We start from the raw sequence: 52,993 nt of genomic DNA, 5'->3' as shown, positions 1-52,993 counted from the left end.
ACGGTTCCAGTTAAAGCATCGGTCATGATAAGCGGATGGTAACCGACGTTCAAGTAGTGATAATTAAAACCAATTTTTTCTTGATGACCAAAGGTCTCAAAGTAGGTTGAATCCAAATCTAGCACCAGTTCAGTATTGGCTGATCTTTCATCAATTAAAGAGACAATACGACGATTTAATTCTTGTAGCTCATCAATGTCTTCGTTCGTGAGATGTGATAGAAATCTGGAAATAGTTGGTTGAGATGCCATGTTTTGCGCATAAACAAGTCGATGTTCGATATCTTGGGTCAAGTAATCTGCAACGTCGTCGTTGCGATAACCTTCGATAACTTGAATGAGCATTTGCAATAACAATTCTACCTTAGCATAGCGTGGATTTTTGCGATTATCGTTGAATTCAACGTTATTAAAGAGCCTGGAAATTACAGGCGAATTCAGAAAAATACTAAGCAGCACGTTGCCACCATCCGAGGTAATTGGTGCCCCATTGTCTGAAACTGCAACTAAATGGTTGCTAGGTAATACTTTTTGAGTCATAATTTTAGACGCTCCAATTTTTGAGTATTTGGTTTGTTTTCCACTAACAAAATATCATAAAAAAGAGCTCCTATGGTTTTCACCCAACGGGTGAAAGCGCAAAACCCGCTGAAACGGTATTAACTTGCTGTTTCAGCGGTTTTTTGTTTGTCTTGATGAATAATCCGGGTCTAAACTTTTAGAAGCGCAAAAAAAGACGTGATACCGAAGTATCACGTCTTTTTTGAAGTATCACGTCTTTTTTAAAGAAGGGCGTTAATTACTTAACAGTAACAACGGCACCAGCTTCTTCCAACTTAGCCTTCAATTCGTTAGCTTCGTCTTCTGAAACGCCTTCCTTGATAGCTGAAGGAGCGTTGTCTACCAAGTCCTTAGCTTCCTTCAAGCCCAAACCAGTTGCTTCGCGAACTGCCTTGATAACTTGAACCTTAGCTGAACCAGCTGAAGTCAACTCAACGTCAAATTCAGTCTTGGCTGCTTCGGCACCACCAGCTGCACCAGCAACTGCAACAGGGGCAGCAGCTGAAACACCAAACTCTTCTTCAATAGCTGAAACCAAGTCAGCCAAGTCCAAAATCGTAGCTTCCTTCAATGAAGCGATGATTGAATCCTTATCAAATGCCATGATAATTAATCTCCTCGTTTATTTGCCTATGCGGCGATTTTATTTGTTTGGGCAATGCCCGGGTAAACCTGCATAATGCCAAGCGGATGCTTAGGCTTCAGCAGCTTCTTCCTTTGCGTCTGACACAGCCTTAACTGCGTATGCAAAGTTGCGAACAGGTGCTTGCAACGTTGACAACAACATTGACAACAAACCGTCGCGGTCTGGCAAAGCTGCGTACTTGTTGATATCTTCAACAGATGCAACTTGACCGTCAACAACACCACCCTTGATTTCCAAGGCTTCGATGTTATCAGCAAACTTCTTCAAAATGCGTGAAGGAGCGATTGCGTCCTCGTTAGAGAATGCAACGGCTGATGGTCCGACAAACAAGTCGTTCAAGTCAGTCAATTCAGCGGCTTCAGCAGCACGCGTCAAGATCTTGTTCTTGATAACCTTCAACTCAACGCCTTCTGAACGCAATTCTGAACGCAAGTTGTTGGCTTGTTCAACCGTCAACCCACGCACGTCAACAACAACTGCAGATGCGGCTGACTTAAACTTGTCAGCAACTTCTTCAACTTGTTGTGCCTTCAAAGCAATAGTTGCTTCACTCATGGTAATGTTCCTCCTGTTAAGATTTTGATTCGTACCAAAAGACCCCCAGTACATACTGCACCGGGGGTCAAAAGTCGCTTACGCGTTTTTCACTTCCTCGGCGGGTTATTAAGTCTTACGACACCTGCGTCTTAGGTAGAATCGATTTATTACTCGAACTACTTTATCAGGTAGTCGAGGAAGTGTCAACATGAAAAGCTAACTTTGATCTAGAAAAATTCTAAATTACAAAGAAGCAATATCGATGTTAACAGCAGGTCCGAACGTTGAAGCGATTGATACGTGCTTTACGTATGCACCCTTAACAGCGGCAGGACGAGCCTTCAAGATAACGTCTGACAATGACTTGATGTTTCCAGCAAGCTTGTCGGCGTCAAATGATACCTTACCAACTGGTACAGCAACGTTTCCGTCACGGTCAGTACGGTAAGTAACCTTACCTGACTTAGCGTCAGTAACGGCCTTAGCTACGTCAAACGTAACAGTTCCCGTCTTAGGGTTAGGCATCAATCCCTTAGGACCTAATGCACGTCCAACACGACCAACTTGGGCCATCATGTCAGGCGTAGCAATGGCAACGTCAAAGTCCAACCAACCGTCAGAAATGCGTTGAACCAAGTCAGCAGCACCAACTACGTCAGCACCAGCTTCTTCAGCTTCCTTAGCCTTATCACCTTGAGCAAAGACCACAACAGTTTGGTCCTTACCAGTACCGTTAGGCAAAACAACGGCACCACGCAATTGTTGGTCAGCTTGACGAGTATCAACGTTCAAGTTGAACGCGATTTCAACAGTTGCATCAAACTTGGCAAAGTCGATGTCCTTTACCAATTGGGCAGCTTCTTCAACAGTGTACAACTTAGCACTGTCGATCTTTTCAGCGGCTGCCAAATACTTCTTACCATACTTCTTAGCCATGGTAGCTATTCCTCCTTGCAAATGCGGTCAAACGGTCATTGACCTCCCGCTTGATCATGCTTAGTTTCCTACGCGATCCGTACGGAACCCGTTAATTAGCCTTCAACAGTGAAGCCCATTGAACGAGCAGTACCTTCGATCATGCGAACAGCTGCATCAACGTCAGCCGCGTTTAGATCTTGCATCTTAGTTTCTGCAATTTCACGTACTTGTGCTGCAGTAACCGTAGCGACCTTCTTAGTGTTAGGCTCACCAGAACCCTTTTCAACACCGGCTGCCTTCTTCAACAAAACTGCTGCTGGAGGCGTCTTAGTGATGAATTCGAATGAACGATCTTCATATACAGTAATAACTACTGGGATCAACAAACCACCTTGGTCGGCAGTGCGAGCGTTAAACTCCTTTGCGAATCCCATGATGTTAACACCAGCTTGACCCAAAGCAGGTCCAACTGGAGGTGCAGGGGTAGCCTTACCGGCCGGAATCTGCAACTTAACAATGCTTGAAACTTTCTTAGCCACGATTGTTTCCTCCTTCGTGTTTGTGGTGTAATGGCGCGTTTCGATTTACGCCTCCCACATATGCGTGTTGCCACACATACCAGATTATAATAACAAAACGCCTGACTTTTGACAAGTCAGGCGTTCACTAAATATTCTTAATTTTCGTTGTTTCCCATTAAATCAATGGTTGAACATCGTTAAATGAGATTTCAGTTGGTGTTTCGCGACCCAAGAAGTCAACCAAAACCGTTACTTCTTGCTTGTCGTTATCGATAGCCGTTACTTCACCTTGCATACCTGCAAATGAACCAGCAACAATCTTGACCGTCTCACCAACTTCAACGTTAAGCTCAGTTACCTTACGTTCAACGATGTTCATACGTTGCAACATGTCGTCAACTTCATCAGGCAACAATGAAACTGGCTTTGAACCACCACCGTGAGAACCCAAGAAACCAGTAACACCTGGTGTGTTACGGACAACGTACCAAGCTTCGTCAGTCATAATCATCTCAACCAAGGCATAACCTGGGAAATCATTTTCCTTGATGATCTTCGTCTCGCCGTCCTTCTCAACTTCAACTTCTTGTTCAGGCACGATAACGCGGAAGATGTAGTCAGTCATCCCCATCGTTTCGATACGTGATTCCAAGTTGGCCTTAACCTTGTTCTCGTAACCAGCGTATGTGTGCAAAACGTACCATTGCTTATCGTATGACTCAACTGCCATGATTGCCTCCTCAGGTTATACCTGTAATTTTTGTAAATTAAAAACCCTCATGACTGAGGGTTTTATTATCTGCGTTTCGATATTTTTATTATATCGCAACCGGCTTACTTAGACAACCAAGTAACCCCTTGCTCAAATACCCAGTCAGCGCCACCGAACAAAACGGCGAAAAACAAACCTGTCATCAAAACAATTGAAGTGTCACGGACGTTTTCACTCAAAGTAGGCCAAGTAACCTTCTTCATTTCCGCAACAACACTAGCCAAAAACTTCATGTCATGTACTCCTGTATCCAGAACGGTTTAGCCGACCTGGTGCTTACATCGTCTCGCGGTGCATTGTGTGTTGTCCGCAGAACTTGCAAAACTTCATAACTTCAAGACGCTCAAGACGATTTGGCTTCTTCGTTACCATATAGTTTCGTGATCCGCAGACACTGCACGCTAAAGCGACTTTCTTTGCTGCCATAATGTGTCTCCGCTCTATCTATTTTCTCGTTTAATCTATTGTTAACTATACCACAATCGCCAATCTCAGTCATCATACAACTCGACGGAAAGTTTAATCTGGATCTGGCGACGCATTAAATAGCCCCACGATTTTGAACGATGCAATATTTCAGCGCACTCCTCGACCTTGTACCCCGATATCCATAACTTCAAAAATTGCCTTTCTTTTGGCGTCAAGTTTGACAATACCGCTTGCAGTGACGTTTTAATGTGTTGCTTTTCTTCGTAATATATCACCGTGTTCTCTTCCAGTCGCCCGCCATTCGCGTGCTTCTCATCTTCCATTGCAACGGTCTCAAATGATGCGTCGACGCGATACTCAAGTCGCCAAATTTGCCGGGCATGGTGTCGCAGTGCCTTTTCGTAATAACCCACTAACGTCGGCCAGGTAAAGAGTCTTAGCGACGCCAAGGCACGATATAACACATACTGGGCTTCTGAATACCAGTCACGCGACTTTATGCGTGAATCTTGGCGTGCATATTCGCGCCAAATCAAACCATTTAACTGACTACTGAGTGTGGTCAATGCGATTGCATCCCCATCCCGTGCATCTTTCATGATGTCTTCTATATTGTCCGGCACACGCTTCACCATCATTCAGGCCCTCCTCGTAGGTTGTCTTATTCCATACAATGCCACAAAGCAGAGGCTATGCCACGATTATGCAAAAAAGGTACTCTCTCACTTCATTGAGACAGTACCTTTGTGCGTAACATTTATTCTATAGTGGGTTGCGGCTATTAAATGCTTGATAGATAAGCAAACTAGCTGCCACTGAAGCATTCAAACTTTGGACGTGACCAACCATTGGAATCGTCAACGTCTCATCAACCGTCTTCTTCAACAATGGTGAAATACCCTTACCTTCATTACCGATGATAAGCGCAGTTGGCCCAGCAGCGTCCCAGCGACGGTAATCCTTACCATCCATGTCCGTTCCAAAGACCCACAAACCGCGTTCCTTCAATTGTTCAACCGTTTGAACCAAGTTAGTAACACGTGCAACTGGCACGTGCTCAATTGCTCCTGTAGACGTCTTGGCAACAACTGATGTCAATTGTACCGCACGACGCTTTGGAATGATGATACCGTGTACACCAGCCGCATCCGCCGTTCGCAAGATTGATCCCAAGTTGTGAGGATCTTCAATTGAATCCAACACCAAGAAGAATGGTGCTTCATCCTTTTCAGCTGCCTTGGCAAACAAATCATCAATCGTTGCATATGCATATGCAGCAATTGATAACACGACACCTTGGTGATTTTGACCATCCGTCAATTCATCAAGCTTAGCCTTAGGCGCATCTTGGATGACCAAGCCACGCTTCTTAGCTAGCGTCATGACTTCATTTCGGATTTTGTCTGTCAAACCAGTTTGTAGCCAAACCTTGTTGATTTCCGTTTCACCCTTCAACGCTTCAACAGAAGCGTGGTGACCAAACACGAATTCAGTTTGCGCTGCAATATCCTCTTGGTCTGATTCTGGTCGTTCTGCACGCTTTGCACGTGGTTGACGGTCACGGTCGTTAAAGCGGCGGTCTGCTCCACGACGATTATTATTGCGCTCTGGCTTACCACCACGATCGCGCTTGTTTCGGTTATTACTTTGTTGTGCCATTTGCTCTCGTTCGTCCACTTTCTACTTGTTCATAAACCCAGGCAATAATTTCATCCAAACGGGCTTGTTGGTCACTCGCTGCTAAGTAGCCAATTAGCGCCTCAAATCCAGTTGAAATACGGTACGTTACCACGTCCGTGTTCTTTGCCTTCGTATGTGAATTTGCATTACGCCCACGCTTAAAGTAGGCCATCTCTTCTTCAGTCAATAGGTCATCCGTTTCCATCAACGCAAACAAAGCCGCGTGTGCCTTAGCTGACACATAATTCTTTGATTCCCGTTGCAAACGGGCTGGCTTGGTAATCCCTTTGGCTAGCAAATGTTGACGAATGTACACTTCGTACACCGCATCCCCATAATAAGCCAAATCCAAGCCATTCAATTGCTCATAATTAATCTTCTCATTCATGCTTACTATAATAACAGAAAAACCAGGTCAATGACCTGGTTTTACTTATTATGCTTCTACAACGTGACGAACAAATGGATCATCTGACAATCCTTGTTCCAAGATAATCGCCGCCCACGCCTTAGCTGAGTGAAGGCTGTGATCCTTGAAATTACCGCACTCACGAATCGTTGTTGCGGGCACATCATCCCAAGTAATCTCATCACGAATCTTGCGCAACACGCGGGTGAATGTTTCCGCAAGTTGTGTTGGCGTATACGTTTGCCAACTAATAACATGAAAGCCCGTACGACATCCGAATGGCGAAATATCAATAATGCCATCCAATTCATCGCGAACCAGGCTCGCAAATAGGTGCTCCAACGTGTGAATACCGGCCGTCTCAATCGACGTTTCATTCGGTTGCACCAAGCGCAAATCGTAATTTGCAATCGCACCACCAGCTGGGCCAGCTTGCTCTTCAATTAAACGCACATATGGTGCTTTAACTTTTGTGTGATCAAGTGTAAAACTTTCAACTTCTGCCATGTTATTTTCCCTCCAAATAAGATACAGGCTTCTTCACTTCAACCTTTGTGCCGTGGTATTGGTTCTTAATCCACTTTTGTACTGCTGGGTCACGATATAGCGCCACAAGCTTCTTGTATGTCTTGTTATTGGCTTGTGATTCACGCGTTGCCAAAATGTTGATGTTACCAATCGTGCCTGAGTTAATTGACTCATGATAAAATGAATCCTTCAAAACATTCAAACCACCGGCTTGTGAAACTGAATTTGAAATTAGCACCGCTGCCACTGAGTCATCTTGCTTAACCAGTGACACCCCAGTTGTGTCATCAATTTCCTTGAACTTAAAATGATGTGGATTGTCAGCAATATCAGCCACCCCTGACAAGGCTGAGAAGTTTGCCTTCAACTTAATCAAACCAGCGTTAGCAAGCAAGCGTAGCCCACGAGCTGCATTGGCGTTATCACGCGCAATCGCAATTGTGCTACCATCCGGAATATCGCTTACTTTGTGATAATCCTTTGAGTACACACCCATCGGCTCAATATAAGTTGTGCCGAGCGCAGCTAGCTTCTCCGTATCGGTCTGCTTATTGAACGCATGGAAATAGTCATAGGACTGAAAGGCATTCACATCGACTTCACCCGAAGCCGTCGCCTTATTTAAGGTTCCCCCATCTGTAAATTCTTTCACCTTAATTTGCACATGCGCCTTTTTCGCTGCCGATGAGTCGGCAATATGACGCCAAATTTCAGCATCTCCAGTGACCGATCCAACCGTCACCTTTTTAACCGTCGCCGCCTGAATTGACGTCGTTGTCGCTAACAACGTCCCAGTCAGGACAACCCCAGCAATCACAATTCCCAATCTCTTAACCATTTCGCCTACCCCCAAACTTCATCCGCAATGTGCTTGATGAATGATAACTTTGTCCATTCTTCTTGTTCCGTCAACGCATTTCCCTCTTCCGTGGAAGCAAAGCCACATTGCGTCGATAGCGCTAAGTTTTCAAGCGGAATTAGTTTAGCTGCGTCAGCAATGCGATTCTTAATCGCCTCGGTTGACTCAAGCTTAGGTGACTTGCTTGTCACCAAGCCCAACACAATCGTGACATCTTCACGACCTTGCCAAATTTCAGGCAAGGGCTCAAAGTCACCTGAGCGGGCATCATCATATTCCAAGAAGTAGGTGTCATAGTGCAACTGCCCAAGGTACTTCGCTACTGGTGCATAACCACCTTCGAAGAGATACGTTGACTTGAAGTTACCTCGGCAGATGTGTGTTGAGATTTTAAAATCTTCTGGCAAACCATCCAACGCCTTGTTAATGACATAAACGCTGTCCGTCGCAATCTTTTCATACTTAGCACGCTCAGCCGGATCATTCTTGAACTCGTTCAACTTGCTAATCAAGAAGGCCCAGGTCGTATCATCTAGTTGGACATAGCGACTGCCCAAATCATAATAGCGTTGCAACGTATCATGGTACGCTTGCGCTAAATCATCCAAGTAGGCTTCCCATGTGTCATAAAACTCTAAGGCCCGGTCCGAACGACCATCGCGGAAGAGCAACGTCGGTGCTGGAATCGTTGACTTAGGTTCAGTCCCCTCTGGCGCAATTGACTTCAGGTAGGCGAAGTCTGCAAAGAATGGATGGTCTGGATTAAAGGCAATCTTGCCAGTCAATTGCACGTTATCCGTTCGCGTTTTCTCACCGTGGAATTTGTATGAATCTTCTTGCGTGTATCGGTCAACCCCGGTGAGTCCCCACAAAAAGTCGAGGTGCCACCACGAACGGGCAAATTCACCATCCGTGACATCCTTCAATCCAACTTCATGTTGGTGAACCGCCAAATCATGAATTTCGTCATGTTGCACTTGAATGAGTGTCTCATGGTCGATTGTCCCGGCCGTGTAATCTGCACGAGCTTGCTTCAATGCTGCTGGACGTAGATATGATCCAACCTGGTCAAAGTGATAACGTACCTTAGTTCCTACTGTCATAATTTCTAACTCTCCTGTTGTTTAAAACTTAATCTGTCGTAGCTGTCATTTTGTCTGGCCCACTGCCAGTTCCAAAAAATCACATTCGACTTTGACCAAGCCCCTCACCAACAAAAAGACATCGGTGAGCGGTGACACATAGATATTGCATCGTTCCTTCCTCACTTTCTTCAACTATCCGTAAACAAAAAACGTCCCGTAGCCACTACAGCTACGGGACGTTTTCACGTGTTACCACCCGGGTTCAATGGTCCTCAAAAATAGGAACCATCCTCTTTCAGTACGGTCGTATGCCGACGATACCTAAGCGCGATAACGGGCGCACCCGAGTGACGCTAACACTTTGCTCACGTCATTAAGACTCCAAGACCATTTTCCAATTCGCGCGTCCGTTAATTCACACCAACCATTAACTCTCTGGCGACGCTTGAAAAGTACTTATCTCTTCCTAGTCGATGTTTGTATCTTAAAACTAAAATTAGAAAACGTCAATAGTTTTATTAAAAATAAATTAGAGAAACTCCATGCCGCCATCAACCATGATAGATTGCCCTGTAATATAAGCGGCTGCTGGTGACGCAAACCAGGCGACAACTTCAGCAACATCAGCCGGCGTCGCTTCACGCCCCAAGGCAATTTCAGTTAAAACGTTTGCTTGTTGTTCAGGCACCGTCACCTGCTTAATCGCCGCCGTTCGCTCATCAATCGCATCCCGCAATGGTGTGCGTACTACGCCGGGGTTGTAGGCGTTAACTGTAATTTGATCCGCCGCCAATTCCTTGGCAGACGATTGCGTTAAGCCACGAATACCAAACTTTGATGCCGAATAGGCACTTTGTAACGCTGATGCCTCCACACCAGCCAGCGAGGCAGCGTTCACAATACGCCCACCATGCCCTTGTTGCTTAAAGCGCGTCGCCGCGGCTTGAATCCCCCAGTAAGTGCCCTTTAGATTCACATCAAGAATCCGTTCAACATCAACCGGATCAGCATCAACAAACGAATCAATCACTGCAATCCCGGCATTATTCACATACACAGCCAACTCACCTAAGTCAGACACTGCCTGGTCAACCAGTTGGAACACCTCACCCCGGTGCGCCACATCAATCTGATAAAACTTAGCCTGATAGCCAGCTTCAATCAGCGCGTGGGCAACTTCTTCTCCAGTAACGGTATTGATGTCTGCAACACCAATCGCAAACCCATCTTTTGCCAATCGGAAGGCGATACTTTCACCAATTCCCTGACCAGCACCTGTTACAATCGCCAATTTCGTCATAATAAATTCCCCCTCTGCATGCGTACACAATAACCCCACCCACGCAAAAGTTCAATAGTTTTATTAAAAAACGATTAGAAAAACGGCCAACAAAAAACAGCCACCCAGCAATAAGCCAAGTGACTGTTTCAAAAACTATTAATTATGCACGACGCCAGCGTGTTCCTTGTGGCGTATCTTCTAGGATAATGCCACGAGCAGCCAACTCGTCACGAATTTCATCTGAACGAGCAAAGTTTGACGTCTCACGGGCAGCATCACGTTCCTTGATCAATGCATCAACATCTGCATCCAACAAAGGTGCTTGCTCCAAACCATCAACGCCAAACACGTTCATCAAGTCCTTGATTTGCTTCAAGACAAAGTTAACCGTGTCAGCCTTAACTTCTTCAGCTTGTGAGTACAAGTTTGCCAATTCAATCAACTCATAAACCGCCGTCATAGCGTTTTGTGCGTTGAAGTCATCGTCCATGGCCTCTACAAAGGCATCAACCTTTTCTTGTGCCTTTGCTTCGATATCTGCATCTGAACCTTCAACTGCTGATCCCAAACGGAATTGCAAGTTGCGGTACCCAGTGCGGATACGCTCCAAGTTACGGGCAGCCAAGTCCATGTTCTTTTGTGAGTAAGCAATTGGACGACGGTATTGCGTCGTTGCCATGAAGAAACGCAAAACCATTGGATCATCGATTTGTTGCAACAATTCGTGAACAGTCGTGAAGTTACCCAATGACTTTGACATCTTTTCGTTTTCGTCACCAACCGTAACGAAACCGTTGTGCAACCACTTCTCAACGAACTTCTCACCAGTGTGAGCTTCAGTTTGTGCAATTTCGTTCGTGTGGTGTGGGAAAGCCAAGTCAATTCCACCACCGTGGATGTCCAAGTGGTTTCCCAAGTACTTCGTTGACATCACTGAGCACTCGATGTGCCATCCAGGACGTCCCTTACCCCAAGGTGAGTTCCAAGCAATGGCACCATCGCCGTTCTCACCCTTCCAGACAGCAAAGTCCATTGGGTCTTCCTTACGTGCCAATTCACCGTCATCCAAACGACCAGCAGCGTTAGATTCCATCTCAGCCAAATCTTGGTGAGCCAAAATACCGTAACCCTTGAACTTCTTAGCACGGAAGTAAACGTCACCTTCAGACTCGTAAGCGTAACCCTTCTTGATCAAGTCCTCAACGAACTCGATAATCTCAGGAATGTGCTCAGTTGCACGAGGGCGAACAGTTGCAGGCTTGATGTTCAATGGTGCTGTGTCTTCGTTGAAGGCATCGATGTACTTGTCGGCCAATTCAGGAACCGTAATTCCTTGTTCAGCAGCAGCAGCAATCATCTTGTCATCAACGTCAGTGAAGTTAGAAACATAGTTAACTTCGTATCCGCGGTACTCGAAGTAGCGACGAATAGTGTCGAACGTAATCGCAGAACGTGCGTTACCGATGTGGATGTAGTTGTAGACAGTAGGTCCGCAAACGTACATGTTGATCGTCTTCTCGTTGATGGGCTTGAAATCTTCCTTTTGCAAGCTCATCGTGTTGAACGTCTTCATCATTGTGATTTACCCCTTTTAGTTTGTATAAGCCAATGGTAACATGACGGCAAAAAATCCCTAAACAATATGCTTACAGTTAGGTGAACAGGCAATAATTTAATTATCATATTCCCCTAATGCATCACACTTATTTTATCATAGTAAGTCAAGCTTTTTGCGGTATTTTTTGATACATCATCAGTATCCGAGAAAACGGATGAAATAGCGCTATCACGCACACAAACGTCGCCACACAATGAACGAAATCAAACGATAATCCGGCCAGCCAATAACTCCAAATTGCCGGCCAATTAAAGCCACCAAATAAGAACGGTGCTTGCAAAATTGTCGTCCAAAAACCGTAAGTTAAGCAAAAGACTAAGCCAACAATCAACGCCATGCTTTTTTCATCAGCAATATGCCGACTGCCGCTGGTAATCAAGACTAATCCGGCATACAAAATTATTTGCACCACCACGACTGGGTGCATCCCCAACAACAATCCCGTTAAAATCACGGCAAGACTTGTTGCTGGCAAGGCAATGCGCCAGCCAAAATACCAAGCAACAAGGATGACCAAAGCAGTGAACGGGGTCACGTTTGGCCACGGATGCACGAACAGGCGCGCGACAACCATCACGGCCGTCAACACGCCTGTCATCGCCACCCAATGTAGCGTTTTTGTCATTAGAACTGCTTCAACTCAAAGGTAATACGATCACCGGAATGCAACTTCAAATCAGCGGGCGCTTCACTGGTTTGCTTTCCATTTACCGTATAAACCCAGTATTGGTTCTTCACTTGATTTTGGGCACGACCATCAATTTCAGTGATAAACCCATCGGCCGTCACTGACATCTTTGGCTCACGCTTCTCGTTTTGGGTCAAATCCAAAAGCGTTTCACCCTTTTTCAACGTCACTTTGAACGTCTTCTCTTTATCATCATGCTTCACAACCATTGTCACATGACGTTCTGTCTTTGCTTGCGTTGTTTGGGCATCTGTTCGACTTTGCCAATGCTGCATACCGAACAATGTCGCACCAATAATCAAAACTAGCGCAATCAACAACATCAAAACTTTATTAATCACTCGCATCTCTCTGCTCCTGCGTTACTTAATTGGGCATGCACCCGTCTCACAATCACTTGAATCAACCAAGTCCATCAACTTATCTTCACTGTGTAGCGCTTCGTAAACCGCTTGCACATCACCGAATACTGATACTGAACGTTCAGCATAATCTTCAGCTGAAATTGGCTCCTTTGGCGCTTGCGCAAAGCCGTGCCCTGAGTAAGGCAACATTGACGTTGACTTAATTTGTGGGGCGTATTGGCGCAACATCTTAGCCAACAGCGGCTTCTCATCCTCTTGGAACGTAATCGTGCAGCTGACTGAGTTGTCAGCCCAGTACTTTTGCAAGAAGGCTTGGTTCGCTAATTGCTCGGCAACACTGACTTCACCTGCTGACTTAAAGCCAGGATAATCAGCTGAAGCAGCCTTAACTGGGAACTCCACAACCATCGTGTTTTCTGAGTATACATCTGGCTCGATATGGTAACGAGCAGCTTGCAACGCCTTCAACAATGGATCCGTATCTTGGAAACGAATGCGTTGAATCAAGTGGTCAGCGTAGTTAAAGTGCATACCTTCTGAAACACCCGTCAACTTTGAAACCGTACCTGATGGCTTAACCGTTGTGCACTTCACTGATGGGTTGCAGTGCAACGTTGCTGAGTATTGTGCATCAGCTTCCTTAACCGCTTGGTACAAACGGTCAACTTCATTAATCAACTCTTGGTTGTAGATTGGTGTGTCACCGTCCCAGCCCGTCACAACAGGGGCACCGAATGACGTCAAAACCCAATCTTGGATACCTGACAAAGACACCCCGATACGTCGGTTCTTATTAATGATTTGACGTGAAATCTCCCAATCATATGGGCTAAATGTCACACGCTTTGCAAAGCGGGCTCCCAATGCAACGATACGGGCAGGATCAAATCCTTGTTCCATCGCAACGTTCGGGAATACCTCAAACAAATTGCAGGCTTCACAATTAGCCAACGAAATTTCACCACATGGGTTCGTTCCTTCAACATCGGCATCAATTCCTGGTTGCTCACCATCCGCCAAACGGCCGTAGTTACGCAACAAGTCCAAGTTAACAACCCCAGGCTCACCATTTTCAGCAATGGCTGCGACGATGTCATCGTATTGAGCTGTGTCATCAGCCGTTACGAAAACAGAATTGTTAGATGCCCAACGGTGGTGGTAGAGCTTTTCCTTGTCTTGCTTCATCGCAACGAAGGCTGCATCATCGGCATCCCCAAGCGCGATTTCTGCAGAACGACGCACACCACCAGAAACAACTGTCTTACCAATCAAGTTGGCGATGTCCGTGCAATCAACTGATGACAAGTGCTCACCCAACGTGTCGTTCAACAAGTCGTTCACATCTTGAATCAATTCAATCAATGGTGCTGGACCAGAAGCCACACCACCGAAGCCCTTAATCTTAGCGCCCTTAGCACGAATGGCTGAAACATCATAAACAACCGCACGCTTCATGTCTTGACGGAAGTGGCGATCAATCAAATCAGCCGTCATCAAGACCCAACCTTCACGCGTGTCAGGCACTGTCACAACATCGGCATCCCCAACCATAATTTCAGTTGCGTTATCAGCACCAGCAATACGAGCCTCTTCATAAGCATCAGCTTCAGGGTTAATCACGATAGTTGCATCAACTGTTTGGGCAACTGCCGGCATTTGCGCGACGTTCTTTTGTGTCACAGAAACACCAACACCGCCACCCTTCATCAATTGGTCGAACAAGAAAGCAAATGGCATTGAGGCCATGATTTCTTGCTTATCTGCATATGGCGGCACGATGTGACTCTCACCGTATGCTTGTGGGCGCATTGCCACAAACCAGCAGTTGTTCAACGCATCCCCGTGCGCCTCTTGATAAGGCGTACCTGAGATCCACAAGTTACGACCAGATGGTGTTGCAGACAATGAATAAATCGCACGGAACAATTCTTCGGCTTCGATTTGTAGCGCATCAATATCCGCAACTGATGCTGTCCCTTCTTGCAAACGTGGATCCAAGTTGATGTTTCCTTCGATTACACGCTTCACTGTCTCATGCCATTCTTCCGTACGGCCAGCCGCATCATTCCAACGTGCATACGTACGCTTGTAGGTTACCCAACCCAACGTTCCCCAGTGTGGCTTAATGTTCGCAATTGTTTCGGCGACAAACGCGTCTGATAACTTAATAGACCCCATTCCAATACCCCTTTTTGGTAACATTTCGTTAGTATACGAACATTACCCATTATTTATTGTGTCTATTATCGGAAAAATAAATACAAACGTCAAATGAATATTTATTCCTAACTAATAGTGAATAATGATTAAAATATAACTATATGACGCCGTTTCGTTAATTTAAATACACATTTTTGGACGCAATTTTATTCCTATACATTCGTAACCAACAACCTAACGTTCTGTTACATTAGGGTTTTATCATTTTGGAGATTGTCAAAATATACACAATACATTTTCGTTACAAAAAAAGACCTGTTCCCAGCTGGAAACAGGTCTCGTTTCTTATAACGTTTTACTTCCACCACTCATCGAAAACAGTGACTGGTGATTGACGCTTGTGCTCAGTTGTCGTAAACAACTTCTCGATTTGGATGGCATCCTTTTCGGCAACATCCTTGCCTTCTAGATAGTCATCAATTGCATCGTAAGTGACACCCAATGCCACTTCGTCAGGCAACGCTGGACGGTCTTCTTCCAAATCAGCCGTTGGCGTCTTTTGGTACAAGTGCTCAGGTGCACCCAAGTAAGCCAAGATTTGACGGCCTTGGCGCTTGTTCAAACGGTACAATGGCGTGATATCAGCCGCACCGTCACCAAACTTCGTGTAGAAACCAGCCAAAGCTTCAGCAGCGTGATCAGTTCCAACGACAACACCGTGCATCGCACCAGCAACACCGTATTGCGCAATCATACGCTCACGGGCCTTGATGTTACCCTTGTTAAAGTCTGACACCGTCACACCGGCTGCTTCAAGTTGCTTGACCACACCTTGAACAGAGTCTTCGATGTTTACACGAATCGTTTGGTCAGCTTGTTGCCAAGCAATTGAATCCAAAGCATCTTGCTCATCAGCTTGGGCGTTGTATGGCAAACGCATAGCCACAAACTTGTAGTCCGCATCCCCAGTCTCAGCACGCAACTCTTCAGCTGCGGTTTGTGACATCTTACCGGCAAGCGTTGAATCTTGACCACCTGAGATTCCCAAAACCAACGTCTTCATCCCAGTCTTCTTAAGGTAAGCCTTCAACAAGTCCACTGAACGACGGAATTCCGTTTCAGGGTCAATGGTTGCTTGGACACCCAACGTATCAATAATCTTCTTTTGCAAATCACGCATGATGACGCTCCTAATTCTCTTCGTATTCTTTTGCGACTTCAGAGACGTATTCACGGAGCTCCTTAATCAAATTCATCTTGTGATCCCAAGCGGCTTGTGACAAGTCGACTGGGTATTCTTGTGGGTTCAAATCACGACGGTACTCAGACCATAGTGATTCAATGTGCTCAGCTGTGTAATCACGAATATCATTCAAAGCTGGCAAATCATAGACCAACTCACCATCCACAAACACATCTTGCAAGATTGGACGGGCCGTATAATCAACAACCGTCTTATTCAAGTATGGGTAGTTTGGATGGAACATGTACAAACCATCTGGCAACTCACGTGGATCTTCATCCCAAAGGGCAACATAATCACCTTGTGACTTACCGTCAGAGTTACGTGTAATGCGCCAAACTTGTTTCTTACCAGGGTTTGAAATCTTCTCAGCCGTTCCTGAAATCTTAATGGTATCCACCATCTCACCGTTTTCATTCTCCACTGAAACAACCTTATAAACACCACCCAATGCTGGTTGGTCATAAGCCGTAATCAACTTCGTACCGATACCCCAAGTATCAATCTTAGCCCCTTGCAACTTCAAACTCGTAATTGTTTCTTCATCCAAATCATTTGATGCCACAATCTTGGCATCTGGGAAACCGGCTTCATCAAGCATCTTGCGGACACCCTTTGAAACGTAAGCCAAGTCACCTGAGTCGATGCGGACACCGATAAAGTTAATCTTGTCGCCCATTTCCTTGGCAACACGGATTGCAGATGGCACACCAGAACGCAATGTATCGTACGTATCAACTAGGAATACGACATCCTTGTGCGTCTCGGCATATGCCTTAAAGGCTTCATAGTCATTACGGTAAACTTGCACCAAACTGTGGGCGTGCGTACCAGAAATTGGAATACCAAATAGCTTACCGGCGCGCACATTTGACGTTGCGTTAAACCCACCGATATAAGCCGCACGCGTTCCCCACAGGGCCGCATCCATTTCTTGGGCACGACGAGTTCCGAATTCCATCAGCGTTTGATCACCGACAACTGAACGGATACGTGAGGCCTTCGTGGCAATCAACGTTTGGTAGTTAACGATGTTCAATAGTGGCGTTTCCACCAATTGCGCATCAAAAACGCTTCCTTCAACTTGCAAGATTGGCTCGTTGTTAAAGACCACTTCACCTTCACGCGGTGCACGAACTGTCGCCTTAAAACGCCAATCCTTCAAGTAGTCCATGAAGTCTTCGTCGAACTCACCGGTCTCACGAAGGTACGCGATGTCACTTTCTGAAAAATGAAGTCCCTTCAAGTATTCAACCAAACGCTCTAGTCCAGCGAAAACCGCGTAACCATTTTTGAAAGGCATCTTGCGGAAGTACATTTCGTAAACGGCCTTGCGTTCATGAATGCCCTTCTTAAAATACGTTTGCATCATTGATAGTTGGTAAGCATCTGTGTGCAATGCCAAACTGTCATCCGGAAATGCCATTGTCATGACGTTCGTCTCCCTAACTTTCGTAAGTATATATGCCCTATATTTTACCACAATTCAGCTTCCTAAACGCCAGCACACTTTTTTAGCACTGCTCTAAAGTAAGTTGTATACTGTTATTTGGAATTATTTAATTTTAATATGTAGAAAGCTGGTGAATTTGTTCATGGCAGAACAAAAGTTTCCTTATAAGGAGTCTCTCCGTGTAGGTATGTTGCTAGCCGGTACAGCCGGTTACATCGACTCATATACCTTCGCCTTTCATGATAACCGCTTTGCAAGTTTCCAAAGTGGTAACCTATTGCAACTTGGTATTAACGTTGCGTCTGGTAAGTGGCATGCAGCTAGTTTGTTTTTCTGGCCAGTTATTGCCTTCTTCGTCGGCGCAATTTTGAACCAAATCATCAAGAAGGCTTCATTCAAGAATGAAGTGCAATGGGAAGAACGTTCAGTCTTCATCGAGTTGCTTGGCGTTCTATTCGTTGCCTTCCTGGAGCTAGCCCGCGTGAACTCATTGATTGTGCTAAGTGTCTTGGCAATCTTCATGGCCATGCAAGCGGATACCTTCAGCAAGTTGCGTGGTATTCCTTACGCCACGGTTTTGAGTACTGGTAACTTGAAGACGTTCGGTGCCACATTGGCAAATGGCTTCTTGAATCACGATAAGTCACAATTCGTGAAGACGCGTAACGTTGGTTTGGCTATCGCCTCATTCTTGGGGGCAGCGATCATTGCCCACTTCCTTGGTTTGATGATTGGTGACTACACACTATTCGGTGCGCCAATCCTATTGGCCTTCGTTTGGTTCTTCGTTCGCCAAGACCGTTTGGAAACAAAGTAACTTTTCCTGTTGACACGTTTCTCAGAATCAGTTAATATACAAATCAAGCATTTTATAAGTTTTAAACAAGTTGAGCAGGAAAGTAAGTTACCTGAAGCATCAAAGAGAGACAACGTTCGGTGTGAGTTGTTATGTGGATTGTATCTGAAAATGGCCTGTGATTGGCGTTGGTGAGCAGCAAGTCTGTAAGCTAACGACGGATTGGTCTACGTTACAAGACACACGAATCGGCAAAGCATCATCTCGCTCACTGCCCGCTCGTTGTTAAGGTCTGGAGTGGCAACGCTCCAGATGAAGTAGAATGGTAACACGAAGACTCGTTTCTATTTGATCATCGATTTATTTGAATGGTCATTTGGAAACGAGTTTTTTCTTTTTCTACTCACCTGTTTAGAACTAACACATTATTGATATGGGACATGAACTTTAATTATTTGGGAGATTTATTTATGAACAAGGTATTTAAGACTGGTGTTGCGGTAGCTGCCGCAGCGTTGACTGCATCTGTTGTTTTGCCTGCTACGGCTGTTTCAGCTGATTCAAAGACTGTGACGGTTGGTATCGTCGGAACGTCTGACAAGGGCGTTTGGGAAGAAGTTGCTAAGACGGCTAAGAAGAAGTACGGCATCACGATTAAGACAAAGGTCTTCACGGACTACAACCAACCTAACAAGGCTGTTGCTGATGGTTCATTGGACTTGAACTCATTCCAACACTACTACTTCTTGGAAAACTGGAACAAGTCAAACAAGAACTCAGTTAAGGCAATTGGTAAGACTTTCATCACGCCAATCCGTTTGTACTCAGAAAAGTACAAGTCAGTGAAGAAGTTCAAGAAGGGTGATTCAATCGCCGTTCCTAACGACGCAACTAACGAAGCGCGTGCCTTGACGTTGTTGCAATCAGCTGGTTTGATTACCTTGAAGAAGGGCGTTGATATGCCAACGGTCAAGGATATCAAGACGAACAAGTTGGACTTGGACATCAAGGAAGTGGCTGCTGACCAAACACCTTCATCATTGAAGTCAGTTGATGGTGCGGTTATCAACACGAACTACGCACAACAAGCTAAGTTGAAGTTGAGCTCAGCAATCTACGTTGAGCCTGTTAACAAGGACTCAAAGAAGTGGATCAACATCATCGCCGCTTCAAAGAAGAACGCTAACAAGAAGATTTACAAGCAAGTTGTTAAGGCCTACCAAACAAAGGCTACTAAGGACTACTTGAAGAAGACTTGGGGACAAGCTGAAATTCCAGCTTGGGACATCACATTGAAGTAATCAACTTCACCCCCACCGCTTTCACGAGCGGTGATACATATCGAGATTAATAAGGAGAGATTTTAATGGCTGTTATTCAACTAATTGATGTCAACGTGACATTTAAGCAAAAGAATCGAGAAATTGTGGCGGTTCAAAACGAATCTATCACAATTGAAAAAGGTGATATCTACGGAATCGTTGGTTATTCTGGGGCCGGTAAGTCAACGCTAGTGCGTACGATTAACTTGTTGCAACGTCCTACTTCAGGTTCTGTTTTGGTGAACGGTACTGAAATGACAACGTTGAGCCCTGCGCAATTGCGTGATGAGCGTAAGAAGATTGGGATGATCTTCCAACACTTCAACTTGATGAGCGAATTGACGGTGTTTGGTAACGTTGCACAACCATTGAAGCACTCTAACCTTTCAAAGGCTGAGAAGGCTGCTAAGGTTAACGAATTGCTTGAATTGGTTGGCTTGGCTGACCGTGCTGAGAACTACCCTTCTCAACTATCCGGTGGTCAAAAGCAACGTGTTGCCATCGCGCGTGCCTTGGCTAACGACCCTGAAATTTTGATTTCAGACGAAGCCACATCAGCCTTGGATCCTAAGACAACGAACCAAATTTTGGCATTGTTGAAGCAATTGAACCAAGAACTTGGTTTGACCATTGTGTTGATTACGCACGAAATGCAGGCCGTTAAGGAAGCCGCTAACAAGGTTGCTGTGATGGAAAATGGTGCCATCATCGAACGCGGTTCATTGCTTGAAATCTTCACGAACCCACAAAAGCAATTGACGAAGGACTTCATTAACACGGCCACGAACCGTGACGAAGCGCTTGAAAAGGTTAATGAGCTTTTGGCTGAGCAACCATTGTCAGCTGATGAAGAGCTTTTGCAAATCGATTATGTTGGTGCTGATACGGCACAACCATTGCTATCAACGATTTACGCCGACTACGGTGTCACAACAAACTTGTTGTACTCAAACATGGAGATCTTGACGAAGACGCCGGTTGGCTTGGCCATCGCTATCTTCAAGGGAACTGATTCACAACGTGCGACAGCTAAGGCAAGCTTTGCTGATCACGGTGTTAAGATTGTCGAACTTGCTAAGGGAGGACAAAACTAATGATTCACTGGATTGAAACGACATTTCCAAATGTTTATCAACTTGGCTGGAGTGGTGACTACGGCTGGGGAATTGCCATCTGGCAAACTATTTACATGACCATCGGTTCAGCCTTCTTCGGTGGCTTGCTTGGGCTTGCCTTCGGAACTGGTTTGGTCCTAACGACTGAGAACGGTATTACGCCGAACCGTACCGTATTCCAAATCTTGGATAAGGTCGTCTCTGTCGGCCGTGCCATTCCATTTATCATCATGGTGGTGGCCTTCTCACCTTTGACGCAATTAATCGTTGGTACCACAATCGGTACGACGGCCGCCCTTGTGCCATTGTCATTGGGTGTTTTCCCATTCTACGCTCGCCAAGTGCAAGTCGCTTTGTTGGGTGTTGATGCTGGTAAGGTTGAAGTCGCTCGTTCATTTGGTGCAACGAACTGGGACATCATTACTGACGTTTACCTACGCGAAGGTCGTTCAGAATTGATTCGTGTCTCAACGGTTACTTTGATTAGCTTGGTTGGTTTGACAGCCATGGCTGGTGCTATCGGTGCCGGTGGACTTGGAACAACTGCTATCGTGACTGGTTACCAACGTTTCCAAAACGACGTTATGTGGTTGGCAACCATCATCATCTTGCTCCTTATCGTGTTGATCCAATTCGTTGGTGACTTCTTCGCTAAGCGTGCACATCACGGATAATTAATTTAAGCCTGGTCTCATCTGTTGAGGCCAGGCTTTTTTCGTGTGTTATTCCCCCTTCTCCATGTACAATAAGTGAAGTTAAATACGTAAAGAAAGGCGGCTCATATTTTGAAATTCATCGCATTTTTAAAGTGGCTCATCTGGCTCGTCATTGGTTTCTTCATTAGTGGTGTGATTGGCATTGTCATCGACAAAAGCAATCTCATGACAAATCTATTTGGAGGCCTTGGCACAACGATTGGGACACAAATCAACGATATCTGGTGGTTCCTGCCACTAGCGCTACTCAATATTCTCCTCTTCCACTACGCCATCGGTTGGTGGGGTAAAAAATCCGGACTTGCTTGGTTACTCCTATTGCCATACTTGCTCTACGCGGTTGTCAGCACGATCGCCCAGGGAATTACCTGGAATACAACAGCCATAGTTTATCTGATTGGCGCTTTGGTGGTTGGGTTGACCGAAGAATATATCTTCCGTGGCGCTTTGTTTGCAGCCTTCAAGAAAGCCGGGGTTGGTGATACAGCACTTATCGTTGTATCAGCTCTTATCTTCGCTGCATTCCACTTGGTAAATGGCCTTGCAGGTGGCAACTTAATTGCCCTAGTATTCCAAGTACTATTTACATTTGGATTAGGCATTTTCCTCGGGGTCATCTATCTAAATACAAAGGCGCTACTACCCATCGCATTCGCACACGGTTTCTACGACTTTTCAGTCCTAGCACCAGGTCATGCCCTGTTTAACATGGGTGGTATTACCAACATTCTTATTTTAACAATTGCACTTATTATTCTCGGGGTTGTTTACCAGAAGAAAATTGCATAACAAAAGGCAGCTCAACCGAGCTGCCTTTTCGTTTACTTTTGATTTGTGTTTAGAAGCTGTCCAGCGACCTTTAGTTCACCAAGGGCATCAATAGCTGTATTCGGTACGATAACCGTGTTAGCAGGGCTCTTAGCAACGTCTCTGAAGGCGTCAATGTTTTGAGCGACCAAGTAGTTTGCATCAACCGTACTCAAAATATCATTTGCCTTTTGAATACGATATGCCTCAGCATCTGCCGCCAAACGTACGGCCTTGGCATTAGCTTCAGCTGTTGAAACCAAGGCATCGTTCTGTGCCTTCGTCGTCAGCTCGATTGAACGTGCCTCACCTTCGGCACGCGCAATCGCAGCTTCACGTTCACGCGTGGCATTGATTTGCTTATTCATTGATTCTTGAATCTCAGGCGTTGGTTGAATGGTATCAATATTAATACGATCAACATTTACACCATAAGCATCCGTAATTGACCCCAGTTCCTTGCTTAGCGCTGCGTTAATACGCTCTGTCCCATTCAAAACTTCGTTCAAATCCATCGTACCAATAATGTCTCGCAAATGTGCACGTGATTGTTGCACCATCGACTTTACTGAATCCGCGTTCTCAAACGTAAACTTGTATGGATCCGTTATGTGATAGTTTAATGACAATGAAATAATAACTTCAGCGTTATCACGTGAGATGACACTTTGCTCGCTTAGGCGCAAGGGTACTTGTGCCAAGTCAACACGGTCAACACGTGTGATAAATGGCATCACAACGTGCAACCCAGGCGCAATTTGGCGTTGATATTTACCAAGCACTGAAACCATACCCACCATATTCTGTGGAATGATGCGAATACCAGTAAACACAACAAACGCCAATATAATTAACAACAATACGATTAACACACTAAATAAGATCATCATTATCCCCCATTTCAACCAACATAACCTTATTAACTATTACATCGTCAATTATAACAGTATCACCAATGTTAAACTGAGACGGATTGTTAACTTGATAATAAATACCGTTAAGTTTTAGCATATCATCCGTATAATTATCGTCTGTTAAGGTAATGATTTCTTGCTTGAGACGATCATCGAAATTATAGGCCATATTAGTTGTTACGCTGCAACTTCTCTAGTGCCACCGTGCCCTCTGAAACCCCGGTAACTCGCACAGAATCCCCAATCTGCAACCCATCAAAACAACGATAAGGATAACGTTGTCCCTTGATCCATACCTTGTCTGACGTTAGGCTCCCCGGCATCAAATGAAACGTCATATTTAAAATGCTATCATCCATGTGTGCGTTCATAATATAATCCCCTTGTAATATCAGTAAGTTTACATACATTATAGACACATCAACCACCAAGGTAAACAAAAAGCCTTTAAATCGGACCAACCGACTTAAAGGCAAAAGTATACAAAAAAACCTCACACATTACTGGTGCGACACAAGTGCCATTCAACCTAGACTTGGCTTAAAGCCATCATCGTAGCGGTTTATACCATGTAACATGAGAGATTTCATTGTTTTATTAATTAACCAATGAAATTAGTCAACCAATTCCAAGATAACCATTGGTGCAGCGTCTCCACGACGTTGTACCGTCTTCAAGATACGAGTGTAACCACCCGCACGGCCCTCAAAGCGAGGTGCAACATCGTTGAACAAGTGTTGCAAAGCCGTTTCTACCTTAACCTTGTTATCTTCAGTCGTTTGTACGTCTGCAACAACGTTACGTACGAAAGCAGCGGCCTTACGGCGTGAAGCCAAGTCACCACGCTTACCCAACGTAATCATCTTCTCTGCAGTACGACGAACTTCCTTAGCGCGGGCTTCTGTCGTTTGAATGCGACCGTTGATCAACAAAGCAGTCGTCAAATCACGCAACATAGCCTTACGTTGTGAGCTAGTACGTCCCAACTTGCGGTATCCCATGAGTATGTCCTCCTTTACTTGGAATTCTATCGTTTAATCTAATCTTCCTTGCGGAACCCTAAACCGAGCACTGCCAGCTTTTCCTGGATTTCGTCAAGTGATTTCCGACCGAGGTTTCGTACAGACATCATTTGAGTCTCTGTACGCTCCGTCAACTCTTGCACAGAGTTGATCCCGGCCCTTTTGAGACAATTATAAGAACGAACTGACAAGTCCAACTCTTCAATAGGAGTGTCGGCATGATTGCTAGTTGGTACTTCTTCCTTGTCTAACATCACTTGTGTGTTAACCGCGCGTTCTGACAATTCAACAAATGAGTTCAAGTGGTCTGACATGATACGGGCTGCCAATGAAATAGCTTCAGTAGCAGTCAATGATCCATCAGTCCAGATGTCCAAAGTCAACTTGTCAAAGTCATCACGTTGTCCCACACGAGTGTTCTCAACTTGATAGTTTACGCGTTCGATTGGGGTAAAGATTGAATCAATTGCTAGAACGCCAATTGGCATTTCTTCATGCAATTCCTTATTCTGGTCCGCTGACACATAACCACGTCCGCGTTCTGCAGACAAAGTCATGTGCAACGTAGCCCCAGCCGCAACAGTGGCAATGTGAAGATCCTTGTTCAAGATCTCTACATCACTATCTCCAGCGATGTCGCCGGCCGTCACAGTAGCGGGACCGGTTACGTTAACTTCGAGCGTCTTCGCTTCATCACTATCGATGCGCATTGAAACCTTCTTGAGGTTCAAGATGATTTGCGTTACATCTTCAACGACACCTTCGACCGTTGAAAACTCATGCAAAACGCCATCAATTTGTACTGAATTGATTGCCGCACCAGGCAATGAAGACAACAATACACGGCGTAGGGAGTTACCCAAAGTAGTTCCGTAACCACGTTCAAGCGGCTCAACCACAAACTTACCGTAATTGCTATCCTCTTCAACCAGCGTAATCTTTGGGTTTTCGAATTCAAGCATACTGTTTGTTACCCCTTTCAAAGCATTGTGTGAACTAGTTGCAACTGGCAATTAGACACGACGACGCTTTGGTGGACGTGAACCGTTGTGTGGTACAGGAGTAACGTCCTTAATTGACGTAACTTCCAAACCAGCAGCGGCCAACGCACGGATAGCGGCTTCACGACCTGAACCAGGTCCCTTAACAGTGACCTCAACAGTCTTCATGCCGTTTTCCATAGCACCCTTGGCAGCAGCCTCAGCAGCCATTTGCGCAGCAAATGGCGTTGACTTACGGCTACCCTTAAATCCAAGAGAACCAGCTGATGACCAAGCAACGGCGTTACCTTGAACGTCCGTGATCATCACAATCGTGTTGTTGAACGTTGCGTGGATGTGTGCAACACCTGACTCAATATTCTTCTTTACACGACGCTTACGATTAGTACGACCTGCCATAATCAAGTAATCTCCTTTCTTTACAAATTAAGAATTACTTCTTCTTACCTGCAATTGCAACAGCTGGGCCCTTACGCGTACGGGCATTGTTCTTCGTGTTTTGACCACGAACAGGCAAGCCCTTACGGTGACGGATACCACGGTATGATGCAATTTCTTGCAATGCCTTAATGTTCAATGAGATTTCGCGACGCAAGTCACCTTCCACCTTGATACCGTCTACGACGGCACGGATGGCGTCCTCTTGGTCGGGCGTCAAATCACGAACACGTACGTCTTCAGAAACCTTAGCTTCTTCCAACACCTTCTTGGCAGTTGCGTTACCGATTCCATATACATATGTCAATGCGATCACGACACGCTTGTCGCGAGGCAAATCAACACCAGCAATACGAGCCATTACGATTACCTCCTATATAAGATTTAAAAAGTTTTTGTGTCAAAATGCAAATTATGCACCTTGGCGTTGCTTGTGCTTAGGGTTTGCTGAGCAAATCACCATCACACGACCGTTACGCTTGATAACCTTGCAGTTATCGCACATAGGCTTAACAGATGGACGAACCTTCATGGTATTTACCTCCCTTGGATTTTTTATGGTTGACTACTTAAAGCGGTACGTAATACGTCCCTTAGTCAAATCATATGGCGACATTTCAACCGTCACACGATCACCAGGCAAAATGCGGATAAAGTTCTTACGAATCTTCCCTGACACGTGAGCTAGAATGGCGGCGCCGTTTTCCAATTCAACGGTAAACATGGCATTTGGCAAAGTTTCCTTTACCACACCAGAAATTTCAATAACATCGTTGGCCACGTTGCTGCCTCCTTAGTTGTGACATTGGAGAACGTAACAAGTAATTATAACATGCTCTCTTACAATTTAACAAGAAAGCTTCCCGGAATAATTACGCGTTCTTCAAATTATCAAGTAACGTCTTTACATCAGCGAACACTACATCAAGCTCGCGAGCACCATCGATCTTGTGCAAAATGCCCTTTTCGGCATAGAACTCAGCGATAGGCTCAGTAAGCTTTCCGTTAACGTCCAAGCGATTCTTAATCACTTCAGGCGTATCGTCTGCACGGCCACGGGCCATCATACGATCAACCAAAACATCAGCATCAGCAGTGAAGTAAAGAACGCCGTCCAATGAACGACCATCCTTTGCCAACATCTCATCCAATGCCTTAGCTTGGTCCAAGTTACGAGGGAATCCATCAAGGATGAATCCAACCTTCGTATCCTCTTCAGCCAAGCGTTCAGCAACGATACCGTTAGTAACTTCGTCTGGGACCAAGTTACCAGCATCCATGAATGACTTTGCCTTCATACCGAGTTCAGTCTCGTTAGCCATGGCAGCACGGAACATGTCGCCCGTACTGATGTGCGGCAAGTTGTACTCTTCAACAATCTTCGCAGCTTGGGTACCCTTACCAACACCTGGCAAGCCCAATAGCATGATATTCAAACTCATTTTGCTTCGACTCCTTCTTGAATAAATCCAACATATTGCCGCTTCATCATCAATCCTTCAAGTTGGCGAATCAGATCAATTGCCACACCAATGACAATCAATACTGATGTTCCTGACATTCCAAGGTTACTATCCAACCCGAAGATGTGTGTTGCTAGAATTGGTGCCAAAGCGACAAATCCTAGGAACAAAGCGCCGACAACTGACAAACGCATCAGCAAACCAGACAACCACTTTTCAGTGGCACGTCCTGGCCAGACGCCCACAATGTAACTACCTTGCTTTTGCAAGTTCTCCGCAACCTTTTCAGGGTTAACCTGAACGAATGCATAAAAGAACGTAAACAAGATAATCAACAATGTGTAAACAATACCACCCTGCATTGTCTGCATTGATAGGTATTGCATCAAAGTGTTGTACCAACCTGCGTCCGCAAACTTACTTGCAAATGCTTGCAAGATCGTTTGTGGCGTTACCAACAATGATGAAGCGAAGATAACAGGAATAACACCCGCAACATTAATCTTCAACGGTAGGTAAGATGAGTTACCTGAACCAGTTGAACGACGTGTATATTGCATTGGAATCTTGCGAATCGCTTGGTTGAACCACGTAACAAACGCGATAACCAAAACGAAGATCAACAAGATACCAACCAAGAATGCCCACCCACGCGCTGGGTCGTCACCTTGTAGGACGTGTTCCTTGAACAGTTGGTATACACCTGCTGGCACACGCGCAATGATACCAGCAAAAATCAACATTGAGACACCTTGACCGAGTCCGCGCTCAGTGATCATCTCACCCAACCAAACAGCAAACATAGTTCCTGCAGTTAGGATGAAACCGATCAACAAGTACGTCTCCAAATTTGGTGTCTTAACCAAATTCACTTGACTCAGTTGATTGAATCCAGCGGTGATTCCAATTGATTGGACAAACGCTAGAACAATAGTCAAATAGCGGGTCACTTGGTTCAACTTACGTCGACCAACTTCACCTTGTTTCGACCATTCAACAAATCGTGGCACAATATCCATTTGTAGGAGCTGTACCACGATTTGAGCAGTAACGTATGGTGAAACACCCATTGCGAACAATGAGTAATTTGTAAGTCCACCACCGCTAAACATATTCAAAATGCTGCCGAGCCCAGAATTTGCTACCTCAGTAAGTGCTGCCGTGTTAATACCCGGCACAGTAATGTAGGCACCCAATCGGTAAACAATCAGAATCCCTAAGGTAAATAACAACTTTTTACGGATGTCCTTTTCCTTAAGTGAGTTGAGCACGGTTTTCAGCATTAGATCACCTCAGTCTTACCACCGGCAGCTTCAATAGCCGTAACAGCAGCGGCTGAGAACTTGTTTGCCTTAACAGTCAATGACTTTTCCAATTGACCGTTAGCCAAGATCTTAATGCCACTCAATTCGTTCTTAACGATACCAGCTTCGACCAACAATGCTGGTGAAACTTCAGTTCCGTTATCGAATTGGTTCAACACATCAAGGTTCACAACAGCGAATTCCTTGCGGTTGATGTTAGTAAATCCACGCTTTGGCTTACGACGGAACAAAGGCATTTGTCCACCTTCAAAGCCCAAACGTACCTTACCACGAGCCTTTTGACCCTTTTGACCACGTCCTGCAGTCTTACCGTTTCCTGATGACTCACCACGTCCAACACGGTTGCGGACCTTGCGTGAACCTTCAGCAACTTGGAGTTCATTAAGCTTCATTAGGTTGTACCTCCTTCAAAGCAATCTATTTATGTGCTTACTTAACTACTTCAACAGTAACCAAGTGAGCAATCTTAAACACTGCACCACGCGTTGCTGCGTTGTCAGGCAACACGACTGATGATGACACCTTGTTCAAACCAAGGGCCTTAACAATCGCACGTTGCTTTGGCAAACGGTGGGCAGCACTCTTTACAAGAGTAATCTTAACTTGTTCAGCCATTTTCTGCCTCCTTAATCTGCCAAGTGCTCAAGTGAGACCTGACGCAATTCAGCAACTTCTTCAGCGTTCTTCAATGAGTTGATTGCATCGAAAGTTGCGCGCACAACGTTAATTGGAGTTGATGATCCCAATGACTTTGCAGTCACGTCGGCAACACCAGCCAATTCCAAAACGGCACGAGCAGCACCACCGGCTGCCACTCCAGATCCTTCAACGGCTGGCTTAAGCAAGATGCGACCACCGCCAAAGACACCATTTGCAGAGTGAGGAAGGGTCGTACCAACAGTTGGAACTGCAACGATGTTACGCTTTGCAGCTTCAACGGCCTTGCGGATAGCTTCAGGCACTTCTTGTGCCTTACCAGTACCAAAACCAACGTGTCCGTTACGGTCACCAACAACTACCAAAGCGGCGAAACGCAAACGACGTCCACCCTTAACAACCTTGGTAACACGGTTGATGGCAACAACGTTTTCTTCAAGCTCGCCGAGCTTGTTTGCATCGATAAAAGCCATGTTTAATTTCCTCCTTCCCTTAGAACTTCAAACCAGCTTCACGAGCAGCTTCTGCCAAAGCTTGCACACGTCCGTGGTACAAGTAACCACCACGGTCGAATACAACAACTTCAACACCTGCAGCCTTGGCGCGTTCTGCGATCAAAGCTCCAACCTTAGCTGCTTGTTCAGTCTTTGGAGCAGTCTCAACTGACTTGTCCAAAGTTGAGGCACTAGCAAGCGTCACACCCGCTACGTCATCAATCAATTGCGCGTAGATGTTCTTGTTAGAACGGTAAACGTTCAAGCGTGGGCGCTCAGCAGTACCAGAAATCTTTCCACGAACTCGCGTGTGTCGGCGTTGACGCACCTTGTTCTTGTCTGACTTCGTAATCATGTTCGTAACCTCTTTTGTGTATATACTCGAAAGATATACCAATAAGTAAATCCCGAGACGTTGCTCACGGGCCTTAAGCTATAAGCTTAAGATTACTTACCAGTCTTACCTTCCTTACGTGCAACGTATTCGTTTTCGTAGCGAATTCCCTTACCCTTATATGGCTCAGGTGCGCGTACGGCACGGATCTCTGCGGCCAAGTCACCAACAAATTGCTTGTTGATTCCTTCAACAGTGATCGTAGTTGAATCAGGAACTTCAACTGTCAAGCCTTCACGGGCCTCAAACTCAACTGGGTGTGAGTAACCAACGTTCAAGACAAGCTTGTCGCCTTGCTTAGCAGCACGGTATCCAACACCGACCAACTTCAAAGTCTTCTTGAAGCCGGCTGATACACCTTCAACCATGTTTGCAACGTTAGCGCGAGTAGTTCCGTGAAGTGCCTTGATACGTCCTTCGTCTGAAGGACGAGTGAATGATACTTCAGTACCGTCCACAGTGAATTCGATTTCTGATGCGATTTCGCGAGAAATCTCACCCTTAGGTCCCTTAACAGTAACGACGTTACCTTCGCGTGACAATTCAACGCCAGCAGGCAAAGTCAAAACCTTGTTACCAATACGACTCATCGGTAGACACCTCCTTGTTTAGATTTTATTTATTACCAGACGTAAGCCAATACCTCGCCACCAATCTTCTTGGCGCGAGCTTCCTTATCGGTGATAACACCTTCGGAAGTTGAGATGATAGCGATACCCAAACCGTTCAAAACCTTAGGTACAGCATCTGCCTTGACGTATGAACGCAATCCTGGCTTTGAAATACGCTTCAAACCAGTGATAACGCGTTGCTTGTCGGCACCGTACTTAAGGAAGACACGGATGACACCTTGCTTGTCATCTTCAATGTATTCAACGTCGCGAACAAAGCCTTCGTTCTTCAAGATTTCGGCGATGTCCTTCTTGATCTTTGATGCAGGTACTTCAACTGAATCGTGGCGAACCATGTTCGCGTTACGAATGCGAGTCAAGAAATCTGCAATTGGGTCAGTCATTGACATTGATGTTTGCCTCCTATTATTAATTACTGTAAATCAGTGTTGATTACTTTGAGAAAGGCATACCCAATTGAGTAAGCAATTCACGAGCTTCTTCGTCAGTGTTGGCCGTCGTTACAACAACGATGTCCAATCCACGAACGCGGTTAACTTGATCGTAATCAATTTCTGGGAAAATAAGTTGCTCACGAATTCCCAACGTGTAGTTTCCACGACCATCAAAGGCCTTTGGTGAAACTCCACGGAAGTCACGAACACGTGGCAATGAAACGTTGATCAACTTATCCAAGAAGTCGTACATACGCTCACCACGCAAAGTAACCTTAGTACCGATTGCCATACCCTCACGCAAACGGAAGCCAGCGATTGACTTCTTAGCGCGAGTGATAACTGGCTTTTGACCAGCAATCAATTCCAATTCAGCAACAGCTTCATCCAAGTTCTTTGAGTTTGATACGGCGTCACCAACACCCATGTTAAGCACGATCTTTTCGATCTTAGGTGCTTGCATGATTGATGAGTACTCAAACTTCTCGATCAATGAAGGCGTTACTTCATTGACGTACTTTTCCTTCAAGCGATTTGCCATGATAATGATTTCCTCCTTTCACCTAGAAAATTATGCCAAAGTCGTTCCAGACTTCTTAGCAAAACGTACCTTCTTACCATCTTCAACCTTGTAACCAATCTTCGTTGGTTCGTTAGTAGAAGGGTCAAGCAATTGTACGTTTGAAACGTGGATTGGAGCTTCAAGCTCAACAATTCCACCTTGTGGGTATTGGTTGTTTGGCTTTTGGTGCTTCTTTACGATGTTCACACCTTCGACAACAACACGGTCCTTAGCAGCAATAGTCTTAACAACTACTCCTTCCTTGCCCTTGTCCTTGCCGGCGATAACCTTAACCTTGTCACCAGTCTTCACAAACATGCGAGGCTTCCTCCTTGATTTAATGATGGTAATTACAATACTTCAGGTGCCAATGACACAATACGCATGTAATCATTGTCACGCAATTCACGCGCAACAGGTCCGAAGATACGAGTACCTACAGGGCTCTTGTCATCCTTAACGATGACTGCAGCGTTTTCATCGAACTTGATGTATGAACCATCAGCACGGTGAACTCCTGAAACAGTACGAACGATAACAGCCTTAACGACGTCACCCTTCTTTACAGTACCACCAGGAATAGCTTGCTTAACAGTTGCGACGATCATGTCACCGATACCGGCGAACTTACGACCTGATCCACCCAAAACCTTGATAGTCAAGATTTCACGTGCACCAGAATTGTCAGCAACCTTCAAACGACTCTCTTGTTGAATCACGATTTTGTCCTCCTTCCGTTATTGGTAAGATTCGAGATTAAACGATTAGATAATAACGGCCTTCTCGACGATTTCTACCAAACGGAAGCGCTTTGTAGCTGACGTTGGACGCGTCTCCATGATGCGTACGATGTCACCTTGCTTAGCTTCGTTGTTTTCATCGTGAGCCTTAAACTTCTTCGTGTACTTAACACGCTTACCATAAACAGGGTGGTTCTTGTAAGTTTCGATGGCAACAGTGATTGTCTTATCCATCTTATCTGAAACCACGCGGCCTTGGTAAACCTTACGTGCGTTACGAGCTTCAGTCATATCGGTCTCCTCTCTTAGTCTACTTGTTCAATTCTTGTTGACGAATGACCGTCTTGATACGTGCGATTTGCTTACGTACTTCTGACAATCGAGCCGTGTTCTCAAGTTGACCAGTAGCTAATTGGAAACGCAAGTTGAACAATTCTTCCTTGTAGCTCTTTTCCTTGGCAACCAACTCAGCTTGGCTGAGACCCTTGATTTCGTTTTGTAGATCCTTGATCTTCATTATTCACCCTCCACTTGGCGAGTCAAGATCTTAGTCTTGACTGGCAACTTGTTAGATGCAAGACGCAAGGCTTCGCGGGCAACCTCTTCAGGAACACCGGCAACTTCAAACATTACCTTGCCGCGCTTAACAGGTGCAACCCATCCGTCTGGAGTACCCTTACCGTTACCCATACGAACACCAACACCCTTAGAAGTGTATGACAAGTGTGGGAAAATCTTGATCCAAACTTGACCACCACGCTTCATGTGACGCGTCATAGCAATACGAGCAGCCTCGATTTGACGGTTAGTGATCCAGTGTGATTCAGTGGCTTGCAAACCAAACTCACCAAATGTAACTGTCTTACCACCCTTGGCCTCACCGCGCATCTTTCCACGGTGTGGACGGCGGTACTTTACACGCTTTGGTACTAGCATGTTACTCGCCTCCTTGCTTCTTTACAGACTTCTTCTCTGGCAAAACATCACCACGGTAAATCCAAGTCTTAACACCCAATTGACCGTAAGTAGTTGTTGCCTCATCCCATGAGTAGTCGATGTCAGCACGCAAAGTGTGCAAAGGCACCGTACCCTCAGTGTATTGCTCTACACGAGCAATGTCAGCCCCGTTGATACGTCCAGAAACTTGCGTCTTGATACCCTTGGCACCAGCACGCATAGCACGTTGGATAGCACCACGCATTGCACGACGGAATGCCACACGGCGCTCCAAGTCAGATGCAATTTGTGAACCAACCAAGTGGGCGTCCAAATCAGGCTTCTTAATCTCAATGATGTTGATGTGGACGCGCTCGCCCTTAGCAACAAGCTTTGACAACTCGTTACGCAATGCATCAACTTCAGAACCACCCTTACCAATAACCATACCTGGCTTAGCAGTGTGGATTGAGATGTTCACGCGGTTAGCAGTACGCTCGATCTCGATGCGAGATACAGATGCGTCAGCCAACTTAGTCTCGATGTACTTACGCAACTTCAAATCTTCGTGCAAAGCCGTTGCGTAGTCCTTCTTGTTAGCGTACCACTTAGCATCCCAGTCGCGGATGATGCCGACACGCATACCAGTTGGGTTAATCTTTTGACCCATGACTCAATCCTCCTTACTTTTCTTTTACCACAATCGTGATGTGGCTTGTACGCTTGTTGATTGGTGAAGCTGAACCCTTGGCACGTGGACGGAAACGCTTTAGCGTTGGTCCTTCGTTAGCAAAGGCTTCTGCAACTACCAAATCTTCGCGATCTAGTGAGAAGTTGTTCTCAGCGTTAGCTACAGCTGAGTTCAACACCTTGTATACATCTTCTGAGCTGTGGTTTGGCAAGAATTGCAAAATTGCAAATGCCTCTGCCACAGACTTACCACGAACTTGGTCAAGCACTAGGCGGACCTTACGTGGAGCGACACGAACGATCTTCGCCGTGGCGCGTGCTGACGTGATTTGTTCAGCCATTGTATTGTCCTCCTATATTACTTGCGCTTAGTCTTCTTATCGTCTGCTGCGTGTCCGCGGAACGTACGCGTAGGGACGAACTCTCCAAGCTTGTGACCGACCATGTCTTCTTGTACCAAAACTGGCACGTGCTTACGACCATCGTAAACAGCAAAAGTCAATCCGATAAAGCTAGGGAAAATCGTTGAACGACGTGACCATGTCTTGATGACAGCTTGCTTTTCTGAAGCATTGGCTTCTTCAACCTTCTTCAACAAGTGAGCGTCAGCAAATGGTCCCTTCTTCAGGCTACGACCCATTTTAAGGTCCTCCTCTCGTTTGCTAAAAACTTATTAATTACGGAGTGTAAGTATTGATTACTTGCCCTTACGACCGCGAACAATGAACTTCGTTGAACGAGCCTTCTTGTTACGCGTCTTCTTACCGGCAGTCTTCTTACCCCATGGTGACATTGGACTTGGACGACCAACTGGGGCCTTTCCTTCTCCACCACCGTGTGGGTGATCGTTAGGGTTCATAACTGATCCACGAACGTGTGGGCGTTGACCCTTCCAACGACGACGACCAGCCTTACCCCAGTTGATCAATGAGTGTTGTTCGTTACCAACAACTCCAACCGTGGCACGGTTAACGGCCAAGATCATACGTACTTCACCTGATTGCAAGCGAACAAGTACGTACTTTCCTTCCTTACCCAACAATTGTGCTGATGCACCGGCAGAACGGGCCAATTGACCACCCTTACCAGGCTTCAACTCGATGTTGTGGATTTGAGTTCCGTCAGGAATGTTTGCCAATGGCAAAGCGTTTCCGACCTTGATGTCGGCATCAGGACCTGATTGAACAGTCATACCAACTTCCAAGCCCTTAGGCGCCAAGATATATGCCTTAGTACCGTCAGTGTATTGCAACAAAGCGATGTTAGCAGTACGGTTTGGATCGTATTCGATCGCAACAACCTTGGCTGGAACATCATCCTTTGTACGCTTGAAGTCGATAATACGGTATTGGCGCTTGTGTCCACCACCACGGTGGCGCACAGTCATGTGACCGTATGAGTTACGAGCACCAGTGTTTGACTTTGATTCCAACAAGCTCTTTTCAGGCGTCGTCTTAGTGATTTCAGCAAAATCTGAAGACGTCATGTTACGACGACCGTTAGAGGTTGGCTTGTACTTCTTGATAGCCACGCTAATTTCCTCCTAATTAGTTTTCGTTGAACAATTGAATGTCCTTAGAAGCGGCAGTCAACTTAACAGTTGCCTTCTTGCGCTTCTTAGTGTAACCAGCGAAGCGTCCTTGACGCTTCAACTTACCACGTACGTTCGCCGTGTTGATCTTTTCGATCTTAACATCGAAAATTTCTTCAATAGCGCGCTTAATTTGTGGCTTAGTGGCGCGAACATCAACTTCAAACGTGTAACGCTTTTCATCCAAAACGCTCATCGTTTGTTCAGTGATGACCGGGCGCAAAATGATATCGCGTGCGTCCATTATGCCAAAACCTCCTCAACTTGTGCCAAAGCTGATTGAACTACAACCAACTTATCGTTGTTGATTACGTCAAGCACGTTAACACCCTTTGCAGTCATAACAGTAACGTTTTCCAAGTTACGTGCTGCCAATGCTGCGTTAGCGTTATCATCGTCCAAGACAACCAACGTCTTTTCGTTTACGTTCAAGTTGTTCAAAACTGCCTTGAATTCCTTAGTCTTAGGAGCGTCGAATGACAATGCATCGACAACAACCAAAGCTGAGTCCAAAACCTTTTGTGACAACACTGACTTCAATGCCAAACGGTAAACCTTCTTTGGCAACTTGTAGGCGTATGAACGTGGAGTAGGTCCGAAGACGATACCACCACCACGCCATTGTGGTGAACGGATTGAACCTTGACGGGCACGTCCAGTTCCCTTTTGACGCCAAGGCTTCTTACCACCACCTGAAACCGCTGAACGGTTCTTAACGGCGTGAGTACCTTGACGCATTGATGCACGTTGCATCAAAACAGCGTCAGTAACAACGTTGTTGTTTGGCTCGATTCCGAAGATTGAGTCGTTCAACTCGATCTCACCGGCGTTTGAGCCGTCTTGCTTAAACAAAGCAACCTTAGTCATGTTAGTTTCCTCCCTTCGTCCTTATTACTTAGCCTTAACAGAGTACTTAACAGTAACAAGTGACTTGTTGGCACCAGGAACATTACCCTTAACCAAGATCACGTTGTTTTCTACGTCAACGCGAACTACTTGCAAGTTTTGTACAGTGCGCTTGTGGTTACCCATGCGTCCAGGCAACTTCTTACCCTTGAAGACGCGGTTGATGATGGCACCCAATGAACCAGGACGACGGTGGTAACGAGAACCGTGCGCCATAGGGCCACGTGATTGTCCATCCTTCTTGATGTTACCTTGGTAACCATGACCCTTTGTGATTCCAGTTACGTCAACAGCTTCGCCAGCAGCGAAGATATCAACCTTAACTTCATCCCCAACATTGAATTCTCCCTCAGCGTCGCGGATTTCACGAATGTAGCGCTTAGGGGCCGTGTTTGCCTTGGCAACGTGACCTTGCTCAGGCTTGTTGCTCAAAACGGCGCGCTTGTCTTGGTAACCCAATTGAACTGCGTTGTAACCGTCGTTTTCCAAAGTCTTAACTTGGAGAACTACGTTTGGCGTAGCTTCAATTACTGTTACGGGGATAAGCTCACCGTTCTCAGTGAATACCTGAGTCATGCCGACCTTGCGGCCTAAGATACCCTTAGTAGTCATGACTATCTCCTTTGAATAGTAAATCTAAATTTTTGATCAGTTAAATGCTTAATCAGGCAAGTTGTTGTTGCTGTTGTTGCGTTGTAAAAATTACAACTTGATTTCGATGTCAACACCGCTTGGCAATTCAAGCTTTGACAAAGCATCAACCGTCTTAGCAGTTGGGTTCACGATATCGATCAAACGCTTGTGAGTGCGCATTTCGAATTGCTCACGTGAATCCTTGTGCTTGTGTGGTGAACGCAAAACCGTGTACAACGTACGCTCAGTAGGCAATGGAATAGGACCTGAAATTTCAGCACCTGTACGCTTTGCCGTCTCAACGATCTTTTCTGCTGAAGCGTCCAAGATCTTGTGCTCGTACGCCTTCAAACGGATACGAATCTTCTTACTTGCCATGATATAAATTCTCCCTTCGTCCATATTGGAATATGAAACTAACTCCGTGGAAACTACCGACGCACCCCAAAGAGCTCCATGGCAATGGTCCCCGTGGCAATGCTGCCGGGTGTGTCGCAACCTCCCACATCATCGCTTGTCGATGGCACGCTAATACCCGGGTGCATAATACACCCCGTATTTAACGTACTAGAATATAATACAGCAGGCTAACCGCGTTGGCAAGCCTTTTGAACAACTTTCTTGAATTAATTTCTTAACCCCGTTCATGTCGTGTTCATATTTTATTCCGAAAACTATAATAACTGATTTACTTACTAATTTCCACCGTTTTGGTTCTATTTAAAAATATTCGTAAGTCCCTCTCAGAATTGCATGTGTTTATTCAGACTTATTCCTATATAATAGTAGATAGCTTATTCATACCATGTTATGAACACATACATATTATAGTAGATAAACAATTAAGGAGTTCCTTAGTAATGACGCAATCACTCTCACAACTTCATCCGATTTGGCAAGACTTCCCTGCTATCCAAAAGGAACTCCAAGCAGTCTTGAATCGTATTGAAGCTAACATGGATGCTAATGATCCAGAAGTCGAAGCGGCCCTATTCGATATGTTTAATGCTGGCGGTAAGTTGCTCCGTCCTGCGTTCACCTTATTGATCGGTCGTTTCTACCCTGCCGAACGCGAGCCTTTACTAAATCTCGCTGCCGCGGTCGAAATGCTCCACACTGCTTCTTTGGTTCACGACGACATTATCGATGATTCACCAACTCGTCGTCACGCCGAATCAATTCAGTCACGCTTTGGTAAGGACGTTGCTGCTTATGCCGGCGATTACCTATTCGCTGTCACGTTCCGTACGTTGGCGGATAACACCAATGATATCGAAACCGTTCGTATGGCGACCCGCTATCTAGAACGCATCCTATCTGGTGAACTCACACAGCGTACGAACCACTACCGTACTGATATGACCATCGCGGATTACGAAGAACAAATCTCTGGTAAGACCGCTGCCCTATTCGTACTAGCAGCTAAGCTAGGTATCTCAGCTAGCGATGCTCCAGATGACTTCGCTGAACTCGCCAGTGACTTTGCCTACAACGTCGGTATGGCATTCCAAATCTTGGATGACATGCTTGATTATCAATCAGATAGCACGACACTTGGTAAGCCAACGTTGAATGACGTACGAGAAGGTGTGTACTCTGCACCACTGATCATTGCCATGCAAAACAATGGCCGTATTCAAGACCTGCTCGCAAAGCAAACTGAAATCACGACTGCTGAGGCCGAAGAATTAGCCCAACTTGTCCGTGACTCTGGTGCCCTTGATGAAGCAGGTGATATGACAATGCGTTATACAGAAGCTGCATTAAACTATCTAGACGATATGCCAGAACACGAGTCAAAAGATATCTTGTTCAGCATTAGTCGTTCACTACTCTCACGTAACGATTAATATATATAGTAGAAAAGGTACCGACAAATCGATGTCGGTACCTTTTTTGTTAGTCTTCTAAGTAATCAAATTCCAAGCCGGGGTTGGCATTTAAGTCCAAACCACCACGCTTACCGTGACGATAAGCGATATCACCAGCTACGCCAATCATAGCGGCATTGTCACCAGCCAACTTAATTGGTACTGGGATAAACGTCGTCTCAGGGAATTCAGCCATCATTGCCGTTAGTCCATCACGCAAACCGCGGTTAGCCGCAACACCACCAGCGACAATAAATGACTTAACCGGATAATTCTCTAACGCACGACGCGTCTTTGTCACCAGCACATCAACAACCGCTTCTTGGAATGAGGCAGCAAGGTTAATATGATCAACTGTCTCACCACGTTGGTCAGCATTATGCATCAAGTTAATCACCGCGCTCTTCAAACCAGAGAACGAAAAGTCATAACGGTCATCGTTAATCAACGCACGTGGCAAATCATACGTTGGTTCGCCTTCATGCGCCATTTCATCCATGGTCTTACCAGATGGGTATTGCAACCCCATCGTACGACCAACCTTATCATAACTCTCACCGGCAGCATCATCACGTGTATCCCCAATGACAAGGTAATCGTATTCCTCACGCATCAAGACCAATTCCGTGTGACCACCAGAAACCATCAAGGCTAATGCTGGATATTCGATTGGTTGCACGAAGTTTGCTGCACTGATGTGCCCAGCCAAGTGAATGACTGGCACCAATGGCAAGTTATGCGCCCAGGCAATCGTCTTAGCCGCCGTAACACCAATCAACAACGCCCCAACCAAACCAGGTCCTTGCGTCACTGCGATGGCCGTCAAATCATCATACGTCAATTGCGCATCTTCCAAAGCAGCATCAGCTAACACCGTTACTTGTTCAATGTGGTGACGGCTCGCTACTTCCGGTACGATACCACCAAATCGTTGGTGACTCTTGATTTGTGTTGCTGTCTCCAAGCTCACAATTTCAGTACCATTTTTGACAATCGCCACACTTGTTTCATCGGCACTTGATTCAAAGGCCATGATATAACGTGTTTCACTCATGCTATTCTCCTTCTCCACGCAACGGCAATGTGACGTCCATCAAGTAAGCGTCTTCCACTGGGTCACGATAGTAATCTTCTCGTATGTTATAGATTATGAAACCTAAGCGTTCATATAAACGAATGGCTCGCTTATTACGATGACGCACTTCTAACAGTACCCGTGTACCATCCTCAAAGCGACCAAACCATTCACGAAGTAGTCGTTCGCCAAGGTGTTGTCCCTGGAAACCAGGCATAACTGCCACATTGGTGATTTCAAGTTCATCGCCTAAATGTGTCCCACCAACAAAGCCAACCGTCTCACCGTCTGCTTCGATCAGCAAGTATTTCGTAAACTTACCTTTCAAATCATTCTGAAAAACTTTCTTTGACCAAGGTGATCCTTTATAAGCAACCTTAGCAATCGCGTACAACTCTTCGGCGTCCGTACTATCCCTGAATGTAAAATCCATCACTCTTTCTCCCGAGAATCTGCGCCATATCAAACGCATCTTCCCCGTTATCTCCATAATAATTCGTTTTACGACGAACCGTTTGAAAACCAAGTCGTTCATATAGGCGTTGTGCACTCACATTCGATACACGCACCTCCAATGACACACGGTGGAAGCGAATCTGCTTCGCAACCGTCATCATATACATGAGCAAAAACGTTCCTAAGCCACGACCTTGCCAGTGTGGCGTCACCGTGACGTTCGTAATATGCACTTCATGAATACCTGGTCGGAACGCTGCCCCAATATAGGCAACCATCGTCCCAGTCTCCGGCTCACGAACAACCACGTACAAACGTTCGCGTGAACGGTGCAACTCATTATGGAAGATATCCTCCGACCATGGTTCCTCACCGTTATACGCTGCTCGCTCTAGAACAACCATTTCTTCAACGTCCGTGTATTGCGCTGGCATTAAGTGGAACTCAAAGCCATTAACCGCAATCACCTGACGAAATTCTCGTAAGCTTTGTGGCAATGGGTGCATCAACCAATGAACCCAATTCTTAAACCTTTTCCACATAAACACCATCACCTGCATCGGGGTGAGCCTTGGCCCAATCAGCCTCAGCTTGCGACAAACGATAATAGTTTGGCACAAATTGGTGAATATCTGTCATGTCTGTTAGTACTTGTGCATCCGTAACCAGCGGCAACACATTTGCGGCATGCGGCAAATTATCAGATGCAAATTGTGCATCTGGCAACGCCTGTCGCAACTCTTCCTCAAACCGAGCCCATTCACCAACAAAAACCACTTGTTGATTCTCCTCTGCCAATTGACTAATCAAAGCAGGAACATTCGTGTGGCGGTCAGCTGCCGTGGCAACATACTTGCCGTCACGCAACTCATATTGACCAGCATATAAGTTCGCATTACGCGCATCCATCACTGGCACAATCGTCACGCCGGACGTCTTTACGTTCGTAGCCAACAATCCCAAGCTTGAAATACCGACCAGTTCGATACCTAGCGTAAAGGCCAACGTCTTTGCAGTCGTAACTGCAATACGCAATCCTGTATAAGAACCGGGTCCTTGGCTAACCACAACCCGGTCAAGATCAGCTGGTGCCCACCCTGCTGACTTCACTAGTTCATCAATAAACGGTAGCAATTGCACCGAATGATTCTTAGCAACGTTTGTTTCACGTTGTCCGATTAGCTTGTCGTCTTCAAACAAGGCCACCGACAATGGTTGATTAGACGTATCAAACGCAATAACCTTCATGCCACACTACTTCCTTTACTCTTTAGTCATATGGTATTTATCATACAACTTTTTACCGGACTTTTCATTAACATAAAATTCAGGTGGTGGTTTGTGTCGGCGCTAGCATAAACAAAAAAGACAGCTACCAGAAACCTGATAACTGTCTTGATAATCAAATATTAGCGGTCTTCATAACCATTTGGGTGCTTTTGGTGCCAAGTCCAAGCCGTCTTGATGATTTCCTTAACATCATCGTACTTAGGTGCCCAGCCCAAAATCTCACGAGCCTTGTCTGATGACGCAACCAATGAGTCGGGATCACCGGCACGACGTGGACCAACTTCGGCAGGGATTTCCTTACCAGTTGCTTCACGCGCAGCCTCAACCATTTGCTTAACTGAGAAGCCGTTTGCTGAACCCAAGTTAAATTGGTTTGAGTCGTTACCCTTAGCCAAGTAGTCCAAAGCCAACACATGTGCGTTAGCCAAGTCCATTACGTGAACGTAATCGCGGACGTTGAATCCATCTGGCGTGTTGTAGTCATCACCGTACATCATGATCTTCTCGCGTTGACCCAAGGCCGTTTGCAAGATGATTGGTACCAAGTGCGTCTCAACTGGGTGGTCTTCACCGATTGAACCGTCAGCCTTTGCACCGGCAACGTTAAAGTAACGCAATGCAACCCACTTCAAGCCGTAAGCTTCATCAGCCCACTTCATGATGTGTTCCATTTGCAACTTTGACTCACCGTATGGGTTGATTGGGTTTTGTGGTGTCGTTTCCTTGATAGGGTTTTCCTCAGGAATACCGTACGTTGCAGCCGTTGATGAGAAGACGATTTGCTTAACATCAAACTCCAACATAACTTCCAACAACGCAATCATTCCTGCCGTGTTGTTGTCGAAGTACTTTAGCGGATTAGCCATTGATTCTGGCACGATTGATGAAGCCGCAAAGTGAACGACTTGCTCAATGTTCTCCTTCTCAAATACTTCGCGCAAAGCAGCCTTATCACGAATATCAACTTCGTAGAAAGGTACGCCTGCAGGCACCGCAGCACGGTGTCCCGTCAACAAGTTGTCGACAACGACAACATCGCGACCGTCTGACAACAATGTGTCAACCATGTGAGAACCGATGTATCCGGCTCCACCTAGAACCAAAATGGCCATGTGTTTTCTCCTTAAATGACTTTCTTCACTAATTAGTTTACTTTAGTTTTCTGACTTCGTCCAATCAATATGCGCTTCGGCAGACAATGTGTCACCAGACCAGATACGGTGTACTGACTTGTCTTCCATAATTTGCGCTTCTGAACGAATCATATCACCCAATAAAACTTCGTGTTCGTACTTGATGTTCAAGTGCGTTGGTTCGTGCGTTTCAAGGAACGCTGGACCCAAGACATCTTGCATCCAATCAAAGTACTTCGAATTGTTCACGTGACGGTTTGAGTCAATATCCAAGTAACGCACCGCATATTGTTGATCGAAATCAACTGGAATATCACCAATCATGCGGTCTGGCTCTGGTTGACGTGGAATCTTCTTCACACGTTCAGGTGCGTAGGCATCCACCATATCTTGTGGAATACGCGCCATCTTACGTTTCTCCATATCAATCATGGCGTACAAGGCATCAATGCTTACCAATTCGTTTCCGGCTTCATCGACAATTCGGTACAAACGCTTGGCGAAGAATGGGTTGAACTCCTTAGCCAAGGTCTCCAAGGCCACCTTTTCACCAATCTTAGGACGGCGCTTAATATCAACGACGTGTTGCAAAATAATCCAACCAACACCGTTTGCGTGCGCATAATCCGGTCCGACACCAAGGTCGACACTTTGTTGCGTTGAACTCAACACAGCAAGATTAAAAATCATGGGCAGACTCAACTTGCCTGTCACGTCAGCTTCGTAGTACAACACCTCGTGCTGCATACTGTAAACTTCAGCCATTAATTCTCTCCTTGATATTCCAAATACAACGCTTGGCGGTCCAAGTCACGCGCTTTGGCGACTTGCTTAACCGCAGCCGCTGCTTTTAGCCCTGATGCAACAAGGGCTTGTACTGCTTCCACAGCAGTCATTTCAGCAAGTGGGTCTTCATCCCCATCAGTAGTTGGGTTATCATTTCCCGCTACCATCATAACAAACTCACCACGGACTTCGTTTTCACTTGCCCAATCAACCAATTCTTGGGCTGACCCACGTAAGAACTCTTCATAACGCTTCGTCAACTCACGAGCTAACACAACTTGGCGATCAGGACCAAACGCCTTCACCAAGTTTTGCAACGTCTTAGCCAAACGGTGTGGTGCTTCGTAAAAAATCATGGTTTCCGTGTGTGAATTCAAACCTTGCAGTTCTGCCAATTGCTCCTTTGGCTTACGCGCCAAAAAACCGTAAAACATAAAGGGTTGTGGTGCCAAACCAGACGCAATCAATGCCGTAATACCAGCACTCGCCCCTGGTAGTGGCACAACTGGAATGTTTTGCGCAATGGCAGCCTTCACCAACTCATGACCCGGGTCAGAAATTGATGGCATCCCCGCATCTGACACTTGGGCCACATCTTCACCAGCAGCTAAGCGTGCAACCAACTCGGGAATGCGACTCTCTTTATTGTGTTCATGGAATGATACTTGCTTCGTTTGAATATCAAACTGGTTGAGCAATTGTTGCGTGTGACGTGTGTCTTCAGCCGCAATCACGGCCACAGCCTTCAATGTATCAATTGAACGAACCGTCATATCACCCAAATTACCAATTGGTGTTGGGACAAGATAAAGCGTTCCTGTTGTATGTGTTGCAAAACTTTTCTGTTGATTCATCATAAACCTGCTAACTTAAACTGACTTTCAAGGACGGTTGATTCGACCGTCGTTTGAAAACTAATATTTTTCTGTAAACGTTGTGGTGCTGCTAACACGATATCCAAGACTTCCAACAGCTTGGCCGTCGTGTATCGCTGTGACAAACGTTGCCACTCACCGGCACCCGGGAAGCGAACACTCGCATCCCCAGTACGGCCGAGCAAGATATCACGCCATGCTTGGGCCAGCATTGCCAACAGCACACGGGCACGGGCTGGCTCGCCGGCTAACGGCACCAAAGCTGTTTGCACGTGGGTAAAGGTGGTATCGTCACCCTTCAGTGTCCCAGTCACAATATCGCTAATGGCCTTCTCAGCTGAGTTAAACCAATCATCGACTAGCCACTCAGCTGCGCTATCCACGCTATCCGTCAACGTACGCGCCAATTCAGCTTGTGCCGCCGTGAAACCGACCGCTTCCAATGATGTGCGCATCTGTTCAGGTCCCAAGGCTGGGAAATCAATGACCTGCGTACGTGAGACAACCGTTGGCAAAATCTGAGCACGGTTTTCAGCAATCAAAATAGCCGTTTGCTGGCCAACTGGCTCTTCGATAAACTTCAACAGACCGTTAGCGGCACTGCTGGTCATCGTGTCCGCACCAGAAACGATAAACACCTTTTGATTACCTTCAACAGCGGTCTTCGTAAACTCCTCACGCAAGAAGCGTACCTGATCGACCTTGATGCTGTTACCATCTGGCGCCAATTGAATCACATCTGGGTGTTCGTTTGACGCAATACGTTGGCATTGATCACACATACCGTCCGGTTGTCCGTCAGCCGTGACATTACGACACATCAAACGCATCGCCAACCAATCAGCTACCAAGTCTTGACCACGACCACGTGGCCCAGTAAACAAAAAGGCGTGGGCAAGTTGCTCACTTGCCACCGCCTGTTTGAATTGCGCGATTAACTGCGGTTGTTGTGCGTTTGCCTGTGCAATTAATTCTTTCGCGTCCATACTTTCCCCTTAGAAGCGGTGGAATTGCTCAATATCTTGAACAAAGACCGTTGCACCACCAACTTGAACTTCCATTGGTGTTGAAGCCGTTGATTCCATTGAGACATCAAGGCTAACCGCTGGTGTCATGAATTGCTTACGCGTGTGTGACGTTTCCTTGATTAGAGCAAGTACTTCATCGACACGCTCGTCTTCAATACCAATCATAAAAGTTGTGTTTCCTGAGCGAAGGAACCCACCTGACGTCGCCAAACGAGTGGCACGCACATTCGCCTTCACAAATTCAGTTCCCAACTTGTTTTCATCTTTATCTTGAACGATTGCGATTACCATCTTCATAAAGCTGAACCTCCTAGTCCTTCATCCCCAAAATTGGTGCCAACGCTGCCCATGTATCAGCAATCACGGCATCCAATTCTTGTTCTGCGTTAATCATCAAAAAGCGGTCTGGGTATTGCTTAGCCAACTCATGGTAAGCATCTGACACACGTTGGTGGAACGACAACGCTTCGACGTCAAGACGGTTCACTTCGTCTTGACGCGTCGTTTGAATACGTTCCAAACCAATCTCTGGTCGAATATCAAGGTAGACCGTCGCTTGAGGCATAAACCCTTCAATAGCAAAATCGTTAATTGCTGCCACCGCATCAGTTCCCAATTCACGGCCACCGCCTTGATAAGCAATTGAGCTATCAACGTAGCGATCAGTAATCACAACCTTGTCAGCTTCCAAGGCCGGCAAAATCGTTTGCACCAAGTGTTGTCGACGTGAGGCTGCGTACAGCAACGCTTCCGTTCGTTGATCCATGTCTGTATTGGCTGGATCAAGTACGAGGTCACGAATCGCTTCCGCAATCTTATTGTCGGTTCCGCCCGGCTCACGGGTTAGCAATAAGCGATCCCCTAGTTCTGGTTGCAGCCGTGCGACAATCGCACGCAATACTGATGTCTTTCCAGCTCCATCTGGGCCTTCAAACGAAATAAATGTCCCTGGCATTCTCGCCACCACTTTCTAATTGTGTTGTTAATTCTTATTATAGCAAAAAGCCGGCCCAGGCATAACACCTGAACCGACTTTGGCTAAACGTTCCAGTCGATGTTCTCTGGCTTTACGAAAGCCAATTCGAACAAATAGTTAGAAATGCGCGTTTGTGACCACTTCTTACCGTGGTCTGGCAACAAACGTGAATTCTCAATGAGACGTTCCTTCACCCACTTAGCATTGGCCTCTGTCCATTGCGTGTTCTTCGCAATCAAAGCACCAAATTGGGCGTTCGTATAAGTCTTATCGCTCATTCTAAACACCTCCTATCCTGAGTTTAGTGATTAAATCTCCGGGTGGATAAAAGCCGTTGACCAGTGACCCTTCATGTCACGTTGACGTGCCACGCGAAGTAAAAAGAAGTACTTCTGACGTGCTTTGGCTGTTTCAGCCTTAATCAAACGTGGGTCAATGTCACTTTCAAACAAAGCTACTTCTGACATTTTTGCTTTTTCAAAGTCGAACTTCGCTTGATCAATCGCCTTGTTCAGACGTTCATCGTAAGCTGCTGTATCAACTTTTGGTCGCTTAAACATGTTAAACATCAGAGCTTCGTCCTTCCTTCAACCGCTTTAATCAACGTGATTTCATCAGCATAGTCAATATCACTACCAACTGACAATCCAGTGGCCAAACGTGAAACCGTTAGACCGGCCGGCTTCAATAGACGTGATAGGTACATAGCTGTCGCTTCACCCTCTGCGTTAGCGTTCGTTGCAACGATAACTTCTTGGATGGCGTCATCCTTTTGCAAACGCGTTACCAATGACTCAATGTTGATATCATCGGGCCCCTTGCCAGATAGTGGTGACAACACACCGTGAAGTACGTGGTACAACCCACGGTACTCGCCAGTGTTTTCGATTGCCATCAAATCCTTCACTTCTTCAACAACCAAAACTTGGCTTTGATCACGTGTTGGGTCAGAGCAAATTGCACAAGGATCCGTCTCCGTCAGATTTCCACAAATTGAACAAAAGCGCAAATCACGCTTAGCAGAAATCAATGATTGGGCAAACCCCGTCACATCTTCTTCTTGCATGTCAATTGTGTGGAAAGCTAGGCGTGTCGCTGTCTTAATTCCGATACCGGGCAACTTCGTATAACTATCAATAAGTTTAGCAATCGGTTCTGGATATTGCACGTTACAGACCTTCTTTCTCTCAATAAAGGGCCAACTTTTTAGAACATACCCTTTGGTGCGTATTGTCCCAAACGCTTTTGTTGGTCAGCTTCGATTTGTTGCAATGCATCATTAACTGCAACCAAAATCATATCCGCCATACCGTCGACGTCATCAGCGTCAACGATTTCAGGCTTGATTTGCAAGTCCTTCAACTCACGGTTTCCGTTAAACGTTGCCAAAACAACGTCTGAAGGGGCGTGACCAGTGTAGTCAGTTGCTGCAATGGCTTCTTGCTCATTTTGCATTTGCTCTTGCATCTTCTTTACTTGCTTCATCATTGATTGCATGTTTTGTCCACCAAACATAATATCACCCTCGTTTTCTAGTTTTTGTTATTAATCATCAATTTCTTCTACGATATCAGCGCCAAACAAACGTTCAGCTTCCGCCACAACTGGTGCTGGACCTGCTGCTTCGGTTTGATCATCCATTGCCGTTAGACTTGCTAAGTCGTCATCAACGGCAGCTGCCACTTGTTGTGGCACTTGCTGCTGAACAGATGGCGTCGCAGCCGTTCCTTGGCGTTGGGCCACAAACGCAGCGCGCATCTTTGGCCAGTCATCAGTCGTGACAAAGACCAATTGACGCTCGTTTTGCGCTTGCGTCAACAAGCGAATTTGCGTCACCATCGTGTGCAACAATTCTGCATTACGCATGGCGTTGGCCTTGATAACTTCAAAGTCAAAGGCCACAACCAATCCGTCTGGCGAAGCTGCAATTGGCTTCGCGACGTTCAACATCGCTTGTTGTGGTACCGGCAACATGTTAACCATGTCAGCCCATACTGTTTGCACACGGTCTAGGTCGCCACGGGTCGCTGCGCTAAGCACGCCAAACACAGCTGATTGATCATCCGCAACACGTGGTGCGACACGCGTTGGTGCCGGCGTAGCTGGTTGTTCAGCTGGTGCTGGAGATGCCACTGGTTCAGGTTGTGCCGCTGGCTGCGTTGGTGTCTCAACAACTGGCGCTGCTGAGGCAACCGGAGCCGGCTTTGGTGCAGTTGGCGTCGGTTCAGCAACCACTTGCGGTGCTGACACACGCTCTACCGTCACCGGTGCCGTCGTCGCGATTGGTTGACTCAACTTAACCGTCAACACTTCCAAGTAAATGCTTGGTCGATTCGTGAAACGCAATTGCTGTTGCGTGTCATTCAAGATATCAATCATGCGATACCAAACATTGGCTTGTGTGTTGGCTGCCAAGTCCGTGAATGTCTCATCAGGCACAATGCTGATCAACTCAGGCGCTTCAGTGTGAAGCAACAAGTCACGGGCATAACTAATCAAGTCTTCCACAAAGCGGTTGGCATCCTTACCTGCTGATAATACCTCAGATAGCTTAGCCAAAGCTTGCTTCGTGTCTTGCTTAACAACCGCTTGCACATATTCACCAAGCAACGTTTGCGTGACTGAACCAGTCACAAGCAAGGCGTTTTCCAACGTCACGTGACCATCCCCAAATGACAACGCTTGATCCAAGATACTCAACGCATCACGCATTCCACCATCAGCGGCGTTCGCAATTACGCGAATCGCAGCTTCATCATACGTGTCACCACGTTGATCCAGGATGTACGTCATACGGTCATAAGCTGCCTTGGCATCAATACGCTTGAAGTCGAAACGTTGTGTACGTGAAATAATGGTTGCCGGAATCTTTTGTGGTTCCGTCGTAGCCAAAATAAAGATAACGTTTGCTGGTGGCTCTTCCAACGTCTTCAACAAAGCGTTAAAGGCACCAGTTGAAAGCATGTGGACCTCATCGATGATGTAGACTTTGTACTTCGCTTGCGTTGGGGCGTAGTTAACGTCCTCACGAATCTCACGGATTTCATCAACACCGTTGTTTGAAGCCGCGTCCAATTCGATGATGTCCCCAAGCGTACCGTTATCGGCTGCTTGACACATCGCACATACACCATCAGGCTCCCCATTAATCGGATTTAAACAGTTGATGGCCTTAGCAAAGATTTTCGCTGCTGATGTCTTACCTGTTCCACGCGGTCCGTTGAACAAATAGGCGTGGGTTGTTTGCCCCGTCATAATTGCGTTTTTCAACGTCTTGGTCACAACTTCTTGCCCAATCATGTCGCTAAATTTTTGCGGACGCCATGTCCGGTACAACGCTTGATACGCCATTGTGTGTGACCCCTTTCACCACTGTCTATTTTGACAGTAACGTTTGAATTTTCCCTACTCTTATAGTAACAGAAAATAGTAAAAAAAACGCCAACCGATTAGTTCATCGGTTAGCGATTAAAGTTCATAAGAAGTGAAGCACAATGCACGGTCTCCTTAGTGCTGCTGCCTTCCGACCCTGACACGGTTCGAAGTGCACACTTGCCCCACAAACAATATTATAGCAGGTGGATTACTTTTCTGCAATCTCATTCGACAATTCTTGTGCTGCCAATTCGGCTGCGCGGCGTGCCTTCTTTTCAGCCTTCTTCTGCTTACGAATCTCACGGAAGAAGTTACGCAATAAGTCGCCACTCTCTTGCTCACGAACACCTTGGTGCACGTTAACTTGGTGGTTCAAACGCTCATCCTCTAAGATGTGGTACAAAGAGTGCACCGCCCCAGCCTTTGGATCCTCAGCACCATAATACACATCACTAATACGTGACTGTTGAATAATGCCCGCGCACATAATGCATGGTTCCAATGTCACAAACAATTGGGCATCTGGCAAACGCCATGACTTCACCAAACGATTCGCCTCAGTAATCGCTTGTAGCTCAGCGTGTTGGCTGGCATCCTCCAAACGTTCACGTAGGTTAAAGCCACGTCCGATGATTTGACCGTTTTGCACGACGACCGCACCAATCGGCACTTCGCCCAAGGCGCCCGCTTTCTTGGCTTCCTTGATGGCTTCACCCATGAAGTAATCAACTTGTTCAGGCGTTAGCGTCGTCATGGTAGACACTCTCCAAAATATAGTAACCCTTGTTCTTAGCAATCGTTGCCGCGTTACCGAACGTTTCGGCCATCAATGCCTTAGCAGATGGCGCACCTTGCTTCTTTTGCAAAACAACCGTCAGCGTACCGCCGTCAACCAAGTAATCCTTCGCCCCAGCAATCATATCTGACACGATGTCCTTACCGGCACGTACTGGTGGATTCGTCAAAATCGCCGCAAACTTACCATCAACACCAGAATAACGGTCTGACAATACCACGTCAATGCGGTCGCCAACCCCATTCTTTTGTGCGTTACGCTTGACCAATTCAGCTGCACGCTCGTTGATTTCAGCAGCCACGAACTCGCGCTCAGGCATCACCGTTGCCAATGCAATTGAAACTGGTCCGTAGCCGGCACCCAAATCCAAAATCTTACCAGCGGGAATATCTTGATCAAACGCATCCAACATCGTGCGCGTTCCGAAATCTACGGTAGACTTAGAGAAGACACCGGCGTCCGTTGTGAACGTCAAGGTGTGGTCAAAAAGCGGGAACGTCCAAGTATGCTCGTCGTGGGCAACGCTTGGGTTCGCCGTGTAATAATGTTCAGCCATGTGAACCTCTTTCTATTCTCAATATCAGAATCCTGATAATCTTCAAAGTTTTCTATATAAACCATTGTATGATATAGAGACTAATTATAAAAGCAAAGTACTTGGGGGAGTATGACATGAAAAAGCAGACAATTGGTGTCTTTATGGGCGCCCAATATGGTCACCTAGAAGAATTCCACGAAGCAGCCGCTGCGATGGGCAAAGGAATCGCAGCTCGTAACTGGGCCTTGGTCTACGGTGGTTCAAAGAGTGGTTTGATGGGCGAAGTCGCAGTTAACGCCATCAACGCAGGTGCCGAGGTGACCGGCATCCGCCCAACGAGCTTCCTGCCAGAAGAAGCTGGGCATGATTTGCAAATGGAACACATCGACGTACCAGACATGGATACTCGTAAGCGCATGATGTTCGATCGCGCAGATGCCTTCGTTTTCCTACCTGGTGGCATGGGAACGTTAGAAGAGCTCGGCCAAGTGATGTCATGGACAAAGCTTGGTTACTACGAGAAGCCAATTGTCTTGGTGAACATCGATGGTTATTGGGATGACATGGTGGCTTGGTTCGAAACAGCCATCGAAGCTGAGTTCGTCACCCGCGAAGGTCTTTCACGTTTGGCCTTGATGCCAAGCGTTGATGAAACGTTCAAGTACCTTGAAGGTGAATTTGGTGAATAATACAAAAGGCGACGTCTCCATTAATTTGGAAACGTCGCCTATTTGTTTACTTAAAACCCGGATTATTCATCAAGACAAACAAAAAACCGCTGAAACAGCAAGTTAATACCGTTTCAGCGGGTTTTGCGCTTTCACCCGTTGGGTGAAAACCATAGGAGCTCTTTTTTATGATATTTTGTTAGTGGAAAACAAACCAAATACTCAAAAATTGGAGCGTCTAAAATTATGACTCAAAAAGTATTACCTAGCAACCATTTAGTTGCAGTTTCAGACAATGGGGCACCAATTACCTCGGATGGTGGCAACGTGCTGCTTAGTATTTTTCTGAATTCGCCTGTAATTTCCAGGCTCTTTAATAACGTTGAATTCAACGATAATCGCAAAAATCCACGCTATGCTAAGGTAGAATTGTTATTGCAAATGCTCATTCAAGTTATCGAAGGTTATCGCAACGACGACGTTGCAGATTACTTGACCCAAGATATCGAACATCGACTTGTTTATGCGCAAAACATGGCATCTCAACCAACTATTTCCAGATTTCTATCACATCTCACGAACGAAGACATTGATGAGCTACAAGAATTAAATCGTCGTATTGTCTCTTTAATTGATGAAAGATCAGCCAATACTGAACTGGTGCTAGATTTGGATTCAACCTACTTTGAGACCTTTGGTCATCAAGAAAAAATTGGTTTTAATTATCACTACTTGAACGTCGGTTACCATCCGCTTATCATGACCGATGCTTTAACTGGAACCGT

Annotated in this window: 76 protein-coding genes, 1 other RNA gene and 3 other annotated features; of the genes, 8 read left to right on the top strand and 69 right to left on the bottom strand. The window is 45.9% G+C overall.

Annotated features, from left to right (window positions below; translation table 11 throughout):
• The 21 genes from C6P11_RS01865 to C6P11_RS01765 form a co-directional block, all read right to left on the bottom strand.
• The coding region (locus tag C6P11_RS01865; protein WP_210114206.1) for a transposase at positions 1 to 539 on the bottom strand (539 nt) is incomplete at its 3' end.
• Between the two features lie 259 nt (positions 540 to 798).
• Positions 799 to 1,164, bottom strand: a complete 366-nt coding sequence (gene rplL / locus C6P11_RS01860) for a 50S ribosomal protein L7/L12 (RefSeq protein ID WP_004560214.1) — start codon at positions 1,162 to 1,164, stop codon at positions 799 to 801.
• A 90-nt stretch (positions 1,165 to 1,254) separates the two neighbouring features.
• Entirely contained in the window at positions 1,255 to 1,761 is a 507-nt protein-coding gene (gene rplJ, locus C6P11_RS01855; RefSeq protein WP_004560215.1) for a 50S ribosomal protein L10, read from the bottom strand.
• A 27-nt stretch (positions 1,762 to 1,788) separates the two neighbouring features.
• Positions 1,789 to 1,915: a sequence feature (ribosomal protein L10 leader region), on the bottom strand.
• A 71-nt stretch (positions 1,916 to 1,986) separates the two neighbouring features.
• On the bottom strand, positions 1,987 to 2,679 hold the full coding sequence (rplA, locus tag C6P11_RS01850) for a 50S ribosomal protein L1 (protein WP_071707820.1): 693 nt from the start codon (positions 2,677 to 2,679) through the stop codon (positions 1,987 to 1,989).
• A 95-nt stretch (positions 2,680 to 2,774) separates the two neighbouring features.
• Positions 2,775 to 3,200, bottom strand: coding sequence for a 50S ribosomal protein L11 (gene rplK / locus C6P11_RS01845; protein WP_004560217.1), 426 nt, complete (start codon positions 3,198 to 3,200; stop codon positions 2,775 to 2,777).
• A gap of 157 nt (positions 3,201 to 3,357) precedes the next feature.
• The gene (gene nusG, locus C6P11_RS01840) at positions 3,358 to 3,912 is read right to left on the bottom strand and encodes a transcription termination/antitermination protein NusG (protein WP_004560218.1); all 555 of its coding nucleotides are present in this window, start codon (positions 3,910 to 3,912) and stop codon (positions 3,358 to 3,360) included.
• Positions 3,913 to 4,016: 104 nt separating this feature from the next.
• Entirely contained in the window at positions 4,017 to 4,187 is a 171-nt protein-coding gene (secE, locus tag C6P11_RS01835; protein ID WP_004560219.1) for a preprotein translocase subunit SecE, read from the bottom strand.
• Positions 4,188 to 4,230: 43 nt separating this feature from the next.
• Positions 4,231 to 4,380 (bottom strand): 50S ribosomal protein L33, encoded by a 150-nt coding sequence (gene rpmG / locus C6P11_RS01830; protein WP_010372159.1) that lies wholly within the window; start codon positions 4,378 to 4,380, stop codon positions 4,231 to 4,233.
• 65 nt (positions 4,381 to 4,445) lie between these two features.
• Positions 4,446 to 5,021 carry a hypothetical protein gene (locus C6P11_RS01825; protein ID WP_135518145.1) on the bottom strand — a complete coding sequence of 192 codons (576 nt, stop codon included), beginning with the start codon at positions 5,019 to 5,021 and terminating at the stop codon, positions 4,446 to 4,448.
• 124 nt (positions 5,022 to 5,145) lie between these two features.
• Positions 5,146 to 6,042, bottom strand: coding sequence for a 23S rRNA (guanosine(2251)-2'-O)-methyltransferase RlmB (gene rlmB / locus C6P11_RS01820; protein WP_206766204.1), 897 nt, complete (start codon positions 6,040 to 6,042; stop codon positions 5,146 to 5,148).
• On the bottom strand, positions 6,026 to 6,451 hold the full coding sequence (locus C6P11_RS01815; RefSeq protein WP_004560222.1) for a Mini-ribonuclease 3: 426 nt from the start codon (positions 6,449 to 6,451) through the stop codon (positions 6,026 to 6,028). The genes rlmB and C6P11_RS01815 overlap by 17 nt, the downstream gene beginning before the upstream one ends.
• 48 nt (positions 6,452 to 6,499) lie before the next feature.
• Positions 6,500 to 6,979 carry an S-ribosylhomocysteine lyase gene (locus C6P11_RS01810; RefSeq protein WP_135518143.1) on the bottom strand — a complete coding sequence of 160 codons (480 nt, stop codon included), beginning with the start codon at positions 6,977 to 6,979 and terminating at the stop codon, positions 6,500 to 6,502.
• 1 nt (position 6,980) lies between these two features.
• Positions 6,981 to 7,838, bottom strand: a complete 858-nt coding sequence (locus C6P11_RS01805) for a MetQ/NlpA family ABC transporter substrate-binding protein (protein WP_135518141.1) — start codon at positions 7,836 to 7,838, stop codon at positions 6,981 to 6,983.
• A gap of 5 nt (positions 7,839 to 7,843) precedes the next feature.
• Positions 7,844 to 8,962 carry a vitamin B12 independent methionine synthase gene (locus tag C6P11_RS01800; RefSeq protein WP_135518139.1) on the bottom strand — a complete coding sequence of 373 codons (1,119 nt, stop codon included), beginning with the start codon at positions 8,960 to 8,962 and terminating at the stop codon, positions 7,844 to 7,846.
• A gap of 211 nt (positions 8,963 to 9,173) precedes the next feature.
• Positions 9,174 to 9,421 (bottom strand) — a binding site (T-box leader).
• A gap of 52 nt (positions 9,422 to 9,473) precedes the next feature.
• A complete protein-coding gene (locus C6P11_RS01795) occupies positions 9,474 to 10,244 on the bottom strand; it encodes an acetoin reductase (protein WP_135518137.1) in 771 nt (256 codons plus the stop codon).
• Positions 10,245 to 10,386: 142 nt separating this feature from the next.
• On the bottom strand, positions 10,387 to 11,802 hold the full coding sequence (gene cysS / locus C6P11_RS01790; RefSeq protein ID WP_135518135.1) for a cysteine--tRNA ligase: 1,416 nt from the start codon (positions 11,800 to 11,802) through the stop codon (positions 10,387 to 10,389).
• Between the two features lie 145 nt (positions 11,803 to 11,947).
• Positions 11,948 to 12,469: a hypothetical protein gene (locus C6P11_RS01785; RefSeq protein WP_135518133.1), complete on the bottom strand. Its 522-nt coding sequence runs from the start codon at positions 12,467 to 12,469 to the stop codon at positions 11,948 to 11,950.
• A complete protein-coding gene (locus C6P11_RS01780; RefSeq protein ID WP_167849507.1) occupies positions 12,469 to 12,873 on the bottom strand; it encodes a DUF4430 domain-containing protein in 405 nt (134 codons plus the stop codon). Before C6P11_RS01780 ends, C6P11_RS01785 begins: the two co-directional genes overlap by 1 nt.
• A gap of 21 nt (positions 12,874 to 12,894) precedes the next feature.
• On the bottom strand, positions 12,895 to 15,075 hold the full coding sequence (nrdJ, locus tag C6P11_RS01775) for a ribonucleoside-triphosphate reductase, adenosylcobalamin-dependent (RefSeq protein ID WP_135518129.1): 2,181 nt from the start codon (positions 15,073 to 15,075) through the stop codon (positions 12,895 to 12,897).
• 337 nt (positions 15,076 to 15,412) lie between these two features.
• A complete protein-coding gene (gene nadE / locus C6P11_RS01770) occupies positions 15,413 to 16,237 on the bottom strand; it encodes an ammonia-dependent NAD(+) synthetase (protein WP_056973520.1) in 825 nt (274 codons plus the stop codon).
• A gap of 10 nt (positions 16,238 to 16,247) precedes the next feature.
• Positions 16,248 to 17,732 (bottom strand): nicotinate phosphoribosyltransferase, encoded by a 1,485-nt coding sequence (locus C6P11_RS01765; RefSeq protein WP_135518127.1) that lies wholly within the window; start codon positions 17,730 to 17,732, stop codon positions 16,248 to 16,250.
• Between the two features lie 163 nt (positions 17,733 to 17,895).
• Between C6P11_RS01765 and C6P11_RS01760 the strand changes: the two genes are divergently transcribed.
• The 5 genes from C6P11_RS01760 (at position 17,896) to C6P11_RS01740 (ending at position 22,491) form a co-directional block, all read left to right on the top strand.
• Entirely contained in the window at positions 17,896 to 18,570 is a 675-nt protein-coding gene (locus C6P11_RS01760; protein WP_135518125.1) for a YoaK family protein, read from the top strand.
• 61 nt (positions 18,571 to 18,631) lie between these two features.
• Positions 18,632 to 18,898, top strand: a binding site (T-box leader).
• Between the two features lie 121 nt (positions 18,899 to 19,019).
• Entirely contained in the window at positions 19,020 to 19,850 is an 831-nt protein-coding gene (locus C6P11_RS01755; RefSeq protein ID WP_135518123.1) for a MetQ/NlpA family ABC transporter substrate-binding protein, read from the top strand.
• A 65-nt stretch (positions 19,851 to 19,915) separates the two neighbouring features.
• The gene (locus C6P11_RS01750) at positions 19,916 to 20,965 is read left to right on the top strand and encodes a methionine ABC transporter ATP-binding protein (RefSeq protein WP_210114211.1); all 1,050 of its coding nucleotides are present in this window, start codon (positions 19,916 to 19,918) and stop codon (positions 20,963 to 20,965) included.
• Positions 20,965 to 21,660, top strand: a complete 696-nt coding sequence (locus C6P11_RS01745; protein WP_135518119.1) for a methionine ABC transporter permease — start codon at positions 20,965 to 20,967, stop codon at positions 21,658 to 21,660. The genes C6P11_RS01750 and C6P11_RS01745 overlap by 1 nt, the downstream gene beginning before the upstream one ends.
• A gap of 111 nt (positions 21,661 to 21,771) precedes the next feature.
• Positions 21,772 to 22,491, top strand: coding sequence for a CPBP family intramembrane glutamic endopeptidase (locus C6P11_RS01740; protein ID WP_135518117.1), 720 nt, complete (start codon positions 21,772 to 21,774; stop codon positions 22,489 to 22,491).
• A 32-nt stretch (positions 22,492 to 22,523) separates the two neighbouring features.
• Here C6P11_RS01740 and C6P11_RS01735 read toward each other — a convergent pair whose 3' ends face one another.
• The 30 genes from C6P11_RS01735 to rpsJ all read right to left on the bottom strand — a co-directional run bounded on the left by C6P11_RS01735 (position 22,524) and on the right by rpsJ (position 37,719).
• On the bottom strand, positions 22,524 to 23,396 hold the full coding sequence (locus C6P11_RS01735; RefSeq protein WP_135518147.1) for an SPFH domain-containing protein: 873 nt from the start codon (positions 23,394 to 23,396) through the stop codon (positions 22,524 to 22,526).
• Positions 23,397 to 23,593: 197 nt separating this feature from the next.
• Entirely contained in the window at positions 23,594 to 23,794 is a 201-nt protein-coding gene (locus C6P11_RS01730; RefSeq protein WP_135518115.1) for a hypothetical protein, read from the bottom strand.
• Positions 23,795 to 24,037: 243 nt separating this feature from the next.
• Positions 24,038 to 24,424: a 50S ribosomal protein L17 gene (gene rplQ / locus C6P11_RS01725; protein ID WP_004560241.1), complete on the bottom strand. Its 387-nt coding sequence runs from the start codon at positions 24,422 to 24,424 to the stop codon at positions 24,038 to 24,040.
• 38 nt (positions 24,425 to 24,462) lie between these two features.
• Positions 24,463 to 25,407, bottom strand: a complete 945-nt coding sequence (locus C6P11_RS01720; RefSeq protein ID WP_135518113.1) for a DNA-directed RNA polymerase subunit alpha — start codon at positions 25,405 to 25,407, stop codon at positions 24,463 to 24,465.
• Between the two features lie 51 nt (positions 25,408 to 25,458).
• On the bottom strand, positions 25,459 to 25,845 hold the full coding sequence (gene rpsK, locus C6P11_RS01715; RefSeq protein ID WP_004560243.1) for a 30S ribosomal protein S11: 387 nt from the start codon (positions 25,843 to 25,845) through the stop codon (positions 25,459 to 25,461).
• A gap of 34 nt (positions 25,846 to 25,879) precedes the next feature.
• Positions 25,880 to 26,245, bottom strand: a complete 366-nt coding sequence (gene rpsM, locus C6P11_RS01710) for a 30S ribosomal protein S13 (protein WP_004560244.1) — start codon at positions 26,243 to 26,245, stop codon at positions 25,880 to 25,882.
• 51 nt (positions 26,246 to 26,296) lie between these two features.
• A complete protein-coding gene (gene rpmJ, locus C6P11_RS01705; RefSeq protein WP_004560245.1) occupies positions 26,297 to 26,416 on the bottom strand; it encodes a 50S ribosomal protein L36 in 120 nt (39 codons plus the stop codon).
• A 33-nt stretch (positions 26,417 to 26,449) separates the two neighbouring features.
• Positions 26,450 to 26,665 carry a translation initiation factor IF-1 gene (gene infA, locus C6P11_RS01700; protein ID WP_004560246.1) on the bottom strand — a complete coding sequence of 72 codons (216 nt, stop codon included), beginning with the start codon at positions 26,663 to 26,665 and terminating at the stop codon, positions 26,450 to 26,452.
• Between the two features lie 91 nt (positions 26,666 to 26,756).
• Complete coding sequence (locus tag C6P11_RS01695; RefSeq protein ID WP_004560248.1) at positions 26,757 to 27,326, bottom strand: adenylate kinase; 570 nt, start codon at positions 27,324 to 27,326, stop codon at positions 26,757 to 26,759.
• Positions 27,323 to 28,630: a preprotein translocase subunit SecY gene (gene secY, locus C6P11_RS01690; RefSeq protein ID WP_135518111.1), complete on the bottom strand. Its 1,308-nt coding sequence runs from the start codon at positions 28,628 to 28,630 to the stop codon at positions 27,323 to 27,325. The genes C6P11_RS01695 and secY overlap by 4 nt, the downstream gene beginning before the upstream one ends.
• On the bottom strand, positions 28,630 to 29,064 hold the full coding sequence (gene rplO, locus C6P11_RS01685; protein WP_004560253.1) for a 50S ribosomal protein L15: 435 nt from the start codon (positions 29,062 to 29,064) through the stop codon (positions 28,630 to 28,632). Before rplO ends, secY begins: the two co-directional genes overlap by 1 nt.
• Before the next feature lie 37 nt (positions 29,065 to 29,101).
• On the bottom strand, positions 29,102 to 29,287 hold the full coding sequence (gene rpmD / locus C6P11_RS01680; protein ID WP_004560255.1) for a 50S ribosomal protein L30: 186 nt from the start codon (positions 29,285 to 29,287) through the stop codon (positions 29,102 to 29,104).
• Positions 29,288 to 29,298: 11 nt separating this feature from the next.
• The gene (rpsE, locus tag C6P11_RS01675; RefSeq protein WP_004560257.1) at positions 29,299 to 29,802 is read right to left on the bottom strand and encodes a 30S ribosomal protein S5; all 504 of its coding nucleotides are present in this window, start codon (positions 29,800 to 29,802) and stop codon (positions 29,299 to 29,301) included.
• Between the two features lie 19 nt (positions 29,803 to 29,821).
• Positions 29,822 to 30,178 (bottom strand): 50S ribosomal protein L18, encoded by a 357-nt coding sequence (gene rplR / locus C6P11_RS01670; protein WP_004560259.1) that lies wholly within the window; start codon positions 30,176 to 30,178, stop codon positions 29,822 to 29,824.
• 92 nt (positions 30,179 to 30,270) lie between these two features.
• Positions 30,271 to 30,807, bottom strand: a complete 537-nt coding sequence (rplF, locus tag C6P11_RS01665; protein ID WP_004560260.1) for a 50S ribosomal protein L6 — start codon at positions 30,805 to 30,807, stop codon at positions 30,271 to 30,273.
• 32 nt (positions 30,808 to 30,839) lie between these two features.
• The gene (rpsH, locus tag C6P11_RS01660; protein WP_004560261.1) at positions 30,840 to 31,238 is read right to left on the bottom strand and encodes a 30S ribosomal protein S8; all 399 of its coding nucleotides are present in this window, start codon (positions 31,236 to 31,238) and stop codon (positions 30,840 to 30,842) included.
• Positions 31,239 to 31,281: 43 nt separating this feature from the next.
• Positions 31,282 to 31,824, bottom strand: coding sequence for a 50S ribosomal protein L5 (gene rplE / locus C6P11_RS01655; RefSeq protein WP_004560262.1), 543 nt, complete (start codon positions 31,822 to 31,824; stop codon positions 31,282 to 31,284).
• Positions 31,825 to 31,854: 30 nt separating this feature from the next.
• A complete protein-coding gene (rplX, locus tag C6P11_RS01650; RefSeq protein ID WP_004560263.1) occupies positions 31,855 to 32,163 on the bottom strand; it encodes a 50S ribosomal protein L24 in 309 nt (102 codons plus the stop codon).
• 32 nt (positions 32,164 to 32,195) lie between these two features.
• Positions 32,196 to 32,564 carry a 50S ribosomal protein L14 gene (gene rplN, locus C6P11_RS01645; protein ID WP_004560264.1) on the bottom strand — a complete coding sequence of 123 codons (369 nt, stop codon included), beginning with the start codon at positions 32,562 to 32,564 and terminating at the stop codon, positions 32,196 to 32,198.
• 45 nt (positions 32,565 to 32,609) lie between these two features.
• Positions 32,610 to 32,876 (bottom strand): 30S ribosomal protein S17, encoded by a 267-nt coding sequence (rpsQ, locus tag C6P11_RS01640; protein ID WP_004560265.1) that lies wholly within the window; start codon positions 32,874 to 32,876, stop codon positions 32,610 to 32,612.
• A gap of 19 nt (positions 32,877 to 32,895) precedes the next feature.
• Positions 32,896 to 33,102, bottom strand: a complete 207-nt coding sequence (gene rpmC / locus C6P11_RS01635; RefSeq protein WP_004560266.1) for a 50S ribosomal protein L29 — start codon at positions 33,100 to 33,102, stop codon at positions 32,896 to 32,898.
• The gene (gene rplP, locus C6P11_RS01630) at positions 33,102 to 33,521 is read right to left on the bottom strand and encodes a 50S ribosomal protein L16 (protein WP_004560267.1); all 420 of its coding nucleotides are present in this window, start codon (positions 33,519 to 33,521) and stop codon (positions 33,102 to 33,104) included. The genes rpmC and rplP overlap by 1 nt, the downstream gene beginning before the upstream one ends.
• A 1-nt stretch (position 33,522) precedes the next feature.
• Positions 33,523 to 34,191 carry a 30S ribosomal protein S3 gene (rpsC, locus tag C6P11_RS01625; RefSeq protein WP_004560268.1) on the bottom strand — a complete coding sequence of 223 codons (669 nt, stop codon included), beginning with the start codon at positions 34,189 to 34,191 and terminating at the stop codon, positions 33,523 to 33,525.
• Positions 34,192 to 34,204: 13 nt separating this feature from the next.
• Entirely contained in the window at positions 34,205 to 34,552 is a 348-nt protein-coding gene (gene rplV, locus C6P11_RS01620) for a 50S ribosomal protein L22 (protein ID WP_002827984.1), read from the bottom strand.
• Between the two features lie 17 nt (positions 34,553 to 34,569).
• Positions 34,570 to 34,851: a 30S ribosomal protein S19 gene (gene rpsS / locus C6P11_RS01615; protein ID WP_004560269.1), complete on the bottom strand. Its 282-nt coding sequence runs from the start codon at positions 34,849 to 34,851 to the stop codon at positions 34,570 to 34,572.
• A gap of 57 nt (positions 34,852 to 34,908) precedes the next feature.
• Entirely contained in the window at positions 34,909 to 35,742 is an 834-nt protein-coding gene (rplB, locus tag C6P11_RS01610; protein ID WP_004560270.1) for a 50S ribosomal protein L2, read from the bottom strand.
• Positions 35,743 to 35,758: 16 nt separating this feature from the next.
• Positions 35,759 to 36,046, bottom strand: a complete 288-nt coding sequence (rplW, locus tag C6P11_RS01605) for a 50S ribosomal protein L23 (RefSeq protein WP_004560271.1) — start codon at positions 36,044 to 36,046, stop codon at positions 35,759 to 35,761.
• On the bottom strand, positions 36,046 to 36,669 hold the full coding sequence (gene rplD, locus C6P11_RS01600) for a 50S ribosomal protein L4 (RefSeq protein ID WP_004560272.1): 624 nt from the start codon (positions 36,667 to 36,669) through the stop codon (positions 36,046 to 36,048). Before rplD ends, rplW begins: the two co-directional genes overlap by 1 nt.
• 24 nt (positions 36,670 to 36,693) lie before the next feature.
• A complete protein-coding gene (rplC, locus tag C6P11_RS01595) occupies positions 36,694 to 37,320 on the bottom strand; it encodes a 50S ribosomal protein L3 (protein WP_004560273.1) in 627 nt (208 codons plus the stop codon).
• Positions 37,321 to 37,410: 90 nt separating this feature from the next.
• A complete protein-coding gene (rpsJ, locus tag C6P11_RS01590) occupies positions 37,411 to 37,719 on the bottom strand; it encodes a 30S ribosomal protein S10 (RefSeq protein ID WP_004560274.1) in 309 nt (102 codons plus the stop codon).
• 482 nt (positions 37,720 to 38,201) lie between these two features.
• Between rpsJ and C6P11_RS01585 the strand changes: the two genes are divergently transcribed.
• Positions 38,202 to 39,191, top strand: a complete 990-nt coding sequence (locus C6P11_RS01585; protein ID WP_135518109.1) for a polyprenyl synthetase family protein — start codon at positions 38,202 to 38,204, stop codon at positions 39,189 to 39,191.
• Between the two features lie 49 nt (positions 39,192 to 39,240).
• On the opposite strand, the gene tsaD is transcribed toward C6P11_RS01585, so the two are convergent.
• The 18 genes from tsaD to C6P11_RS01495 all read right to left on the bottom strand — a co-directional run bounded on the left by tsaD (position 39,241) and on the right by C6P11_RS01495 (position 51,558).
• Entirely contained in the window at positions 39,241 to 40,266 is a 1,026-nt protein-coding gene (gene tsaD / locus C6P11_RS01580; protein WP_135518108.1) for a tRNA (adenosine(37)-N6)-threonylcarbamoyltransferase complex transferase subunit TsaD, read from the bottom strand.
• Position 40,267: 1 nt separating this feature from the next.
• A complete protein-coding gene (gene rimI, locus C6P11_RS01575) occupies positions 40,268 to 40,720 on the bottom strand; it encodes a ribosomal protein S18-alanine N-acetyltransferase (protein WP_135518107.1) in 453 nt (150 codons plus the stop codon).
• The gene (gene rimI / locus C6P11_RS01570) at positions 40,698 to 41,285 is read right to left on the bottom strand and encodes a ribosomal protein S18-alanine N-acetyltransferase (protein ID WP_135518106.1); all 588 of its coding nucleotides are present in this window, start codon (positions 41,283 to 41,285) and stop codon (positions 40,698 to 40,700) included. The genes rimI (C6P11_RS01575) and rimI (C6P11_RS01570) overlap by 23 nt, the downstream gene beginning before the upstream one ends.
• Positions 41,269 to 41,991, bottom strand: coding sequence for a tRNA (adenosine(37)-N6)-threonylcarbamoyltransferase complex dimerization subunit type 1 TsaB (gene tsaB, locus C6P11_RS01565; protein ID WP_135518105.1), 723 nt, complete (start codon positions 41,989 to 41,991; stop codon positions 41,269 to 41,271). Before tsaB ends, rimI (C6P11_RS01570) begins: the two co-directional genes overlap by 17 nt.
• A gap of 161 nt (positions 41,992 to 42,152) precedes the next feature.
• Positions 42,153 to 43,145 carry a UDP-glucose 4-epimerase GalE gene (gene galE, locus C6P11_RS01560; RefSeq protein WP_135518104.1) on the bottom strand — a complete coding sequence of 331 codons (993 nt, stop codon included), beginning with the start codon at positions 43,143 to 43,145 and terminating at the stop codon, positions 42,153 to 42,155.
• Positions 43,146 to 43,187: 42 nt separating this feature from the next.
• Positions 43,188 to 43,931 carry an acyl-[acyl-carrier-protein] thioesterase gene (locus tag C6P11_RS01555; RefSeq protein WP_135518103.1) on the bottom strand — a complete coding sequence of 248 codons (744 nt, stop codon included), beginning with the start codon at positions 43,929 to 43,931 and terminating at the stop codon, positions 43,188 to 43,190.
• Positions 43,931 to 44,806, bottom strand: coding sequence for a 16S rRNA (cytidine(1402)-2'-O)-methyltransferase (rsmI, locus tag C6P11_RS01550; RefSeq protein WP_135518102.1), 876 nt, complete (start codon positions 44,804 to 44,806; stop codon positions 43,931 to 43,933). The genes C6P11_RS01555 and rsmI overlap by 1 nt, the downstream gene beginning before the upstream one ends.
• Positions 44,806 to 45,813, bottom strand: coding sequence for a DNA polymerase III subunit delta' (gene holB, locus C6P11_RS01545; RefSeq protein ID WP_135518101.1), 1,008 nt, complete (start codon positions 45,811 to 45,813; stop codon positions 44,806 to 44,808). Before holB ends, rsmI begins: the two co-directional genes overlap by 1 nt.
• A gap of 9 nt (positions 45,814 to 45,822) precedes the next feature.
• On the bottom strand, positions 45,823 to 46,152 hold the full coding sequence (locus C6P11_RS01540) for a cyclic-di-AMP receptor (protein WP_135518100.1): 330 nt from the start codon (positions 46,150 to 46,152) through the stop codon (positions 45,823 to 45,825).
• A gap of 13 nt (positions 46,153 to 46,165) precedes the next feature.
• On the bottom strand, positions 46,166 to 46,810 hold the full coding sequence (gene tmk / locus C6P11_RS01535) for a dTMP kinase (protein WP_135518099.1): 645 nt from the start codon (positions 46,808 to 46,810) through the stop codon (positions 46,166 to 46,168).
• Between the two features lie 83 nt (positions 46,811 to 46,893).
• On the bottom strand, positions 46,894 to 47,109 hold the full coding sequence (locus C6P11_RS01530; protein ID WP_004560287.1) for a hypothetical protein: 216 nt from the start codon (positions 47,107 to 47,109) through the stop codon (positions 46,894 to 46,896).
• Between the two features lie 30 nt (positions 47,110 to 47,139).
• Positions 47,140 to 47,400, bottom strand: coding sequence for a YaaL family protein (locus C6P11_RS01525; protein ID WP_135518098.1), 261 nt, complete (start codon positions 47,398 to 47,400; stop codon positions 47,140 to 47,142).
• Positions 47,400 to 47,999 (bottom strand): recombination mediator RecR, encoded by a 600-nt coding sequence (gene recR / locus C6P11_RS01520; protein WP_004560289.1) that lies wholly within the window; start codon positions 47,997 to 47,999, stop codon positions 47,400 to 47,402. The genes C6P11_RS01525 and recR overlap by 1 nt, the downstream gene beginning before the upstream one ends.
• A 38-nt stretch (positions 48,000 to 48,037) precedes the next feature.
• Positions 48,038 to 48,346: a YbaB/EbfC family nucleoid-associated protein gene (locus C6P11_RS01515; protein WP_004560290.1), complete on the bottom strand. Its 309-nt coding sequence runs from the start codon at positions 48,344 to 48,346 to the stop codon at positions 48,038 to 48,040.
• Positions 48,347 to 48,376: 30 nt separating this feature from the next.
• Positions 48,377 to 50,182 (bottom strand): DNA polymerase III subunit gamma/tau, encoded by a 1,806-nt coding sequence (gene dnaX, locus C6P11_RS01510; RefSeq protein WP_135518097.1) that lies wholly within the window; start codon positions 50,180 to 50,182, stop codon positions 48,377 to 48,379.
• Positions 50,183 to 50,309: 127 nt separating this feature from the next.
• Positions 50,310 to 50,395: signal recognition particle sRNA small type (gene ffs, locus C6P11_RS01505), an RNA gene on the bottom strand.
• A 19-nt stretch (positions 50,396 to 50,414) separates the two neighbouring features.
• The gene (gene tadA, locus C6P11_RS01500; protein WP_056973502.1) at positions 50,415 to 50,960 is read right to left on the bottom strand and encodes a tRNA adenosine(34) deaminase TadA; all 546 of its coding nucleotides are present in this window, start codon (positions 50,958 to 50,960) and stop codon (positions 50,415 to 50,417) included.
• Entirely contained in the window at positions 50,941 to 51,558 is a 618-nt protein-coding gene (locus C6P11_RS01495) for a class I SAM-dependent methyltransferase (RefSeq protein ID WP_135518096.1), read from the bottom strand. Before C6P11_RS01495 ends, tadA begins: the two co-directional genes overlap by 20 nt.
• Positions 51,559 to 51,674: 116 nt before the next feature.
• Between C6P11_RS01495 and C6P11_RS01490 the strand changes: the two genes are divergently transcribed.
• Positions 51,675 to 52,229 (top strand): TIGR00730 family Rossman fold protein, encoded by a 555-nt coding sequence (locus C6P11_RS01490; RefSeq protein WP_135518095.1) that lies wholly within the window; start codon positions 51,675 to 51,677, stop codon positions 52,227 to 52,229.
• Positions 52,230 to 52,454: 225 nt separating this feature from the next.
• Positions 52,455 to 52,993, top strand: a 539-nt coding sequence (locus C6P11_RS01485; RefSeq protein ID WP_210114206.1) for a transposase, incomplete at its 3' end; no start/stop codon positions are given.

The sequence above is a fragment of the Weissella confusa genome, assembly GCF_004766315.1.
In the GTDB taxonomy this organism is placed as follows: Bacteria; Bacillota; Bacilli; order Lactobacillales; family Lactobacillaceae; genus Weissella; species Weissella confusa_A.
The sequence above is the reverse complement of the archived record's forward strand: the minus strand, read 5'-3'. Positions and strand labels throughout refer to the sequence as shown.

What these genes read in the sequence shown, in the direction of transcription:
- C6P11_RS01490 (WP_135518095.1), top strand. Translation starts at nt 51,675, where the DNA reads ATGAAAAAGCAGACAATTGGTGTCTTTATGGGCGCCCAATATGGTCAC.
- holB (WP_135518101.1), bottom strand. Translation starts at nt 45,813, where the DNA reads ATGGACGCGAAAGAATTAATTGCACAGGCAAACGCACAACAACCGCAG.
- secE (WP_004560219.1), bottom strand. Translation starts at nt 4,187, where the DNA reads ATGAAGTTTTTGGCTAGTGTTGTTGCGGAAATGAAGAAGGTTACTTGG.
- C6P11_RS01785 (WP_135518133.1), bottom strand. Translation starts at nt 12,469, where the DNA reads ATGACAAAAACGCTACATTGGGTGGCGATGACAGGCGTGTTGACGGCC.
- C6P11_RS01530 (WP_004560287.1), bottom strand. Translation starts at nt 47,109, where the DNA reads ATGAGCGATAAGACTTATACGAACGCCCAATTTGGTGCTTTGATTGCG.
- C6P11_RS01515 (WP_004560290.1), bottom strand. Translation starts at nt 48,346, where the DNA reads ATGTTTGGTGGACAAAACATGCAATCAATGATGAAGCAAGTAAAGAAG.
- rpmG (WP_010372159.1), bottom strand. Translation starts at nt 4,380, where the DNA reads ATGGCAGCAAAGAAAGTCGCTTTAGCGTGCAGTGTCTGCGGATCACGA.
- rpmJ (WP_004560245.1), bottom strand. Translation starts at nt 26,416, where the DNA reads ATGAAGGTTCGTCCATCTGTTAAGCCTATGTGCGATAACTGCAAGGTT.
- rplR (WP_004560259.1), bottom strand. Translation starts at nt 30,178, where the DNA reads ATGATTACGAAGTCAGACAAGAACAAGGTGCGTCAACGCCGACACACG.
- rpsE (WP_004560257.1), bottom strand. Translation starts at nt 29,802, where the DNA reads ATGGCTTTTATCGATGCAAACAAGCTCGGCGAGCTTGAAGAAAACGTT.
- rplV (WP_002827984.1), bottom strand. Translation starts at nt 34,552, where the DNA reads ATGGCTGAACAAATCACGTCAGCACGCGCCACGGCGAAGATCGTTCGT.
- rpsJ (WP_004560274.1), bottom strand. Translation starts at nt 37,719, where the DNA reads ATGGCAAGTAAGAAGATTCGTATCCGTTTGAAGGCGTACGAGCACAAG.
- nusG (WP_004560218.1), bottom strand. Translation starts at nt 3,912, where the DNA reads ATGGCAGTTGAGTCATACGATAAGCAATGGTACGTTTTGCACACATAC.
- tmk (WP_135518099.1), bottom strand. Translation starts at nt 46,810, where the DNA reads ATGCCAGGGACATTTATTTCGTTTGAAGGCCCAGATGGAGCTGGAAAG.
- rplX (WP_004560263.1), bottom strand. Translation starts at nt 32,163, where the DNA reads ATGTTTGTGAAGACTGGTGACAAGGTTAAGGTTATCGCCGGCAAGGAC.
- rpsC (WP_004560268.1), bottom strand. Translation starts at nt 34,191, where the DNA reads ATGGGTCAAAAGATTAACCCAACTGGTATGCGTGTCGGCATCATCCGC.
- rplD (WP_004560272.1), bottom strand. Translation starts at nt 36,669, where the DNA reads ATGACTAAGGTTGCTTTGTTTAAGCAAGACGGCTCAAACGCCGGTGAG.
- rpsQ (WP_004560265.1), bottom strand. Translation starts at nt 32,876, where the DNA reads ATGACTGAAGCTCGTAACGCACGTAAGGTTTACCAAGGCCGCGTGGTT.
- nadE (WP_056973520.1), bottom strand. Translation starts at nt 16,237, where the DNA reads ATGCGTGATTTGCAAAAGAAGATTATTGATACGTTGGGTGTCCAAGCA.
- C6P11_RS01750 (WP_210114211.1), top strand. Translation starts at nt 19,916, where the DNA reads ATGGCTGTTATTCAACTAATTGATGTCAACGTGACATTTAAGCAAAAG.
- rplQ (WP_004560241.1), bottom strand. Translation starts at nt 24,424, where the DNA reads ATGGGATACCGCAAGTTGGGACGTACTAGCTCACAACGTAAGGCTATG.
- rpmD (WP_004560255.1), bottom strand. Translation starts at nt 29,287, where the DNA reads ATGGCTGAACAAGTTAAGATTACTCTTGTAAAGAGTGCTGCCCACCGT.
- C6P11_RS01815 (WP_004560222.1), bottom strand. Translation starts at nt 6,451, where the DNA reads ATGAATGAGAAGATTAATTATGAGCAATTGAATGGCTTGGATTTGGCT.
- rplL (WP_004560214.1), bottom strand. Translation starts at nt 1,164, where the DNA reads ATGGCATTTGATAAGGATTCAATCATCGCTTCATTGAAGGAAGCTACG.
- rpsK (WP_004560243.1), bottom strand. Translation starts at nt 25,845, where the DNA reads ATGGCAGGTCGTACTAATCGTAAGCGTCGTGTAAAGAAGAATATTGAG.
- rsmI (WP_135518102.1), bottom strand. Translation starts at nt 44,806, where the DNA reads ATGAATCAACAGAAAAGTTTTGCAACACATACAACAGGAACGCTTTAT.
- C6P11_RS01755 (WP_135518123.1), top strand. Translation starts at nt 19,020, where the DNA reads ATGAACAAGGTATTTAAGACTGGTGTTGCGGTAGCTGCCGCAGCGTTG.
- C6P11_RS01525 (WP_135518098.1), bottom strand. Translation starts at nt 47,400, where the DNA reads ATGTTTAACATGTTTAAGCGACCAAAAGTTGATACAGCAGCTTACGAT.
- rplJ (WP_004560215.1), bottom strand. Translation starts at nt 1,761, where the DNA reads ATGAGTGAAGCAACTATTGCTTTGAAGGCACAACAAGTTGAAGAAGTT.
- C6P11_RS01760 (WP_135518125.1), top strand. Translation starts at nt 17,896, where the DNA reads ATGGCAGAACAAAAGTTTCCTTATAAGGAGTCTCTCCGTGTAGGTATG.
- C6P11_RS01745 (WP_135518119.1), top strand. Translation starts at nt 20,965, where the DNA reads ATGATTCACTGGATTGAAACGACATTTCCAAATGTTTATCAACTTGGC.
- C6P11_RS01555 (WP_135518103.1), bottom strand. Translation starts at nt 43,931, where the DNA reads ATGGCTGAAGTTTACAGTATGCAGCACGAGGTGTTGTACTACGAAGCT.
- nrdJ (WP_135518129.1), bottom strand. Translation starts at nt 15,075, where the DNA reads ATGGGGTCTATTAAGTTATCAGACGCGTTTGTCGCCGAAACAATTGCG.
- cysS (WP_135518135.1), bottom strand. Translation starts at nt 11,802, where the DNA reads ATGATGAAGACGTTCAACACGATGAGCTTGCAAAAGGAAGATTTCAAG.
- rimI (WP_135518107.1), bottom strand. Translation starts at nt 40,720, where the DNA reads ATGGATTTTACATTCAGGGATAGTACGGACGCCGAAGAGTTGTACGCG.
- rplW (WP_004560271.1), bottom strand. Translation starts at nt 36,046, where the DNA reads ATGGACGCACGCGATATCATTTTGCGCCCGGTCATCACTGAACAAACG.
- C6P11_RS01795 (WP_135518137.1), bottom strand. Translation starts at nt 10,244, where the DNA reads ATGACGAAATTGGCGATTGTAACAGGTGCTGGTCAGGGAATTGGTGAA.
- C6P11_RS01540 (WP_135518100.1), bottom strand. Translation starts at nt 46,152, where the DNA reads ATGAAGATGGTAATCGCAATCGTTCAAGATAAAGATGAAAACAAGTTG.
- tsaD (WP_135518108.1), bottom strand. Translation starts at nt 40,266, where the DNA reads ATGAGTGAAACACGTTATATCATGGCCTTTGAATCAAGTGCCGATGAA.
- C6P11_RS01720 (WP_135518113.1), bottom strand. Translation starts at nt 25,407, where the DNA reads ATGCTTGAATTCGAAAACCCAAAGATTACGCTGGTTGAAGAGGATAGC.
- C6P11_RS01810 (WP_135518143.1), bottom strand. Translation starts at nt 6,979, where the DNA reads ATGGCAGAAGTTGAAAGTTTTACACTTGATCACACAAAAGTTAAAGCA.
- tsaB (WP_135518105.1), bottom strand. Translation starts at nt 41,991, where the DNA reads ATGAAGGTTATTGCGTTTGATACGTCTAATCAACCATTGTCGGTGGCC.
- rpmC (WP_004560266.1), bottom strand. Translation starts at nt 33,102, where the DNA reads ATGAAGATCAAGGATCTACAAAACGAAATCAAGGGTCTCAGCCAAGCT.
- C6P11_RS01800 (WP_135518139.1), bottom strand. Translation starts at nt 8,962, where the DNA reads ATGACAGTAGGAACTAAGGTACGTTATCACTTTGACCAGGTTGGATCA.
- rimI (WP_135518106.1), bottom strand. Translation starts at nt 41,285, where the DNA reads ATGTGGAAAAGGTTTAAGAATTGGGTTCATTGGTTGATGCACCCATTG.
- C6P11_RS01765 (WP_135518127.1), bottom strand. Translation starts at nt 17,732, where the DNA reads ATGACAATGGCATTTCCGGATGACAGTTTGGCATTGCACACAGATGCT.
- rplE (WP_004560262.1), bottom strand. Translation starts at nt 31,824, where the DNA reads ATGGCAAATCGCTTGAAGGAAAAGTACGTCAATGAAGTAACGCCTTCA.
- galE (WP_135518104.1), bottom strand. Translation starts at nt 43,145, where the DNA reads ATGGCCATTTTGGTTCTAGGTGGAGCCGGATACATCGGTTCTCACATG.
- C6P11_RS01805 (WP_135518141.1), bottom strand. Translation starts at nt 7,838, where the DNA reads ATGGTTAAGAGATTGGGAATTGTGATTGCTGGGGTTGTCCTGACTGGG.
- rplA (WP_071707820.1), bottom strand. Translation starts at nt 2,679, where the DNA reads ATGGCTAAGAAGTATGGTAAGAAGTATTTGGCAGCCGCTGAAAAGATC.
- rpsM (WP_004560244.1), bottom strand. Translation starts at nt 26,245, where the DNA reads ATGGCTCGTATTGCTGGTGTTGATTTGCCTCGCGACAAGCGTGTCGTG.
- C6P11_RS01735 (WP_135518147.1), bottom strand. Translation starts at nt 23,396, where the DNA reads ATGATCTTATTTAGTGTGTTAATCGTATTGTTGTTAATTATATTGGCG.
- rpsH (WP_004560261.1), bottom strand. Translation starts at nt 31,238, where the DNA reads ATGTCAATGACTGACCCAATTGCAGATTTCTTGACTCGCATTCGTAAC.
- C6P11_RS01585 (WP_135518109.1), top strand. Translation starts at nt 38,202, where the DNA reads ATGACGCAATCACTCTCACAACTTCATCCGATTTGGCAAGACTTCCCT.
- rplO (WP_004560253.1), bottom strand. Translation starts at nt 29,064, where the DNA reads ATGAAGCTTAATGAACTCCAAGTTGCTGAAGGTTCACGCAAGGTCCGC.
- rlmB (WP_206766204.1), bottom strand. Translation starts at nt 6,042, where the DNA reads ATGGCACAACAAAGTAATAACCGAAACAAGCGCGATCGTGGTGGTAAG.
- rpsS (WP_004560269.1), bottom strand. Translation starts at nt 34,851, where the DNA reads ATGGGTCGTAGCCTGAAGAAGGGACCATTTGCTGACGCTCACTTGTTG.
- rplC (WP_004560273.1), bottom strand. Translation starts at nt 37,320, where the DNA reads ATGACTACTAAGGGTATCTTAGGCCGCAAGGTCGGCATGACTCAGGTA.
- secY (WP_135518111.1), bottom strand. Translation starts at nt 28,630, where the DNA reads ATGCTGAAAACCGTGCTCAACTCACTTAAGGAAAAGGACATCCGTAAA.
- C6P11_RS01825 (WP_135518145.1), bottom strand. Translation starts at nt 5,021, where the DNA reads ATGATGGTGAAGCGTGTGCCGGACAATATAGAAGACATCATGAAAGAT.
- dnaX (WP_135518097.1), bottom strand. Translation starts at nt 50,182, where the DNA reads ATGGCGTATCAAGCGTTGTACCGGACATGGCGTCCGCAAAAATTTAGC.
- C6P11_RS01730 (WP_135518115.1), bottom strand. Translation starts at nt 23,794, where the DNA reads ATGAACGCACACATGGATGATAGCATTTTAAATATGACGTTTCATTTG.
- rplP (WP_004560267.1), bottom strand. Translation starts at nt 33,521, where the DNA reads ATGCTAGTACCAAAGCGTGTAAAGTACCGCCGTCCACACCGTGGAAAG.
- rplF (WP_004560260.1), bottom strand. Translation starts at nt 30,807, where the DNA reads ATGAGTCGTATTGGTAACAAGGTTTTGACTTTGCCTGCTGGCGTTGAA.
- C6P11_RS01695 (WP_004560248.1), bottom strand. Translation starts at nt 27,326, where the DNA reads ATGAGTTTGAATATCATGCTATTGGGCTTGCCAGGTGTTGGTAAGGGT.
- C6P11_RS01495 (WP_135518096.1), bottom strand. Translation starts at nt 51,558, where the DNA reads ATGGCTGAACATTATTACACGGCGAACCCAAGCGTTGCCCACGACGAG.
- tadA (WP_056973502.1), bottom strand. Translation starts at nt 50,960, where the DNA reads ATGACGACGCTAACGCCTGAACAAGTTGATTACTTCATGGGTGAAGCC.